The organism is Comamonas composti DSM 21721, from assembly GCF_000429845.1.
Lineage (GTDB): Bacteria > Pseudomonadota > Gammaproteobacteria > Burkholderiales > Burkholderiaceae_C > Comamonas > Comamonas composti.
This window is the reverse complement of the sequence record NZ_AUCQ01000018.1, coordinates 57,672-112,256: the sequence shown is the minus strand read 5'-3', so window position 1 is coordinate 112,256 and position 54,585 is coordinate 57,672. Positions and strand designations below refer to the sequence as shown.

Below are 54,585 nucleotides of genomic sequence, written 5' to 3'. Positions count from 1 at the left end.
AAAAGACCCCGATCACGGCGGCGGTGTAGACGGCAAAGCTCAGCATCGTGGCCCAAAGCACGCCTTGCGCTTTGGGCGCAGGCCATAGCAACGCCAGCAACACCGTGGCAGCGGAGGCTAATGCGTAGCCGCCCAGCGCAGCAGCAGCCACCCGCGATGCAACGGACCAGCGATAGGCGGCGGTCAGTGTGGTGAGCTTGCTCATACAGCCTCCTTGCCCAGCGCCGTCTGGGGCATGTGTTGCGCAGATGCCTGAGTGGGTATTACGCGTCGGCGGACCTTCACTGCCATCACGGCGAAGACAGCGGCCAGCGCCAGCATGCTCAGATCAAACCCCGCGAACACCCAATCACTCGCCAGCAGGCTTTGACCCAGGTGGCGGTTGGTGGTCAGTGCATTGAGTACCGGCACCAGTGCGTAGGCCAGGCTGCAACCCCACAGCAGCTCCACCCAGGCGCGTGCCAGCGGACGGGCCAGTGCATAGAACAGCGTACCCAGCCATACGGCAAACAAGGCGTGCAACTCCCAGGCCGCGCGGTCTGCCATCTCTACCGACAGCAGCCGGTTGGCCCCGAAATACGCGGCCACTGCCAAGGGCAGGCCGGCGATGGTGGCGACATTCAGGCGCTCGACCAAGCGCAGACCCAACGACTCACTGCCTTCGAGGCCTGCCGCAAGGTGGCGCTTGCGTCGCTTGACGGTCCACAGCACGAGGCCCGTGCCGATCATGGCGCAGCCCAGCAGCCCGACCACGAAATACAGCCACCGGCCCCATATGCCAGCAAACAGGCCTTCGTGCAGGTTCAGCATCACGCTTTGCGTGCGCACTGCCTCGCCACCCACGCGCGGCTCCGCAGGCAGCGCCTGGCCGGTAGCCGCGTCGAAACGCAAGGTGGGCGGGTTCCAGATATCGAGACTGCCGCCGTTGGCGCGGGCGATGGTGATCTCGGTGGGCTCACCCTCGTGGCGCTCGATGGTCAGCGAAGCCACCTGGCCCTCTCCCCAATGCTCCCATGCCTGGGTCACCAGCGCCGCCACGTCGGTTGCAGGCAGGGTGATGGCCACATGCTTGTGGCCATCACGTTCAAAAAGTTCATCGTAGAAGGATTCATTGCCCGCCGGCCCGCTGCCATACAGCAGTTCGCGCCCTGCAGGCATGTAGGTGAACAAAAAGAACACCAGCCCGCTGTAGGTGATCATCAGGAAAAACGGCAACGCCATGACGCTGATGGCGTTGTGCGCATCCAGCCATGAACGCTGCCCCTTGCCTGGGCGGAAGGTAAAGAAGTCGGCAAAGATCTTCTTGTGTGTGATGACCCCGGTGACGATGGCAATCAGCATGAGCATGGTGCACACGCCGACGATGCGCATGCCCCATTCATAGGACATGTAATGCAGCACATAGTGCATGCGGTACAACCCATAGCCGCCTGCCGTGGCCCGCGGCTCGGGCTCGCCAAGCCGGACCGCTCCCGTCAAGGGGTCGAGCCTCTCGGTGAAGGAAGCGCCAAACTCATGACCCGGCTCGGGTACCTGCTGCCAGCGCACGCCGAACTCCTGCCAGGAGCGCCCACCAGCAGACGCGTGCGGCAGCGTGATGCGCCAGCTCGACGCCTCGGGCGCCATCTGTTCCAGGCGTTCCAGCCCCAGGGCCGTCATGCGCCGCAGATCCTGCTGCGCATGTGGCTGCGGCTGTACGAGCGGCTGCTCCGGCCGCATCCAGCGCGTGATTTCGTGCTGGAAATAGCCAGCCGTACCCGTGACGAACACAAAGAACAGCAGCCAGCCAACGACAAGGCCGCTCCAGGTGTGCAGCCAGGCTGCGGATTGACGTAAAGAACTTCCCACTGATACCTCTGCCTTAGGTCGAATTGCACTTACTTTCTTGCCAGCACGGGTCTGCAGGACGTGACCCGGCAGCGAACCTGAGCCCGTGCGGAACCGCCCCACCCGACCTGGCCCATGGCGCAGGCCCCTGCACACATGCCGACCGGCACGGGGCGCGCCGGGAAAGCGCGACCGCCCGGCCTCCATGACAAGGCGGCGAAGAAGACTTGCGTTCAGTAGTCATAGCGCAGGGTCACCGCGAAGCTGCGCGGAGTGCCGACGAAGACGCCGCCGTAATTGTTGTTGGTCGGAATGGACTGGTAGTAGTGCTTGTCCAACGCGTTGCGCACGTTCAGCTGCAACCGCAGGTGGCTGTTGAACTCGTAACCCGCATGCAGATTCAGCAGCGTGTAGCCGCCCTGGTGGATGTGAAAACCCTTGCCCTTGTGGAACATTGCGCTCTGGGCCTGTACGCCTGCGCCCACGCGCCACCGTCCGCCGGGCAGGCGAAAGTCGGTGGACAGCTTGAAGACCTTGCGCGGCAGGGTTGTGTTGTAGTCCTTGCCCGCATCTGGGCCAGCCACGTACTCCGGGTCGCTGAAGGTGAAACCGGCGGCGATATTCCAGCCAGGTGTGGGCGATCCCGTGACCTCCAGGTCGATGCCACGGTTGCGGACCTTGCCACCCTCTGTGTAGCAGCGGGTGCTGCCGCTCAACCCGCAGGTCGAGGGCATGCTCAGGGCCACCGGCAGGTTGAGCTGTTCGGTCTGGAACACGGCCAGTGCAGTCTGCAGGTGGCCATCAAAGAACTGACTCTTCACGCCGGCCTCGTAGTTCCTGCCTTGCACCGGGTCGAGCAGGCCGCTCGGGCTGTAGTACTGCTGGATCGAATAGATATCGGTGTAGCTGGCGTAGAGCGCATGCGCTGGGCTCAGGTCATAGACCACACCCGCATACGGAATGAACTGCCGTCCGGAGTCGAAAGAAGCGGTGGTGTACGGGCTGCGGGAGGAATAGTCCGACCAGCTCAACCGAGCGCCGACGATGAGGCTCAACGCGTCGGTGGCGCGCAGGCGGGTGGCAATGGACGCACCCTTCTCATTTCTCTCCAGCGCATAGGCGGTGGGCGTGCTGCTGAAGCCCGGGTTGCGGATCGAGGAGAAGTCGAAGCCGTTGATGTCGATCCTCTGCGAGCCCAGAGGCGCATAGATGTCGTAGTCGAAATTGTCCCTGCGGCTGCTCAGGCCCAGCATGAGCTGGTGCTGACGGCCGAACAGCGTGTAGGGGCCGCTGGCATGCAGGTCGAAGGCGACCTGCTTGTCGGTGTACTCCGCATCCACCCAGGACAGCTCCTGGATGCTGCCCGAAACCCGCGTGGGGTAGCTGGCAACGAAGCTGGCCTTGGAGCGCACCGCGTTGAAGGCGGCAGTCAGGTTCCAGCCGTTGCCCAGGCGATGCTTGACGTCGCCAAAGACGGTGTAGTTGTCTCGATTGAGGTGAGCGTCCGGGCCTGCTTGCGAAACCGAGCGGCCGAGTTTGTAGAACGAGCCATCTTCTCGCGTGTTGAGGCCGCCCCAGTCATAGCCCTGGTGGTTGTCGCGCTGCGCGCTGAAGCCGAGGCTGGCCGTCGTGGCGGTGCCCAGATCGGCCTCGACGATGGCATAGAGCATCCGGTTGTCGGCCTCGGCCCCCTGCTTGAAACTGTTGGCCTGGTTGTTGAACAGCACGGCGCGACCGCGCAAGGTGCCTTCGGCATTGAGCGGACCCGACACGTCGAGCTGGGCCCGGTAGTCCGCCCAGGAGCCGGCACCAACCTCGGCACTCATCTGGAACTCGCGCGTGGGCCGCTTGCGCACCAAGTTGATGACGGCCGATGGATTGCCCGATCCCTGGAGCAGGCCATTGGCGCCGCGCACTACCTCCACCCGGTCGTAGATCGCCATGTTGTTGAGCGACATGGCATCGGCGGAAAAGCTCTCTGCCATGCTGGTGGACAGGCCATCGATCTGCAGGTCGGTGACTTGGAAGCCGCGCGAATAGAAGTACGAGCGCTCAGTGCCCAGCTTGCTGTAGGTGACGCCCGGGAGATTTTCAGTCACATCGTCGAGCGATTGCATATTGGCATCGCGCATTTGCTGCTGCGTCACCACGCTGACGGATTGCGGCGTTTCCCGAATGGACAGGTCCAGTTTAGAGGCAGTGCGCATCCTGCCCGCAGTGTAGGAGCCAGTCCCTTCGGTGGCAGTGTTGTTTTCGGCTTGCGCCGTCACTGTCACAGTACCAAGCGTCATAGCCTCCCCCCCTGCTCCTGCAGCTTTGATAACAATCGCACTCCCGTCTTGAACGCCCACAAGGCCACTGCTACCCAACATACGATCCAACGCCTGGCGCGGTGTCAAATTGCCAGTTACAGGCGGAGAGGTTTTTCCACTAACCAATGACGGTTGAACAATGAGCTGCAAGTGCGTTTGCAGTGCCCAATCGCTCAATGCCTGGGCCAATGGCTTGGATGCAATATTGAATTGAAGCGGAGCAGCAGAAAGAGCCGGTGCCGAGCCTTGGGCATAGAGCGAAGACCCAGCCAATGCCAATGCAGCGGCCAGGGCAAGCGGCGCAGGCCGCAGGGGAAAGCGAGACATCAATGTCCTCCGATGTAAAAACGAATGGTTCTTACTTATGAAGACGAAGGACCTGCGAAATACCCTAGTTCCGCAGCAAAAAATTTGCTGAAAGAGCAACGCGCGCTCGACGCGGTTCAGCGCATGGCGATTTCCCAAAAGCCCTGCCCCACCTCTTTCAGGCGCACGGGTAGCGATGCGGGCAGCACGCGCTGGAAGGTGGATAGATCTGCAGGATCGAACACGCCAGTGATCGGCAAGGCTGCTACGGCCGGATCATGGATGACCAGCCGCACATCGACATAGCGCCCAAGTTCCGCCAGTGCGACGTCCAGCCGCTGACTATCGAAGCGCACACGTTGATTCCGCCAAGGAGCCACCTCAGCAGAAGCGACAGGGCGCACAGCAGCCAATCCTCCATCGCGATCACTGGTGACTTGTTGTCCAGCGGAGAGCATCACGACATGGCCGGCCCCCCCCGCTTGTGCGACACGCACTTTGCCTTCCTCCACAGCAATGCGCACTCCCGCTTCGCCCGGCAAATCTGGGATGTATCGCACGGCAAAACGCGTCCCCACCACCGTCACGCGCACGGGCCCTGCCAACACATCAAACGGCATCGCCGGGTTGGAACTCACCTCGAAGATGGCCTGGCCTTCAAGCAACCTCACTTCGCGCCGGTTGCGGTAGTAGGAGACTTCTAGCCGAGTCGCTGCATCAAGGCGCAGACGAGTGCCTTCAGGCATCGTTGCCTCCAATTGCTGCCCGCGTTTCGAGGCCAACGACTGAACAAAGCTGGGTCTTGTCTGCCAGTGCTGCCAGGCAAGACCACCTGCGCTTGTAGCCACTGCGGCTATGGCGGCCATGCCTAATACTGGCGCCAAAACTCTGCGACGCGTTGGCCCGCTCTTGACGACTGCTTCAGTCTCAGCACGGTCATTTGTCGATTTGCCAGACTGGATGGCCTCGCGCGCAGCGCCACTCGCGGCTTCCATGGCCTGGTCGTATGCCAGATTGCGTTGCAAAAGCGCCTTCATGTCTTGCGAAATGGTGTCGAAAGACTGCCACTGCGCTTGCCAGTGGTCGAATGCATCCCGGTTCGACGGTGCGGCATTGAGCCATGCTTGGAATAGCAACTCATCTTGCACGCTGAATCCTTGGCCCCGCCGCCGGACGAACCAATCCAAGGCGTCTTCCCGAGCAGAAGTGCCGTTGGTGGTAGGAGGCAGAGATGGTGTCATGGGACTTTGTTTCTTATTTAGGTAGACGTGTCGCGGGTCAGATACCCTAGGTTGGCCGCCGGATGCAATCTTTGCTCAGCCATGTTTGGAACGATTCAGTTTTTTGCGCGCTGTGACCATTGCGCCTGGAGTTCCTCGGTCTTGCAAACGGATGCGCTCACAGACATCAAGTGCATGCTTGATGTGTTGCTCAACCGCCTTGACGGAAATGCCCATGCGCTCTGCAACCTGCGAGTAGGTCATGCCCTCAAAGCGGTTGAGCATGAACGCCTCTCTGCAACGCAGAGGCAGCCCGTCGATGGCCGCGACCAAACTTAGTATGCCTTGCTGCGAGGCCAGTGCTGCCTCGGGCTCCAGTCCCATAGGTCCTGGAGCATCTATAGGTTCGTCATCCGTCAGGGGCACTTCCACGCCATCTCGGACAATATTGTGCCGCTGGTGGTCGATGGCAAGATTGCGGGCTGTCTGATAGAGAAGCGCCCGCCCGTTGTTGATGGCAGTACCTGAGGCTTGCGCTGCATAAATGCGCGCATAGGTTTCCTGCGTCAAATCGGCCGCGACGGAACGATCCGCCACCTTGCGGGACAAAAAGTTCAGCAGATCACGGTAATAACGCTCAAGCACGACTCGACCAATGGGAAAAGGATGGAAAAATTCCCTTCAGCAATTTGGCGTCGAGATGTGGCGATGGCTGAACCTGTGCCCGCTTGTAACTGGGAATCCTTCTCATTATCTGCCATACAGCATCTCTGATGACGCTATGGCCCGTGTGCTTGGCTTTTGCTGCAGACCCAGTGCTGTTGCGTGGCGCTCTCTTCGCTCAGTTGCCCGCGTGTTTTGGCTATCAAAACAGCCTCAATTTTGAGAGTGCTGCACATCAGATTTGAGGCCGCCCGCAAATCGCAACTTCAGAGGGCAACGACCATCGATGGCGCACACTGCAAAGTCGGCGTGCGCTCGCCCAGCGCAGCATCTTCAATTAAGCCGGCTCCGAAAAAGAAAAAGCCCTGAATGCGAACACTCAGGGCTTAGATTCTTGGCGGAAACGGAGGGATTCGAACCCTCGATGAGGCTCTACACCCCATACTCCCTTAGCAGGGGAGCACCTTCGGCCACTCGGTCACGTTTCCGGCTTGGCGCTATTGTAACGCGCTTTTTTGCCAGTTTTTGGCGAAACTGCAATCTTATGCGTTTTCTTCGGTTTTATCGAGTCCGAACGCCGTGTGCAGTGCGCGCACGGCCAGTTCCAGGTACTTCTCGTCAATGACCACCGAGGTCTTGATCTCCGAGGTGGAGATCATCTGGATGTTCACGCTCTCCTGGCTCAGCGCGCGGAACATGGTGGAGGCCACGCCCACATGGCTGCGCATGCCTATGCCTACGATGCTGACCTTGGCGATATTGGGGTTGCCCACGACTTCGGAGGCGCCCAGGGCCGGCAGGACTTTTTCGCGCAGCAGTTCCACAGCGCGCTGGTAGTCGCCCTGGCTCACGGTGAAGCTGAAGTCGGTCTTGCCGTCCTTGCTGATGTTCTGGATGATGACATCGACCTCGATATTGGCCTCGGCCACGGGCCCCAGGATGCTGTAGGCGATACCGGGGGTGTCGGGCACGCCGAGCACGGAGATCTTGGCTTCGCCGCGGTTGAATGCGATGCCGGAAACGACGGCCTTTTCCATTTTTTCGTCTTCCTCAAAAGTAATCAGCGTGCCGGACCTGGCCTCTTCCTCGACGTCTATGTCCCAGGGCGTGAAGCTGGAGAGCACGCGCATGGGCACTTTGTACTTGCCGGCAAATTCCACGGAGCGGATCTGCAGCACCTTGGAGCCAAGGCTGGCCATTTCCAGCATTTCCTCGAAGCTCACGGTGTTCAGACGCTTGGCCGCAGGCACCACGCGCGGATCGGTGGTGTAGACGCCGTCCACATCGGTATAGATCAGCACTTCGGCGGCCTTGAGGGCTGCGGCCACGGCCACGGCCGAGGTGTCGGAGCCGCCACGTCCCAGCGTGGTGATATGGCCGTTGGGGTCTATGCCCTGAAAGCCCGTGATGATGACCACGCGGCCTGCATCAAGCTCGGCGCGCACGCGCTTGTCGTCTATGGACTCGATGCGTGCCTTGGTATAGCTGCTGTTGGTATGCACCGGCACCTGCCAGCCCGTGAAGCTGATGGCCGGCAGGCCCTCGGCCTGCAAGGCGATCGCCAGCAGGGCCGACGATGCCTGCTCGCCCGTGGCGGCCAGCATGTCGAGCTCTCGGTAGTAAGCGGATTGGGCGTGGCTGGGTGCCAGTTCACTGGCCAGGCCCAGCAAGCGGTTGGTTTCGCCACTCATGGCGCTGGGGACGACCACCATCTGGTGGCCCGCCCTAGCCCATTTGGCCACGCGCTTGGCGACGTTGCGAATGCGCTCCGTGGAGCCCATCGATGTGCCGCCGTATTTATGAACGATCAGTGCCATTGGATAGTAGGGGGTGACGAAACTGCTTGCCACGGCGCTGAGGACAGAGGTTCTGGCGCGCCGCCGGTTTTCGTACGAAATTAGACCAAAACCTGGGAATTGTACCAATCGAGAGCGCTTCCGCAGCGCTGCACAAACCCATGCCCGAGCTTGAGATGGATGCGGTGGCCGCGCGTGCGGCAGGCGGCTATCTGCAGCAGCAGTTGATCGAGCTGGGCAGCCGATGGCGTCGTGCCGTGCACGCTGCGCAGCCAGTGGCGCAGTACATTCGCCTGGCGTGCCGCGCTCAAGGCCTGCAGCGACTTGATCTGCGGCGGGCTGCCCACGGTGGCCAGATCGTCCCGGGCCAGCTCCTGCAGCAGCTCGGCGGCCTCGGCGCAATGCCGGCTGCTGCGTGCAAGGGTTGCACGAAACTGCGGAAACACCTGCTGCAGCGCGGGCAGCAACCGGGCGCGGATGCGGTTGCGGGTATAGCGTTCGTCCACATTCGTCGGGTCTTCAACCCAGCCCTGGCCCTGAGCCTGAAGCCAGGCACGCAGCAATTCGCCCCGCACTTGCAGCAAAGGGCGGTACCAGTCCAGGTCCGCCCGCTGCCAGTGCGCCGGCATGGCGGCCAGGCCGGCCACGCCCGCACCACGCGACAGCGCCAGCAGCAGCGTCTCCACCTGATCGTCCGCATGCTGGGCCAGGGCCAGGCTTTGCACGGCCGCCAGCGCCTGGCCCCGGGCATCGGCCCAGGGCTCGCGCGCAGCCTGGATCAAGGCTGCATAGCGGTGCTGGCGCGCTGCATCCTCGGGGCTTTGGCCTGGCTCGTTGCGCGCATCCACATGGCAGATCTTGAGCGGCACCGCGTGCTGTGCGCAAAAGTGCCGGCACTGGGCCACAAAGCCCTCGGCCGCACTCTGCAGGCCGTGATGCACATGCACGGCCACGATCTGGCCCGGCCAGCGCCGCACGCAGGCCAGCAGCAAGGCCGTGGAGTCGGCACCGCCGCTGAAGGCAACGGCCAGCGGCAGCGCCGGCGCAAAGCTGCGCATGGCGCTCTCCACGGCCGCAGATGCGGCCTGCTGCAGTTGCGGCGACGGGTTCATGCTCAAAGACCACCTACCAAAAAAAGGAGCTGCTAGCGCCTGCCAGTGCTTGATTTCAGCTTCAAACCTATCTGAAACCCAATACAGGCAAGCGCTACGCGCTTTGATTTTTAAAGCTGCCAGTCATAAAAGCGTGTTTACGATCTAAGACAACGGCTCCCTGGGGAGCCGTATGTGCATCAAGGCCGCGCATGCGCTGGGGGCCTGGATTTCGATACCGGCCGCTCAGCGGCTGTCGGCCTTGGTGTCCGTGAAGCGGCCATAGCTTTGCAGGCGCTCGTAGCGGCGCTCCTGCAGCTCCTTGGGCTTGAGGTCGGCCAGCTGGCGCCAGGCATCGCCCAGCGCACGCTTGAGGAAGGCGGCCATTTGCTTGGGATCACGATGCGCGCCGCCCACGGGCTCGTTGACGATCTTGTCCACCAGGCCCAGGGCCTTGAGGCGGTGCGCGGTAATGCCCATGGCGTCGGCCGCATCCTGGGCCTTGTCGCCGGTCTTCCAGAGGATGGAGGCGCAGCCTTCGGGGCTGATCACCGAGTACACCGCGTATTGCAGCATCAGCACCTGGTCGGCCACGGCAATCGCCAGCGCGCCGCCCGAGCCGCCTTCGCCGATGATGGTGGTGATGATGGGCGTTTGCAGCTGGGCCATCTCGAAGATGTTGCGGCCAATGGCCTCGGACTGGCCGCGTTCCTCGGCATCGATGCCGGGGAAGGCGCCGGGGGTGTCCACAAAGGTGAACACGGGCAGGCCGAACTTCTCGGCTGTCTTCATGAGGCGCAGCGCCTTGCGATAGCCTTCGGGGCGCGTCATGCCGAAGTTGCGCAGCGTGCGCTCCTTGGTGTCCCGGCCCTTTTGATGGCCCATGAGCATGCAGGGCTGGCCGTTGAAGCGCGCCAGGCCGCCGACGATGGATTGGTCATCGGCGAAATGCCGGTCGCCATGCATTTCCACAAAGTCGGTAAAGCAGTCGCGCACGTAGTCCAGCGTATAGGGCCGCTCGATGTGGCGCGCGATCTTGGTGATCTGCCAGGGCGTCAGATCGCTGTAGATGTCCTTGGTCAGCTGCAGGCTTTTCTTGCCGAGCTGCTCGATCTCTTCCGAGATGTCGACCGCGCTTTCGGTTTGCACATAGCGCAGCTCCTCGATTTTGGATTCCAGCTCCGCAATGGGCTGCTCAAAATCCAGAAAGTTTTTTTTCGCCAACGTATTTCTCCTTGCCCCGGTCCGGCTGGTTCAGCGCGCAGATCCCGGGAAGCGGGTTTGAACTGAGTCTTGCACGGCCTGCGCATCTCTGGCGCAAGCCCATCTTGTCTAAGTGGCCGGCAGTGGTTCGAGCGAGCGCCAAATATACCAAGTCGCAACCGTGCACCAGGGCTTCCAGGCCTCGGCCACTTCGCGCGCCTCGCTGCGGCTTACGGGATCTCCGGAAAAATAATTGCTGCTGATGCCCGAGATCAACCCTGCATCATCCAGGGGCAGGACATTGGGCCGCTGCAGGTGGAAGATCAGAAACATCTCGGCCGTCCAGCGTCCCACGCCGCGAATCGACATGAGCTCGGCGACGATGGCCTCGTCCGTCATGCCTTGCCAGCCCTCCTGGTGCAGGCGGTGCTCGGTGAAGTGCAGTGCAAGATCGACCAGATAGTCGATCTTGCGCGCCGAAAGCCCTGCGGCGCGCATATCGTCGACCTTGAGCTTGAGCACCAACTCGGGCGTCATCTGCGCCGGCAGGGCTGTGAACCTGTTCCACAGCGCCTGCGCCGATTTGGCCGAGATCTGCTGCCCGACCAGGGAGCGCGCCAGCGTGGCAAAGGCATCCGTGCGCGGCTTGGGCGCCAGATGCGCAAAACGCGGAATCAAGCGCTTCATGACCCGGTCGCGGCGCATGAGCTGGCGACAGGCATCGGCCCAGTAGGCCGGCACATCCTCGGGCAAGGCCAGCTTGATCGCGGATGCGCTGCTCTTGGCAGCCGGCTTGGCTGCGGCGCCCATGGGGGCCACGGGCAAAGGCTCGGGCTGGGCCTCGGGCACGGGCAGATCGACGCCCAGTTGCAACTGCTCGAATTCGGGGGGATGCGGTAGCTTGGCAGGAATCATCAAGCCACCTCGGCGCACAAGGCGCTGTACAACAGACTAGCCATGCAGATCAGACCTTGGTGGCCGCCTCCCAGGTGGTTCCTGCGGCCGAGTCCTTGAGGACAATGCCCTGCTCGAGCAAGTCCTTGCGTATGCGATCGGCCTCGGCCCAGTTCTTGGCAGCCTTGGCCTCGGCACGCGCTGCGATCTGCTGCTCTATGGCCTGGGCATCCACGCCCCCGGCACCGGCCTGCAGAAAAGCCTGGGGATCATCCTGCAGCAGGCCCAGACAGGCGCCCAGGGCCTTGAGCAGGCCCGCAAGCTCGGCACTCTTGCCGCGGTTGACCTCGGCCGCAAGATCGAACAGGACGGCCACGGCTTCGGGCGTGCCGAAGTCCTCGTCCATTGCGGCCTTGAAGCGTGCCGCAAAGGGATTGCTCCAGTCAATCGCCTGCTCGTGCGCCGTGACCAGGCTCAGCGCCGTGTACAGGCGCTTCAAGGCGTTGCGTGCATCGTTCAAATGCACATCGCTGTAGTTGAGCGGGCTGCGGTAATGGCTGCGCACGACAAAGAAACGCACGGTTTCGGCATCGAACTCCTGGAGCACGTCACGTATCGTGAAGAAGTTGCCCAGGGACTTGGACATCTTCTCGTTGTCCACGTTGATGAAGCCGTTGTGCATCCAGAAGGCCGCAAACGGCTTGCCGGTCGCGGCCTCGCTTTGCGCGATCTCGTTTTCATGGTGCGGAAACTGCAGATCGGCGCCGCCGCCGTGAATATCAAAGCTCTCGCCCAGCAGCTCGCAGCCCATGGCCGAGCACTCGATATGCCAGCCGGGGCGGCCTTCGCCGAACGGGCTTTGCCATTTCACATCGGCGGGCTCCTCCACCCTGGAAGACTTCCAAAGCACGAAATCCAGGGGATCGCGCTTGCCGTCCTGCACGGCCACGCGCTCGCCCGCATGCAACTCGTCAAGCGACTTGCCCGAGAGCTTGCCGTAGCCCGGGAACTTGCGCACCGCATAGTTCATGTCGCCATTGCCTGCCTGATAGGCGAGGCCCTTGGCCTGCAGCGCGCCAATCATGGAGAGCATCTGCGGCACATAGTCGGTGGCACGCGGCTCATGGTCGGGCCGGGCAATGCCCAGGGCATCGGCATCCTGGTGCAAGGCCTCGATCATGCGGTCGGTCAGACCGCGAATCGTCTCCCCGTTCTGCACCGCGCGCTTGATGATCTTGTCATCGATATCCGTGATGTTGCGCACATAGGTCACGCGGTAACCGCTGGCGCGCAGCCAGCGCTGCACCACGTCGAAGGCGACCATGGAGCGCGCGTGCCCCAGGTGGCACAGGTCGTACACCGTCATACCGCATACATACATGCGAACATGACCAGGCTCGATCGGCGAAAACGCCTCCAACGCACGCGACAGCGTGTTATAGATACGCAAACTCATGGATGTCCATTAGGGGGAGACAGGGGCCTGGCACAAGGCGCTTGCAGCACGCCATCAGGCCCCGAAGCACCGAGGAATGCCTGCGACAAGCAGCTTCGCGCAACCCTGCGCTGCAAGCATGGGCCTGCACACCCCTCAGCTACAATGGCCCGCAGTATAAGCCCCCGCCGCCCGGCTCCACTGCCAGGCCTCGAAAGCACCTACATGCCTCTAAGCAACTCCCCCAGCGCCCTCCTGCGCCTGACGCTCCTGGCCGCCTTGCTGGCCGCAGGCAGCGCCCATGCCGACAGCTATAGCGAGGTGAACCAGTTGCTGCGCACAGGCAAGAGCGCCCAGGCGCTTGAACATGCCAACGCCTACCTGGAAAAGAACGGACGGGATCCGCAGATGCGCTTTCTCAAGGCCGTGGCCCTGACCGATTCGGGCAAGACCGATGAGGCCATTGCTGCCCTGCGCCAGCTCATAGAGGACTACCCCGAGCTACCCGAGCCCTATAACAATCTGGCGGTCATCTATGCAGGCCAGAACCAGCTCGACAAAGCCCGCGATGCGCTGGAGAGCGCCGTGCGCAACAACCCCGGCTACGGGGTGGCCTACGAGAACCTGGGTGACATCCATCTTCGCCTGGCCTACCAGGCCTATGACAAGGCCCAGGACCTGGACTCGCGCAAGGCCAGCGTGGCCCCCAAGCTCAAACTGCTGCGCGAGCTACTGCAGCCACCTGCAGCCAAGCCAGCGCCATCGGCTCCATAGCCGCCGGCCTAAGAACGTGTTTACGATCTCCTCGGTGCCGCGCCAGTGTCTGTGCGGGATGGGATGCAAGGCGCGACACCGCAGCAATAGCCGTGCTATTGCGAGGATTCGCAACGCTGTAGACCGCCCGCAAAGGCACTGGCCCCAAGGGTTGGAGCGAAATCGGGCGATTTGTTCGCGCTGTGGCTTGCTTGCACCCCATCGGCTCGAACGCATCCCGATTGCGCTCCAATGCGGCAGCGTAGAGATCGTAAACACGTTCTAAGGCTCGCGCCCATTGGCACAGACACCGTTTTCGCACTTCATATGATTTTCCCTGGGAGATCTGCATGACCACACGCCGCAAGGTTTCGCTTGCCCTGGCCGCCTCGGCCCTCATCATCGGCTTCGTCGGCCTGCCCGCTCAGGCCCAAGGCACGAGCACTGCGCCCAAGGTGCTGCTCAAGACCAGCAAGGGCGATATCGTGCTTGAGCTCAACTCCGCCAAGGCACCCAAGACCGTGGCCAACTTTCTGCAGTACGTGAACGACAAGCACTATGACGGCACGGTGTTTCACCGCGTCATGGATGGCTTCATGATCCAGGGCGGCGGCATGGATGCCGACATGCGCGAGAAGACCACACGTGCGCCCATCGAGCTCGAAGCCCGCAACGGCCTCACGAACGACCGCGGCACGATTGCCATGGCCCGCACCACCAACCCCAACTCCGCAACGGCGCAGTTCTTCATCAACGTCGTGGACAACGCCATGCTCAACGCACCCAGGCCCGACGGCCATGGCTACGCCGTCTTCGGCCGCGTGATCCAGGGCATGGATGTGGTCGATCAAATCCGCACGGTGCCTACGGGCAACCGGGGGATGCTTCAGAATGTTCCCGTCCAGCCGGTGACCATTGTCTCGGCCACGCAAGTCAAATAATCCTGCGCCACGCCCTGTGGCCCAGGCCCACACCTCACCAACCAAGGAATTTGCATGAGCAACCCTCAAGTCGAACTGCATATCGCCGGCCAAGGCGTGATCACCATCGAGCTCGATGCCGTCAACGCGCCCAAGAGCACCGAGAACTTTCTCGCCTACGTGAACAATGGCCACTACAACAACACCATCTTTCACCGCGTGATTGATGGCTTCATGATTCAAGGCGGCGGCTTTGAACCCGGCATGAAGCAAAAGGAAACCGGCGCCCCGATAGAGAACGAAGCCAAGAACGGCCTCAAGAACGACAAGTACACCCTGGCCATGGCCCGCACCGGCGAGCCGCATTCGGCCACGGCCCAGTTCTTCATCAATGTGGCCGACAACGGCTTTCTCAACCACAGCTCGCCCACGGCCCAGGGCTGGGGCTATGCCGTGTTCGGCAAGGTGGTGAACGGCACCGAGATCGTGGACAAGATTCGCGGCATCAAGACCGGCCGCAGCGGCTTTCACCAGGATGTACCCAAAGAGGACGTGGTCATAGAAAAGGCCGTGGCCCTGTAAATGCCCGGGCGCCGGCCCGACAAAGCATGGGAGCATGTTGACGCTCTCAGGCCTGTTTCATGCCGGCGCCGAGTTACCCATGGGATCGGCCACGGCCGTCCCCATGGGTAACTTTGCTTTATCTATCGCGATGAACACTGCGTCCAGCCTCCCAGATACCATTCCCGAGTGGCAATTGCCTGCGCACTGGAAGACGCTGGATTTCATCTCCGACCTGCATCTGCAGGCCAGCGAACCCGAGACCGTGCAGGCCTGGCAGCACTACCTGCAGGCCACCACGGCCGATGCCGTCTTCATGCTCGGCGACCTGTTTGAAGTCTGGGTCGGGGATGACTGCCTGGACGAGTCGGAAAGCTTTGAAGCCCGCTGCGCCGCCATGCTGCGTGCGGCCTCTGAGCAGCGCGCACTGTTCTTCATGCAAGGCAATCGCGACTTTCTGACAGGCGCGCATTTCGATGCGGTCTGCGGAACCCAGACACTTGCCGACCCCACCGTCCTGGACTGCGCCAATCAGCGCTTGCTGCTGAGCCATGGCGATGCACTGTGCCTGGATGACGTGGACTACCAGCGCTTCAGAGCCCTGGCACGCACACCCGCCTGGCAGGCCGGATTTCTGGCCCAACCCCTGGCCTTGCGCCGGGAGCAGGCCCGGGCCATACGCCAGGAGAGCGAAGCGCGCAAGCATCATGAGCCCGGCAGCTCGTCCTCCCGCACCATGCCCTCTTATGCGGATCTCGATACGCCAGCCACGCGCGTCTGGCTGCAGGCAGCAAACGCGAACACATTGATTCACGGCCATACCCACAGACCCGCAGAGCATGATCTGGGCGAGGGTCTGAACCGCATCGTGCTCAGCGACTGGGACCTGGCCGCCAGCCCACCACGCGCCCAGGTTCTGCGCTGGAGCCGCGCCCAGGGCCTGAGGCGGCTGCCTCTGGCCCTGGCGATTGCCTGAGCCATGGACACCAGCCCCTGGCAAAGGATCAGACGCAAGATCCGGCGCCTGATCATGCGGGCCAGCGCAAGCATCGCGCCACTGCCCGAGATCCCGGCAGCGCTCTGGCTTTGCACTCTGAACACCTATCCCTTCCTGGCCGAACTCGAACTTGCCGAGCAAGCCAAGCTGCGCGCACTCGCTGCCCGGTTTCTTCAGCACAAACGCTTTCATGGCGCCCATGGCCTGATAGTCACCGATGCCATGGCCGTGGAAATTGCAGCCCAGGCCTGTCTACCCCTGCTGCACTGGGGAGAGCCCGTGCAGGCGCTGCGCTGGTATGACGACTTTGTAGGCATCGTCGTGCATCCGGGGGAAGCTGTGGCCCGCCGCGAGTACCGTGACGAAGCCGGGGTCATGCACTATTACGACGAAGTGATCATGGGTGAAGCCATGGAAAAGGGCCCTGTGATGCTCAGCTGGCAGGCCGTGGATGCGGGCCGCAGGCCTCATGCCCACAACGCCCCAGGCACTCAGAGCACGATGAACGTCGTGATCCACGAATTCGCCCACAAGATAGACATGAGGAACGGCAGCGCCGATGGCTGCCCTCCCCTGCCCCCTGGGTTCATGGGCGCCGGCTCGGCACGCGAAGCGCGCCGGATATGGCAAGCCCACTGGGGCCAGGCCTATGAGACATTTCGCGAGCAGGTCATCATCGCCCAGCGCTTTGGCGGCCAGCCGCCCTGGCTCGATGACTATGGGGCCAGCGCCCCGGCCGAATTCTTTGCCGTGGCCTGCGAAGCCTTCTTTGTGCAGCGCCAGCGCTTTGATCAGGAGTTCCCTAAGCTTGCTGGGCTGCTCGAGGCCTTGTTCCACCCCGAGGCTTCAAGCTTGCCCAAGCCATAACGAAAAACGGCGCTCGCGCGCCGTTTTCACCAAGCACGGTCAAGACCGTACAGCCGTATCAGCCCTTGATATTTCGCGCCAGGGTCTCGGTGGCCACATGACCCATGGACTCCACCCAGTTGCGCACGCGCTCGGCATCACCGATTCGGCTGAGCTTGCCCGCAGAATCCAGAAACACCATGATGAGCTTGCGCCCCGCAACATGGGTCTGCATCACCAGGCAGCGGCCAGCTTCGGAGATATAACCGGTTTTTTGCAGGCCTATCTCCCAGGCAGGGTTGTGTACCAGGCGGTTGGTATTGTTGTACTGCAGGGTACGGCGTCCTACTGCCACCTCGTAGCCAGTCGAGGTCGAGTACTCGCGCAGCAACGGATCGCTATAGGCCACGTTCACCAGGGCCGCAAGATCCCGGGCACTGGACTGGTTGCGACTCGAAAGGCCCGTGGGCTCCTCATAACGCGTGTCCATCATGCCCAGCAGCCTGGCCTTGACGTTCATCTGCTGCACAAAGACATCCAGCCCTCCAGGATAAGTTCGCCCCAGGGCATGGGCCGCGCGATTCTCACTGGACATCAAGGCCAGGTGCAGCATCTCGGCACGCGATAGCGTCGTGCCGATGGCAAGGCGCGAGCTGCTGCCCTTTGCCGTATCCACATCGGCCTGGGTGATGGTGATCATTTCATCCATGGGCAAATGCGCCTGGGTGATGATCAGTCCCGTCATGAGCTTGGTCAAAGAGGCAATGGGCAGCACAGCCTGCTCGTTCTTGCTGAACAGCACTTCGTGCGTGTCCTGATCCATAACCAAGGCGACGCTGCTTTTGAGGTCCAATGGATCGCTGACTTCATGCAGGCCGGCCATCTGGCCAAACGACAGGCGTGGCGCATAAGCTATGGCACGCACAGGCGCAGCAGCATTGCGAGCAATGGCGCGATTAGGGCGGACCGCACTCTTGGCAGCGACCCGGCCAGCAGGCTTACCCTTGGAGGCAACCGCCACCCGAGGCTTAGCAGCCTTCTTGGCAGGAGCTGCCGCAACCGGTTTTTTGGCAAGCTTCTTCGCAGGAGCCGCTTGCACGACAGGCGAGCCCAAGGCCCAACCCAAAGCCAATATGGACAACAGTTGCGCCAGGCGGCCAAGACGGGGGGGGCGGTAAGAATGCATCCAGATGCTCCAAGCAGCAAGAATGTGTATATTGTTTCTAGCTTAATCTAAAAAATCGCACAGTGACAACCACTTGTGCGACTTTTCGATAATCTGGATGAGATTATAAGCCTAGCGTTTACCCTTGCGCTGGCACAGCTTCCACATGACAGTGAAGTTTGTTGAGCGCACTCAAGTAGGCCTTGACCGAAGCGACAACAATGTCGGGATCTGCCCCCACGCCATTCACCACACGACCACTGCGCTGCAAGCGAACAGTCACTTCACCCTGGCTCTCAGTGGAGCCGCTGATCGCATTGACCGAATACAGCAGCATTTCGGCGCCGCTTTGCACCACAGACTCAATCGCCTTGAACGAGGCATCGACCGGGCCATTGCCTTCTGAGCTCGCCTTGATCTCATGGCCCTCGCGGCTGAAGACCACGCAAGCGTGCGGTTGCTCACCGGTTTCGCTTTGCTGGGCCAGGGAGATCAGCTGAAATGAATCGGCCTGCTGATGCGCGCCCTGCTCGGTGACCAGCGCCAGAATGTCCTCGTCGAAGATTTCACTCTTGCGGTCGGCCAGCTCTTTGAAGCGTGCGAAGGCGGTGTTGATCGCAGCCTCGCTATCGAGTTCAACACCAAGTTCTTGCAGACGCTGCTTGAAGGCATTGCGCCCACTGAGCTTGCCCAGCACGATCTTGTTGGCGCTCCAGCCCACATCTTCGGCACGCATGATCTCGTAGGTATCACGCGCCTTGAGCACTCCATCCTGATGAATGCCAGAGGCATGTGCAAATGCGTTGGCGCCCACCACGGCCTTGTTGGGCTGGACCACGAAGCCCGTGGTCTGGCTGACCATGCGGCTGGCCGCGACGATGTGCTGGGCATCGATGTTGACGTTGAGGCCAAAGTAATCCTTGCGCGTCTTCACGGCCATCACGACCTCCTCCAACGAGCAGTTGCCAGCGCGTTCGCCAAGTCCATTAATCGTGCACTCGATCTGGCGGGCACCACCGATCTTCACTCCCGCCAGGGAGTTGGCCACGGCCATTCCCAGATCGTTGTGGCAGTGCACGCTCCAGACCGCCTTGTCGCTGTTCGGAATGCGCTCGCGCAGGTTTTTGATGAAGTTGCCATAAAGCTCGGGAATCGCATAGCCCACGGTGTCTGGCACATTGATCGTGGTTGCGCCTTCGGAGATCACGGCCTCGATGACGCGGCACAGGAAATCGGGATCGCTGCGATAGCCGTCCTCGGGACTGAACTCGATATCGGCAATCAGATTCCGCGCAAAGCGCACGGACTGCCTGGCCTGCTCCAGCACCTGCTCAGGCGTCATGCGCAACTTTTTCTCCATGTGCAATGCGCTGGTTGCAATGAAAGTGTGAATGCGAGCGCGGCTTGCCTCTTTCAAGGCTTCGGCTGCACGCGCGATGTCGCGGTCGTTGGCACGGGCCAGGGAGCAAATGGTCGAGTCCTTGATGGCGCGGGCAATGGCCTGCACGGACTCGAAATCGCCGTTGGAGCTGGCGGCAAAGCCGGCCTCGATCACATCCACCTTGAGACGTTCGAGCTGGCGCGCTATGCGCAGTTTCTCATCGCGCGTCATCGATGCGCCCGGCGACTGCTCGCCATCGCGCAAAGTGGTATCGAAAATGATGAGCTGATCGATCATGGGGCTTGCTCCTGTGTGGCTTTGAATGCTCTTGAATCGCTGCAACAAAAAAGCCGGGGGGCTTGCGCCCCACCGGCTGGAATGCTTCAGACCTTAGGCGACAGCCGTCTCCGGCACGGCCTGAGCCTGGGACGCTCGCTGCAATCCCGACATGATGGCACGAAACGATGCGGAGACGATGTTCGCATCCACGCCAACGCCGTAGCAGACCTGGGAATCGTCTACACGCAACTCCACATAGGCAATGGCCTTTGCACTCGCACCTTCACCAATCGCATGCTCGTTGTAGTCCAGCACGCGCACGCTGCGCCCCTGCTGCTCACACAAGGCCTGAACGAAAGCGTCGATAGGCCCAGTACCCTGGCCTTGGACTGCGATTTTTTCGCCATTCACAACGAGCTCGGCCTCAAGACTGACCTGCCCCTGAGCCTCGCTGAGGCGATATTGGGGTGCTGACACAGCACCCAGCCCATACTCTCGCTGAAACAGCGCCCACAGGTCGGCTGCCGCCAGTTCCTTACCGCTGGCATCCATTTCACCTTGCACTACCTGACTGAACTCGATCTGCAGACGGCGGGGCAGCTGCAAGCCATATTCGCTTTCAAGTAAGTAGGCAATCCCGCCCTTGCCCGACTGGCTGTTGACGCGAATCACGGCCTCATAACTGCGCCCCAGATCCTTGGGATCGATCGGCAGATAAGGCATGTCCCAAATATCTCCCTCTTTACGTGCTGTGAAAGCTTTCTTGATCGCATCCTGGTGCGAGCCCGAAAACGAGGTGTAGACCAGATCCCCCACATAAGGATGGCGCGGATGCACGGGCAGTTGGTTGCAGTACTCGACCGTGCTGCGGATGTCATCGATATTGGAAAAATCGAGCTCCGGCGAAACACCCTGGATGTACATATTGAGCGCTACATTGACCACATCGAGGTTGCCCGTGCGCTCGCCGTTGCCGAACAGGCAACCCTCAAGACGGTCGGCTCCGGCCATAAGTGCCAGCTCCGCCGTGGCGGTACCCGTGCCTCGATCGTTATGTGGATGAACCGAAAGCACCACGCTGTCGCGGCGCGCCATATTGCGATGCGTCCACTCGACCATGTCCGCAAAGATGTTCGGCGTCGAATGCTCGACCGTGGTTGGCAAGTTGATGATGCATTTGTTTTCAGGGGTGGGCTGCCAGACTGCAGTTACCGCATCGATCACTCGCTTGGAAAACTCAAGCTCGGTGTCCGAATACATTTCGGGCGAGTATTCAAAAGTCCATTTGGTTTGCGGATAGGTTGCAGCAATGTCCTTGAACATCTTGGCGTTGCTGGTTGCCAGCTCCACAATTTCATCCTCGCTCATATTGAGCACTACACGGCGCATCACGGGAGCCGTGGCGTTGTAGAGATGGACGATTGCGCGCGGCACGCCTTCCAGGGCTTCAAAAGTGCGGCGTACCAAGTGCTCGCGCGCCTGGGTCAGAACCTGTACGGTCACATCATCAGGAATGCGGTTCTCTTCTATAAGCTTGCGCATGAAGTCGAACTCGACCTGCGATGCAGAAGGAAAGCCGACCTCAATTTCCTTGAAACCGATCTTCACCAACTGATCGAACATGCGCACCTTGCGCTCTATATCCATGGGTTCGATCAAAGCCTGGTTGCCATCGCGCAAATCCACGCTACACCATATGGGCGCCTTGGTGATTACGGCGTCAGGCCAAGTCCTGTCGACAAGGCGAACAGGAGCAAACGCACGGTACTTAGTCGAGGGGTTTTGCAACATGGCTGAAGTGCTTTCTATGGTCAGTCGATAAAACAAAGACCCGTCCACTCCAGCGACCCCACAAACAAAACGGCCCGTCGCTGGTGCAAACGGGCCATGAGAGTAGGTATGTACGCGCGCTACTGTCTCTGCCCGTTGGACATTAGTAGTAGAGCTAGCGACAGGTATTGCATGCGTCCCACTCTAACACAGCTGGCGCAAGAAGAAATCAAGGGCGCAATCTGCACTCTTTTCGCCACGTCAACTCAGTCGTCATGAAGCCCACGTTCATCGGGCTCATCCTTGGACGTTGCCACGATGCTCGCGTGCTCGCCCTTGGCTCGACGCCAAGCATAAATCACATAGCCCGATATCGAATAGCCCACAAAGAACAGAAACAGCATGGTGGCCGGCTCAATGCTCACCACGCCCATCAGCAAGGCCGCAGCAACCAGAAACACAAAGGGGACGCTTTTATGGCCGCCAAAGTCCTTGAAGCTGTAATAAGGAATGTTCGTCACCATGGTCAGACCTGCAAACAAGGTGATTGCAAACATGATCCAAGACAGATCTGCCCTGTCCGCGGGGTAGCCGCCAAACCAGGAGATTACTTCCCCAAAGATCGGCACATCACGGTGTGACACCATGAGAGCGCTAGTCAGCCAGATGAAGCCCGCAACCAACGCTGCCGCTGCAGGCGACGGCATGCCCTGAAAGTAGCGCTTATCGACCACGGCGGTATTCACATTGAAGCGAGCAAGCCGCAAGGCCGCGCAAGCACAGTAGACAAAGGCCGCGATCCAGCCCCAGCGCCCCAGCGGTCGAAGAGCCCATTCGTAGGCAATCAGCGCCGGCGCCGCACCAAAAGAAACCATATCGGACAAAGAGTCCATTTGCTCGCCAAACGCACTTTGGGTGTGAGTCATGCGAGCCACTCGACCATCGAGGCTGTCGAGCACCATGGCACAGAAGACGCCAACCGCAGCCAGCTCGAACTTGCCATTCATGGCCATGACGATGGCATAGAAGCCACCAAACAGCGCTGCCAGCGTAAACAGATTGGGAAGCACATAAATGCCTTTGCGCAGCTTGCGCGGCATGGCTCCCAAACTTTCGCCGGGCTCATTGCCTTGTTGCATCAATCAGACCTCCTGGGTGTGAGCGGCCATCTACTCATGCCGCTATTGAAATCGCAGTATTTTAGGCAGCCCAGAGCGGGCTTTGCTGCCACAAACAGTGTAGCTCCTGCCCATCAGCACGTCAGAACCAAAAAGGCCACCCAAAGGTGGCCCTGAATTTGCATGTTCTTGCCACCACAGGCAGCAAGAACAGGTTTCAGCAATTAGTTGCGGCTCTGGTCGACCAGCTTGTTCTTCGAGATCCATGGCATCATGGAACGCAGCTGACCACCGACTTGCTCAATAGCGTGATCGGCATTCATGCGGCGACGTGCGGTCATGCTCGGATAGTTGGTACGGCCTTCCTGGATGAACATCTTGGCGTATTCACCAGTCTGAATGCGTTTGAGGGCGTTGCGCATGGCTTCACGTGACTTGTCGTTGATGACCTCGGCACCCGTCACATACTCACCATACTCGGCGTTGTTCGAGATCGAGTAGTTCATGTTCGCGATGCCGCCTTCATACATCAGGTCGACGATGAGCTTGAGTTCGTGCAGGCACTCGAAGTAGGCCATTTCGGGCGCGTATCCAGCCTCTGTCAGGGTTTCGAAGCCCATCTTCACCAGCTCCACGGCACCGCCGCACAGAACAGCTTGCTCGCCGAACAGGTCGGTCTCGGTCTCTTCCTTGAAGTTGGTTTCGATGATGCCGCCCTTGCCGCCGCCGTTGGCCATGGCATAGGACAGGGCCAGATCACGCGCCTTGCCGCTCTTGTCCTGATACACGGCAATCAGCGAAGGCACGCCACCGCCCTTGAGGTACTCGGAACGCACGGTATGGCCAGGACCCTTGGGCGCCACCATGATCACGTCCAGATCAGCACGGGGAATGACCTGGTTGTAGTGCACATTGAAGCCGTGGGCAAATGCCAGGGTTGCGCCTTGCTTGATGTTGGGCGCCACGTTGTTGCTGTAGACCTCGGGAATATTCTCGTCGGGCAGCAGGATCATGACCAGGTCTGCGGCCTTGACGGCGTCGTTGACTTCCATCACGGTCAGGCCTGCCTTGGCCACCTTATCCCAGGATGCGCCGCCCTTGCGCAGACCGACAACCACCTTCACGCCGCTGTCGTTGAGGTTTTGGGCGTGGGCGTGGCCTTGGCTGCCATAGCCAACGATGGCAACGGTCTTGCCTTTGATCAGGCTCAGGTCACAGTCCTTGTCGTAAAAAACTTTCATGTTCGCTCCAGGTCTTGCTCTAGGGTTGGTAAGTAAAGATTGAATAAACAGAAGAGGGCTCAGACGCGCAGAATGCGCTCACCCCGGCCTATGCCACAGGCTCCCGTACGCACAGTCTCCAAGATGGCTGTACGGTCCAGGGCCTGCAAGAATGCATCGTTCTTGGTTTGGTCACCCGTGAGCTCCACGGTATAGCTTTTATCCGTCACGTCGATGATGCGGCCGCGGAAGATATCAGCCATACGCTTCATCTCCTCACGCTCCTTGCCGACGGCACGTACCTTGACCATCATGAGCTCACGCTCGGTATAGGCGCCTTCAGTCAGATCCACGACCTTCACGACTTCGATGAGGCGATTCAGGTGCTTCGTGATCTGTTCGATCACATCATCCGAGCCATTGGTTTGAATCGTCATGCGCGACAGCGATGCATCCTCAGTGGGAGCCACCGTCAGCGATTCGATGTTGTAGCCACGGGCCGAGAACAGACCGACGACGCGCGACAAAGCCCCTGGCTCGTTTTCGAGCAGCACGGCAATAATGTGTTTCATCTCTGGAAGATCCCTCTTTTTGCGACGGCAGCACGACCAACAAGTGGTCGCGAAAAACTGCCGTTTTGTACTGCCCTCCCCCGATGCCGGTAAGCATCAGGCTCGGCAGGCAATAGATTCGTCAATGGAAAGCTGTCCCGGGGACAGCAGCTTGGATGCGAGCTGGCCGCAGATCAGAGATCGTCGGCGCCCAGCAGCATTTCGGTGATTCCGCGCCCGGCTTGCACCATGGGGAACACATTCTCGGTGGGATCGGTGCGGAAGTCCATGAACACCGTCCGATCCTTGAGCTTGCGCGCTTCACGCAGCGCCGGCTCCACGTCCTCTGGACGCTCGATCAGCATTCCCACATGACCATAGGCCTCAGCCAATTTCACGAAGTTGGGCAGGGAGTCCATATAGCTGCTGCTGTAACGGCCCGAGTACTCGATCTCCTGCCACTGGCGCACCATGCCCAGATAGCGATTGTTGAGCGAAACTACCTTGACTGGCGTGTTGTACTGCAGACAGGTCGCCAGCTCCTGGATGTTCATCTGTATTGAGCCTTCGCCCGTGATGCAGAACACCTCGGATTCAGGCTTGGCCAGCTTGATGCCCATGGCATAGGGCAGACCTACGCCCATGGTGCCCAGGCCACCGGAGTTGATCCAGCGACGCGGCTCTTCGAAGCGATAGTACTGCGCAGCCCACATCTGGTGCTGACCCACATCCGAAGTGACGTAGGCATCCGCATCCTTGGTCATGTTCCACAGTGTCTCGACGACATACTGAGGCTTGATCACCGAGGCATTGCCACGGTCATAATTCAGGCAGTCCCGGCTGCGCCAGCCCTCGATGGTTTTCCACCACTGGCCCAGGGCCTCGGCATCGGGACGTGCCGTGGCCTCGCGGATCATAGAGATCAGCTCGCCCAGCACCTCCTTGACATCGCCGACGATGGGCACATCCACCTTGACACGCTTCGAAATGGAGGACGGGTCGATGTCGATGTGGATGATCTTGCGCTCCACCGACATGAAGTGCTTAGGGTTGCCAATCACGCGGTCATCGAACCGCGCCCCCACAGCCAGCAGCACATCACAGTTCTGCATGGCGTTATTGGCTTCTATCGTGCCATGCATGCCCAGCATGCCGAGGAACTTGCGATCGCTGGCTGGATAAGCTCCCAGACCCATCAGGGTATGGGTCACCGGATAGCCCAGCATATCGACCAGGGTACGCAGCTCATTGCAGGCATTGCCCAGCAAGACACCGCCACCCGTATAAATATAGGGGCGCTTGGCCGTCAGCAGCAGTTGCAGTGCCTTGCGTATCTGTCCTGCATGACCCTTGCGTACCGGGTTGTAGGAGCGCATCTGCACTTTTTCGGGATAACCGGTGTACAAGGCCTTGCGAAACGACACGTCCTTGGGAATATCGACCACCACTGGGCCGGGACGGCCGGTGCGTGCGATATGAAAGGCCTTCTTCATGGTCTCGGCCAACTCGCGCGCATCCTTGACCAAGAAGTTGTGCTTGACGATGGGACGCGTAATGCCCACCGTGTCGCACTCCTGGAAGGCATCGGTGCCAATGTAATTGGTTGCGGTCTGGCCGCTGATCACAACCAGAGGAATGCTGTCCGTATAGGCCGTTGCAATGCCGGTGACGGCATTGGTCAGCCCCGGCCCGGAGGTCACCAGGGCAACGCCTACCTCACCGGTGGCACGCGCAAAGCCATCGGCAGCGTGCACGGCAGCCTGCTCATGACGCACCAGCACATGCTGGATGCTGTCCTGCTTGTACAGCGCATCGTAGATATAGAGAACTGCTCCGCCGGGATAACCCCAGAGCTGCTTTACCCCCTCAGCCTGCAGGGACTTAACGAGGATTTCGGCACCCATGAGCTCTTCGGAGCCTGCGCCCTGCGACTGATACGCAGCTGCTGCCGCGCTTGAAAGTTCAGCTTTGGAAATTTCCATGATCAACCTTTGTGAATTTCTCTAACGAAAAACCTTGGGTGCCCCTTGCCTGAGCCCTTGTGAGGCCGGTGCGGGACTTAGGACCACAGTCATGGGCGAGTGAGTGGACGCCGAACCGTGACCCGTTTGCTCTTTTGATATGCAAAAGCGCATTATCGCACTGCAACAAGCCTTTGTCTCGTTCATCAGATTTTTTTAGCAACGCAGTGCAATAATTGGCTTTGCAGCTTCATTCACCTCCGTCTTCAACGCCCCTCAGGGGCCGCCGCCCTCTTGGCTACCGAACAAGAACTCTCTGAATTCCTCAAAAGCGTGGAAAAACGTGCATTCAAGCGCAGCCTGTTCCACGTCCGGGATGAGGAGGCGGCGCTGGACATCGTGCAGGACAGCATGCTCAAACTCGCCCAGCACTATGGAGACAAGCCGGTCAACGAGTTGGCAATGCTGTTTCAACGCATACTATCCAACTGCACGCTGGATTGGTTTCGCAGGCAAAAAACACAAAGAGCCGTGTTCACACGCATTGGCGACCTGGAAGCCTCTGTCGATCCAGACATGGACTTCGACTGGCTGGAGATTCATGCCAGCAACAATCCGAACCAGGAGACCGCCCACAGCGCACAAGACCTTACTGAGCGTGCGCAGGTATTGCAAAGCATAGAAAATGAAATCCAGCAGCTCCCGGCCCGTCAACGAGAGGCTTTTCTCATGCGTTATTGGGAGGAGATGGACGTTGCAGAAACCGCTGCCGCCATGGGATGCTCTGAAGGCAGTGTAAAAACACATTGTTTTCGCGCCATCCAGACATTGAGCAAGGCACTGAAGGCTAAAGGAATCGAGCTATGACCACCGAGACCATATTCCATAGTGAATTAAGCGCTGAAATTTTTGCGCGCAAGATCACTGCGCGTCTGGGTGAAGGCCAGGCGCAACTACCTTACGAAATCACGGAAAGACTCAGAGCTGCGCGCGTGCGTGCTCTCGACCAGCGCCGCCGCGAGTCCATCGGCATGGTGGCCCATGCACAGGCCAGCACCCAGATCCAGGGCGGCACCATGACCCTGGGCGGCTCGGGCAACGAAGGCGGTACATGGTGGCGTGCCCTGATATCCGCAGTCCCGGTACTGGCTCTGATAGCCGGCCTGGTCGTGGTCAGCGACCAGACCGAGCGCAAGAGCCTGACCGAGGTTGCGGAAGTGGACACTGCCTTGCTCACTGACGACCTGCCTCCGGCCGCCTACGCCGACCCCGGCTTTATCCAATACCTGAGGACCTCGGCAGCCACTGCAGAGCGCTGAGCCGGCTGCCTCTCCTGCCCTCCTGTTTGCATGCCCACTGATACGAGCCGAGTCACACTTATCCCAAGCACCGCCGCCATTCTGGCGGCGGTGCTGTTGATGATGCTGGCCTGGACAGGATGGGGCATGGTCCAGCAGGTGAGGCTGGCCCCTAGTACCGTGTTGCCTGCCGTGGTTGCGAATGCCAAGTCCGCGCATGCCGCCCCCAGCCAGCGCCAACGCGTGACAGCCTTGGCCACAGGCCCTCGCTGGGCCGAGCTCAGCGCCACTCAAAAGCGTGTGCTTGAGCCTCTGGCCGAACACTGGCCGCTGATGGATGCCCTGCAAAAACGCCGCTGGATGACCTTGGCCGACGGCTATGACAAGCTCAGCGAGAAAGAGCAGGAAAAGCTGCGCGACCGCATGCAGGCGTGGTCCAGCCTCAGCACTCAACAGCGCAGCCAGGCACGTCTGAATTTCGCACTCACCAACCGCCTGGCGACCGACAAGCGTGCGCAGTGGGAAGCCTACCAGGCCCTCAGCGACGAAGAAAAGCGCCTGCTGGCTGCACGCGCAGCGCCAAGAATCAAGAGTGCAGCGCCCGCCATACAGCCCGCACCATCCAGACGGCTTACGCGCATTCCGGCAGCCTCTCAGGGCCAGGGCATGCTCAACCCCCCAAAGATTCCGCCCGCAGCCATCTTGCATCTGCCCATGCCAGCCCCCACGGCCGAAAGCGCTCCCGTGCGCATGCCCGCGCTGGTGGAAACCGCCCCCATCGTTGCTCCATCGGCCAAACCCACTCCTTTACCGCCCATGGACGCAGGCCATGACAGCGAGGAAGCAGTCCATGACCCGGGGGCTGACATGCATCTGGACAACAATACATACACACCCGCTCCCTGATTCGTCTGCATGTCTCTCACGCCCCAAGCCGCCCACTCGCAAGCCCATGCCAGCGACCTGATTGCCCCCAAGCTCGCAAGACGCATGGCCTGCTGGCTCTATGAAGGCATGCTGCTGTTCGGTGTGGTCTTCATTGCCGGCTACCTGTTCAGCACCCTGTCACAAACGCGCAATGCTCTCGACAATCGCCATGTGCTGCAGGCATTTGTCTTTGTCGTGCTGGGGATTTACTTCGTCTGGTTCTGGTCCAAGGGCCAGACCCTGGCCATGAAGACCTGGCACATACGCGTGGTGGATCGTCAAGGCCAGCCTTTGACGCAGACACGGGCCCTGCTGCGCTTCGTGCTCAGCTGGTTATGGCTGCTGCCACCGCTGGCAGTTATCGCCCCGTTCAAGCTTCCTGCAGGAGAATCCAGCGTGCTGCTCCTGGGCTGGATTGCGGTCTGGGCCTTGCTCAGCCGCTTCCACCCTCAGCGCCAGTTCTGGCACGACGCTCTCGCAGGCACACGACTCATTCACCACGCACCGTTCTCAAAACACTGAGAACGGGAGCGCCATCCAAGCGCCAGCCTTGCTCTAAACTTCGGCGCATGTCCGCATCCCCACAAGACTCCGTCAACCCGCAAAAGCAGCGCACCGGCCTGTCCCGCATCTGGCATGCTGGCGGCTACTCGCTCTCGGGACTGCGCGCGGGATGGCAGGAAAAGGCCTTTCGCCTGGAAGCCATTTTTGCCGTCTTCATGCTTCCTGCCTCCTTCTGGCTCAGCCGCAGCTGGGTCGAAGCTGCCCTGCTTGCAGGTTCGGTGCTGCTGGTGCTCATCACCGAGCTGCTCAACAGCGGCATAGAAGCCGCCATCGATCGCATAGGCCCTGAATGGCATGCCCTGTCCAAGCAGGCCAAGGACATGGGTAGCGCCGCCGTGTTTCTCTCTCTTGTGCTGTGTGGCGGCATCTGGCTCGCGGCACTCCATCAACGGTTTTTTGTATGACAAGCCCTGCTTTCTCGATTTGTGTTTATTGCGGCTCGCGTCCCGGCAACAGCCCGGAATTCACCGCCGCCGCGCGCTCCGTGGGCCGCTGGATAGGCGAGCATGGCGGTCAGCTGGTCTATGGCGGCGGCCGCAGCGGCCTCATGGGCGAGGTGGCCGAGGCCACGCAGGCGGCTGGCGGCCGCGTCATCGGCATCATTCCCCAGATCCTGGTCGACAAAGAGGTCGCCAACCACAGTTGCGACGAGTTGCACATCGTCCAGACCATGCATGAGCGCAAGGCTATGATGGCCGAGCACAGCGATGCCTTTGTAGCCCTGCCCGGCGGCATCGGCACCTTCGAGGAACTCTACGAAATCTGGACCTGGCGCCAGCTCGGCTATCACGACAAGCCCATAGGCCTGCTCAATGTGGACGGCTATTACGACGGCATGCTGCAGTTTCTGCAATCCTGCGTAGGCCATGGCTTCATGGGCGAGTGGCAGATGGGCCTGATGGAAAGCGGCAGCGAGATTGGCGCCCTGCTTGCCTGCCTGGTGCAAAACGCCGGCACCAAACTCGAAACCCCGGCCCTGCGCGAGGTGATCTAACCTCGCTTTGCCCTGAGATCGTAAACACGTTCTGAGGCACGGCGCATAAAACTGCGCGCGTCCAAACCGGAATGCCGAGCAAGAGCCGCCTCGCCGCAAAGCGGATCAGGGGGCAGCTCAGATCGCCGTGTCGTCGAGCTCGCCCGTGCGGATGCGCACCACGCGCTCCACAGGCGAGACAAAAATCTTGCCGTCACCGATTTTGCCCGTGCGCGCCACATTGACGATGGAGTCCACACAGCGGTCCACATCCTCGGTCCTGACCACGACCTCAATCTTCACCTTGGGCAGAAAGTCCACCACGTACTCAGCGCCACGGTAGAGCTCGGTATGGCCTTTCTGGCGGCCAAAGCCCTTGACCTCGGTCACCGTCAGGCCGTTGACGCCGCATTCGGCCAGGGCCTCTCGCACCTCTTCGAGCTTGAACGGCTTGATGACAGCGGTAATCAGTTTCATGAAAAACTCCTCAATGCGTGCAACAGGGCCTGGCCCGGCGCCCCGGAAAGCGGGTGCCGGCCCCTGGTTCAGGCCCGAAAATAATTGGTGATGGGATAGCGCCAGTCCTTGCCATAGCTGCGACGCGTGACACGCGGGCCTATGGGCGCCTGGCGCCGCTTGTACTCGTTGATCTTGATCAGACGCGTGACCCGCTCCACATCGGTGGCGGCAAAGCCCCGGCTCACGATGGGGTCTATGCCCTCATCATCTTCCATATAGGCTTGCACGATGGCATCGAGCACCTCATAGGGCGGCAGGCTGTCCTCGTCCTTTTGATCGGGACGCAACTCGGCGCTGGGCGGGCGCGTGATGATGCGCTCGGGAATGGGGTCCAGCCCCGTGCCGAACGGATCGTTGGCATTGCGCCAGCGCGCCAGCGCAAACACCTCGGTCTTGAGCACATCCTTGATCACCGCAAAGCCGCCGGCCATGTCGCCATACAGCGTGCAGTAGCCGGTGGCCATCTCGCTTTTGTTGCCCGTGGTCAGCACCACGGAGCCGAACTTGTTGGACAAAGCCATGAGCAGCGTTCCGCGGATGCGCGCCTGCAGGTTTTCCTCGGTCGTATCCTCGGGCCGGCCCTCGAACAGCGGTGCCAGCGAGGCCTTGAAGGCCTCGAATTCGGGAGCGATGGAAATCTCGTCGTAGCGCACGCCCACGCGCTCGGCCATGTCGCGCGCATCCAGCCAGCTGATGTCGGCCGTATAGGGCGAAGGCATCATCACCGTGCGCACTTTGTGCGCACCCAGCGCGTCGACGGCGATCGCCAGCACCAGGGCCGAATCCATGCCCCCCGACAAGCCGATCAAGACTCCGGGAAAGCCGTTCTTGCCCACATAGTCGCGCACCGCCAGAACCAGGGCCGACCACAGGGCCTGCAGATGGGCGGTCCGCTCAGCCAGCGCCCCCGAGAGCAGCAGACCACCGGATTCGACCTCGACGCCGACCACAGGCAGCTCCTCGGCAAAGGCCGCAGCACGCGCGGCCACACTGCCATCGGCCTGCAAGGCGAAAGAGCCGCCATCGAACACCACCTCGTCCTGGCCACCCACCAGATGGGCATACACCACGGGCAGGCCGGTCTCGCGTGCGCGCTGGGCCAGCACGGCTTCGCGCTCGGCCTGCTTGCCCGCATGAAACGGCGAAGCGTTGAGCACGGCCAGCAGCTCGGCGCCCGCATCCGCCGCAGCGCGTGCAGGATCCGGATGCCAGGCGTCCTCGCAGATCAGCAGGCCTATGCGCCGGCCCTGGTGCTCGAACACGCAGGGCTGCTGCCCGGGCACGAAATAGCGCTGCTCGTCGAACACGCCGTAATTGGGCAGGCATTGCTTGCGATAGCTGCACAGCAGCAGCCCGTCCCTGAGCACGCTGGCCTGGTTGAACAGCAGCCCCGATTCCTCGTGCCTGCCCGCATGGCCCAGCACCAGAGCCAGACCCGGCCAGCGCGCTGTCTCTTGCGTCAGTTGCTGCACGGCCAGCCCGCAGGCCTCGACAAAGGCCGGGCGCAGATAAAGGTCTTCAGCCGCATAGCCACTCAGGGCAAGCTCGGGCGTGAGCAGCAGCCTCGCGCCTTTGGCATAAGCTTGCTCGCAGGCGGCAATGATTTTTTGGACATTGCCCGGTAAATCGCCCACGACAAAATTGAGCTGGGCAGTGCAAATGGAGAGCGTCATGGAATGCTTTGTAGCCGAAAAGCCCGTCAGGCCTGTGGCGCAGCACGCTGCGCATCAATGCCAGGACCTGCATCGGGAGCGGCATGGCTGAAAGCGCAATTATCACCCGCGTGCTGCACAGCCTGCAGCAGTTGCCCGCCAAGGCCTGGAACGACCTGCTCGCACACCAGGCCTGCCCCACCCCCTTCATGCGCCATGAATATCTGTGCGCGCTGGAGCAAAGCGCCAGCGCCGTGCCCGACACGGGCTGGGGGCCTTGCGTGCTCACGCTGTGGCAGGGCGAGGAGCTCGTCGCGGCCTGCATGCTGTATGCCAAGTCCCATTCCTATGGCGAATATGTATTCGACTGGGCCTGGGCCCGCGCCTATGAGCAGCACGGCCTGGCCTACTACCCCAAGGGCCTGGTGGCCGTGCCGTTCACGCCCGTGCCCGGCAGCCGGCTGCTGGCGCGCAGCCAGGGGCTGCGCGAAGCCCTGGTGCGTGCGCTGCAGGATTTTGCGCAGGCACAGCAGCTGTCCTCCCTGCACCTTTTGTTCGGCGACGAGGCCGATCTCGCAGCCTGCGCAAGCCAGGGCTGGATGCAGCGCTCCAACGTCCAGTTCCACTGGAGCAACCGCCAGGGCAGCGGCTACACGGACTTTGACGATTTTCTGGCCGCACTCAGCCAGGACAAGCGCAAGAAGATCCGCCAGGAGCGGCGCAAGGTCAGCGAAGCCGGCGTGCGCTTTCGCGCCCTGCACGGCCCGCAGATAGGCGCTGACGATCTGGAGTTCTTCTACCGCTGCTATGAGCGCACCTATCTCGAGCACGGCAATGCGCCTTATCTGAGCCCGCAGTTCTTTGCGCTGCAACTCCAGCAGATGCCACAGGCCTGGCTGCTGTTCATCGCCGAACGTCATGGCCAGCCGATAGCTTCAAGCTTGATAGCGCTTAGCGCTGATGCAGCAAGACATTCAGCATTAAACAAGCTTGAAATCGTTAGCAGGCAAGCGCTACCAGCTCCTGAAAGCATTGCACCCTCAGGCACGGCCTATGGTCGCTACTGGGGCGCACTGGAGCGCGTGGACTGCCTGCACTTCGAGGCCTGCTACTACCAGCCCCTGGCCTGGTGCATAGAGCGCGGCATTGCCAGCTTCGAGGGCGGCGCCCAGGGAGAACACAAGATGGCACGCGCCCTGCTGCCCCAGACCACGCCCAGCGCCCACTGGATTGCGCACCCGTCCTTTGCCGAGGCCATAGAGCGCTTTCTCGAACGCGAGGGCCAGGGCATGGCCCGCTACCTGGACGAGCTCCAGGCCCACAGCCCCTTGCGCCGCCCAGCGCAGGACATCTGCCGCTGAGCGGGCTCAACGCAAAAGCGGCCCGATCTCGAAGACCAGGCCGCCTGTTTCTCCCCCGCTCTGCGAGCCACCGCACCAAGACCATCTCGCCGCCCGGGGAGACAAGGGCGTCGCAGGCGGCTCGCGGGAGCTGGCAGAGGGCTGGCTTCAGCCCTTGTAGTTGGCGATGCCGTCCACCACTTCCTTCTTGGCCTCATCCACACCCTTCCAGCCCAGCACCTTGACCCACTTGCCCTTTTCCAGGTCCTTGTAGTGCTCGAAGAAATGCGAGATCTGCTTGAGCGTGATCTCGTGGATGTCTTCCAGGGTATTGATCTTGTCGTAGGCGGGCAGCAGCTTTTGCGTGGGCACGGCCAGCACCTTGCCGTCGACGCCGGACTCATCTTCCATCTGCAGAATGCCGATGGGGCGGCAGGCCACGACCACGCCCGGAGGCAGAGGGAAAGGCGTCAGCACCAGCACGTCCACCGGGTCACCGTCGCCGGACAGGGTCTGGGGCACATAGCCGTAGTTCGCGGGGTAGTGCATGGCCGTGGCCATGAAGCGGTCCACAAAAACGGCACCGCTTTCCTTGTCCACCTCGTACTTGATGGGGTCGGAGTTGGCCGAGATCTCGATGACCACGTTGAAATTTTCAGGAGCGTTCTTGCCCGGGGTGACTTTGTCGAAGGACATGATGGGATAAAGCTGTTGAAACAAAAAAGCCCCGTAACCGGGGGATTCGGCCGTGATTTTAGGCGCTGGGCCTGACACAGGTTTGACACGGCCGATTTCGGCCCTTCGATCCGGGCGCAAAGCCCGGTGCCGACACGCGCGGCCCGACGGCCACCAGGCCTGAGAACGTGTTTACAGCCAGCGACCTGGCTCAGGCATGTGCGCGCTGGCGCCGGCGCACCGGCCCTGCCTGGCGCTGCACGGCCTGCTGCAGCGGCTTTCTGAAGCCCAGCGCAAAACCGATTTCGGCCAGCACGAACAAGGGCCCGATGGCAAGCCCCACGACATCGTCGAAGAACGCGGGCTTGCGGCCCTCGTAGTAATGACCGACGAACTGGATCACCCAGCCCAGCACGAAAACGCCCAGGCCCCAGGCCAGCCAGATCCCCACGGGCAGTTGGGCCAGAGGCCATGCCAGGGCCAGCATGGCCGCCAGCACCAGCGCCATGCACAACCCGTAACGCAGATCCAGCATCAGGTAATAAATGCCCGCCACCAGCGCCAGCAGCAAGGCCGCACTCAGCGGCAGCGCCGCCCACGGCGCGCCCCAGCCGGGCAGCCAGTAGGCGCGCGAGAGCAGGATCAGCACGGCCCACATGATCATGGGCACACCCACATAGTGGGTGGCGATATTGCGCGGATCGCGATGGTAGTGAGCGTATTGCGCAAGTTGATCAACAAGGGTTTTCATCCTCTGCACCTCGGGGAAAAGTTGCACAAACATGCTGAAGCTGCCAACCCTTTATGTCTGTCATGCAACCGACACAAGCTTCACTCAACCCTCAGGATTTACCCCTTAAGCCCGTAAAAGCAGATCGTCCCCAGACATCACACCGCTTGAGATCCTGGCCTGCCGACCTCGACCATCTGTGGAGCGGGCTGCAGGCCGGCCGCTGGCTGCGCGAGCTGCCGCAAGATCTGGGCGAACAGCTCAAGGCTCTGGCCAGGCCTCGGCAGCTGGCTGCCGCCGAATGGCTGTTCAGACGTGGCGATCCGACTTGCGGGCTCTATGCGGTCGCACGCGGCACCTTGTGCATCTCCGGCACCCTGGCCCAGGGCGGACAGACCCGCACGGCCTTGCTAAGTCTTGCCGATGCACCCATGTGGCTGGGCGAGGTCGGCCTGTTCGACGGCACGACGCGCAGCCATGACGTACAGGCCGTCACGGCCTGCACCCTGCTGCACATACCCCAGGCGCCCTTGCTGGCCTGGCTGCAGCAGCATCCTGCGCACTGGCAGAACATGGCTTTGCTGCTGACCGACAAGCTGCGGGCCTGCATGGCAAGCTTTGAGGAGCAATTGCTGCTGCCCGCTCCCCAGCGCCTGATACGGCGTCTGGTGCGCATGGCCCAGGGGCTGGAGCAGTGGTATGAGCCTTATGAGGCAGAGCAGCCTCTGCACTCGCGCCGCGAGCTGCAGGTCTCGCAGGAGCAGTTGGCGCGCATGCTGGGCCTCTCGCGCCAGACCACGAACCAGATACTGCAGACGCTGCAGCAAAGCCGGCTGATACGGCTGCGCCGCGCCAAGCTGGAGATCCTGGACCTCCAGGGCTTGCGCCTGGCCGGAGATTGATTTCCAGCGCCATGCCTGCACCGGGCGCCACCTAGGTGACAAGCTGCGCTGGACAAGCGATCAGCGCCCCTCACAATCGGACCCGAGCATTGTCTCGGGTCAAGTCCGCTCAATCCCGGCAGCATTCACGCCTGCCCGCCCTCATCCTAAGAAAATCCCGGATCACCTGCGTGGACGTCGCTCTGCGCCCAGCACCCTGGAGAAGGATGCTCGAAAATCCACCCCCGGGACCCCGACACCCGATACGATCAAAACCAAAAAGAAAGCCTGCCCCATGCCCTTGCCTCCCGCTTCAGACCGAGTCCTGCAGCACTTGCGCGACGTGCGCTACCGAAGCTATTTACGCGCCGACGGACTATGGGACATCGAAGGCGAGCTGCGCGACAGCAAAGACCATGACATCGAACTCAGCGGCCACCGCAAGGTTGCCGCGGGTTCGTCCATACACCACATGTGGATCCGCGCCACCGTGAACACGCAGCTTGTGGTCCAGGCCATGGAGGTGGCCATGGATGCCCACCCCCTGGGCCACTGCCCCGAAGCGGCACGGGCCCTGCAAAAGATGGTCGGCTGCTCCATGGCCCGCGGCTGGCGCAAGTCCATTGCCGAGCACCTGGGCGGCGTCGCCAGCTGCACGCACCTGCGCGAGCTGCTGTTCAACATGGCCACGGCCGGCTTCCAGTCCATTCCCGGCGTCTTTTCCGACGCTGACGAAACCCGCCCTCCGCGCCACCTCGGCCAGTGCCTGGGCTGGGACTTCAACGGCCCCGGCGTTGCGCTCTACTACCCTCAGTTCGTCAACTGGCAGCCTGAGACCGTCAAAGCCTGAGGACCCGGGGGCATTGCCCTTGGGGCAAAATCTGGCCATGGCAGAAAGAGTGATTCCCCTGGTCGATGAGCGCATGGCAGTGCGCACCGCCGTCGTGCCCGCAAGCACATCGGCGCCCAGCGGCGAACTGCTCGACGGGCTGGGACGGCCGCTGCGCGATCTGCGCATCAGCGTCACCGATCGCTGCAACTTCCGCTGCAGCTATTGCATGCCCAAGGAAGTCTTTGACAAGAACTACCGCTACCTGCCGCACAGCGACCTGCTGAGCTTCGAGGAGATCACGCGCACGGCCCGGCTGTTTGTGCGCCATGGGGTGCGCAAGATCCGCCTCACCGGGGGCGAACCCCTGCTGCGCAAGAACGTGGAAAACCTCGTGGCCCAGTTGGCCGAGCTGCGCACGCCCGAGGGACAGCCACTGGACCTGACGCTGACCACGAATGGCTCGCTGCTCGCGCGCAAGGCCACCGCGCTCAAGGCCGCGGGGCTGAAGCGCGCGACCATCAGCCTCGACGGACTCGACGATGCGGTGTTTCGCAGCATGAACGATGTGGACTTTCCGGTCGCCGAAGTGCTGGCCGGCATAGAGGCGGCGCAGGCCGCCGGCCTGAGCCACATCAAGGTCAACATGGTGGTCAAGCGCGGCACCAACGAAGACCAGGTGCTGCCCATGGCACGCCACTTTCGCGGCACGGGCGTGACGCTGCGCTTCATCGAATACATGGATGTGGGCGTCACCAACGGCTGGCGCATGGACGAAGTCCTGCCCTCGCACGAGCTCATCGAGCGGCTGCGCGCCGAACTGCCCTTGCTGCCGCTGGCCCCGACAACGGCCGGTGAGACTGCCCGGCGCTGGGGCTATGCCGATGCCCAGGGCCGGCATGACCCGGGCCTCGGAGAGATCGGCGTCATCAGCAGCGTCACCCAGGCCTTTTGCCGCGACTGCAACCGTGCGCGCCTCTCGATGGAGGGACGGCTCTACCTGTGCCTGTTCGCCACCGAGGGCTGGGACTTGCGCAGCCTGCTGCGCAGCGGCGCCAACGATGAAGAGGTCGCCGCTGCCGTGGCACGCATCTGGCGGCAGCGCCATGACCGCTACTCGGAACTGCGCGCCAGCCTGCCACCCAGCCCGGACAGCAGCGCACGCCGCCGCATAGAGATGAGCTATATCGGCGGCTGAAACCGCCCAGAGCAAGACTGCATGAGTGCCAGCCACAGCCCCCATTCCCTGTCCACTGCCCTGCCCCCTCCCCGGCGTGACCTCATCACCGGCTGCATTCTTGCCGGCGGACGCGGCATGCGCATGGGCGGTGTGGACAAGGGCCTGCAGGACTTCTGCGGCCAGCCCCTGGCCTTGCATGCACTGCAGCGCCTGGCGCCCCAGGTCGGCAGCCTCATGATCAATGCCAACCGCAATCCGGACGACTATGCGCGCCTGGGTGCGGCCCACGAAGCACAAGTCTGGCCCGATGCCGAGCCCGACTACCCGGGCCCACTGGCCGGCTTTCTGAGCGGGCTCGAACACTGCCGCACGCCCTGGCTGGTCTGCGTGCCTTGCGACACCCCCCTGTTCCCTCTGGACCTGGTGGAGCGCCTGGCCCGGGCCGCTATTGCCGCCGAGCCCATGGCCGAGGTCGTGATTGCCCATGGGCTGGAACGCCAGTTTGAGCAGGATCAAGCCCGTCTGCGGGCTCAGCCTGTGTTTTGCCTGCTGCATCGCGGTCTGCGTGATAGTCTTTCCCTCTTTGTACGCTCGGGCGGGCGCAAGATCGATGCCTGGACGGCCCAGCACCGCCATGCGGCGGCCACCTTCGACCTCGCCAGCGACAGCCCTCTCGCCTTCGCCAATGCCAACACGCTGCAGGAGCTCAAGGCCCTGGAGCAGGCCCGGGCGCTCTGACCCCACTCGGCGCCCAGGCGCAATCAGACGGCGGCTCTGTGCCGCTTCACAGGATTTGCTTGCGATGACTGCTATTTTTCAACCTGCATCGGCCATGGCCGAGCCACAAAACCTCAGCGTCGAACAGGCCCAGGCCCAACTGGCCAGCCTGTTGACCCCGCTCGGCCCCATCTGCGAGACCGAGATGCTTCCACTGGCCGAGGCCCTGGACCGTGTGCTGGCCGAGGACCTGACCTCGCCTGTGGACGTCCCCCCGCACGACAACGCCGCCATGGACGGCTACGCCCTCAACGGAGCCCAGTTGCAGCCAGGCCAGCCCCTGGTGCTGCAAGTCGTGGGCCGCGCCCTGGCCGGTGTCCCATGGAGCGGAGAGATAGGACCCGGCCAGTGCCTGAAGATCATGACCGGCGCCGTGCTGCCTGCGGGGCTGGATACGGTTGTCCCGCACGAACTCACCCAGGCCCTGGACGAGCAGCGCATCCGCATTCCCGCAGACAGCCTGCGGGCGGGCGCCAACCGCCGCCTGTGCGGCGAAGATCTGGGCCGGGGCAACCTGGCTCTGCCCAAAGGACAAAAGCTGCACCCTGCAGCGCTGGGCCTGCTCGCCAGCCTGGGGCTGAGTCAGGTCGAAGTGCGCAGGCGCCTGCGCGTGGCGTATTTCTCCACGGGCGATGAAATCCTCGCCCCCGGCATGGCTGCGCGTGAAGGCGCCATCTACGACAGCAACAGCTTCAGCCTGCAAGGCCTGCTCAAGCGCCTGGGCGTGCAAGTCCTCGACCTGGGCCAGGTGCCCGACGAACCACAGGCCCTGGAGACGCGCTTGCGCGAAGCCGCAGCCCTCGCCGATGTGGTGCTGACCAGCGGCGGCATCAGCGCGGGCGAGGCCGACCATACACGCGCCATGCTGCAACGCCTGGGCCATGTGCAGTTCTGGCGCCTGGCCATGCGTCCGGGCAAGCCACTGGCCGCTGGCCTGCTGCAGCCGGGCCTGAGCTCGGCCTTTGCACCCAAATCGGGCACAAGCGCAATCGACATCAACGTCGGCAGCTCCGAAAAGCAGAGCACCCAGACGCCCAGACCCACGGTCTTGCTGGGCCTGCCCGGCAATCCCGTGGCCGCCATGATCAGCTTTGCGCTGTTCGTGCGCCCGGCCCTGCTGCAGCTCATGGGAGACACATCTGCGCCCCTGCCGCTGGCCCAGGCCATTGCAGCCCAGGACTTTCACAAGCGCCCCGGCCGCAGCGAATACCAGCGCGGCATTTTGGCCATGGGCCCGGATGGCCGCGCCCGGGTGCGCAGCACCGGGGCCCAGGGCTCGGCCTTGCTGAGCTCCCTGGTTCAGGCCAACTGCCTGGTCGTGCTGGAGCCGGAACGCGGCCAGGTGCTGGCCGGTGAGACCGTGAACGTGCTGCTGCTCGACGGCGCCATCTGAAAGTCATGCCATGACCTACCAGGCCCAGCACTTGCCCACCCCTCCTGCACACGAGGCCATACAGGCCCTGCAAGGCGCTGTGCTTTTGGAGTTCGGCACGCCCTGGTGCGGGCATTGCCAGCGCGCCCAGCCGCTGCTGCAGGCCGCGCTGGAGCAGACAGCCGCCATCACGCACCTCAAGATAGAGGACGGGCCCGGCAAGCGCCTGGGACGCATCTACGGCGTCAAGCTCTGGCCCACGCTGGTGTTCTTGCGCGACGGCCAGGAAATCACGCGCCTGGTGCGGCCCGAAAGCCTGCAGCAGATCACGCAGGCCCTGGATTCTCTATAAGCGGCCCAGGGCCAGATCCACACCCTTGTTGGCCAGCGCATCGGCGCGCTCGTTGCCCGGGTCGCCCGCATGGCCCTTGACCCAGCGCCAGTCTATGCGGTGGCCGCTTCCCTGGACCAGGGCATCCAGACGCTGCCAGAGCTCGACATTCTTCACAGGCTCCTTGGAGGCCGTCTTCCAGCCCTTGGCCTTCCAGCCGTGAATCCACTCCGTAATACCCTTGCGCACATATTGACTGTCCAGGTACAGCAGTACATCGCAGGGCCGCTTCAAGGCCGACAAGGCCTCGATCACGGCCATGAGCTCCATACGGTTGTTGGTGGTGTCCAGCTCGCCGCCGAACAACTCCTTTTCGGCGTTGCCGGCCTGCAGCACGACGCCCCAGCCGCCAGGCCCTGGATTGCCCTTGCAGGCGCCATCGGTGTAGATCACTACTTGGTTCAAAAGATATTCCTGATGCGTTGAAAATGCCTGCCCGATCATGACACGGGCCACGGAGTCTCCAGCGTCCCCTGACGGCAAATTCATCCACCGACGCAACGCGGCGTGTTCGCGCACCAGCATCGCGACACCAGCCGGGCCCATGAGAAAGCCCAGGGCATATCTCCCCCAAGACTAAGCCTATCGCTATATACAATAAAATACATTGACAACAAGCAAGCCTTCTTCAGTTCAACACCTTGCTCGTGCCCCAGGCCCAATCGACCTTGGTCAACGTTTCTGGCAAGAGCACAGAGATCTTGCATTCGGTCAATGGTCGGGGCTTCGCTCCCAACAATGCAAGAACAACCCATTCACTCCCAACTTTCCCGGCGCGGCTTTCTGAAGCTGGCCGGCGCAGGCGTGGCTACCACATCGATGGCGGCCATGGGCTTCGGCGAGGCCGAAGCCCATGTAGCTGCCCATGTGCGCCAGTTCAAGCTGGCCACGACCACCGAGACCCGCAACATCTGCACCTATTGCTCGGTGGCCTGCGGCATCATCATGTATTCCAAGGGTGATTTCTACGCAGGCGAAAAGGCCAGAATCATCCACATCGAAGGCGATGCCGACCACCCCACCAACAAGGGCACGCTGTGCCCCAAGGGTGCGGCCATCAAGGACTTCGTCAACTCCGACACCCGCACCAAGGTGCCGCGCTACCGCGCACCGGGTGCAGACCATTGGGAAGATGTCAGCTGGGACTTCGCCCTCGACAAGGTTGCACGCCACATCAAGGACGACCGCGACGCCAACTTTGTCGAGAAGAACGAAGCCGGCACCACCGTGAACCGCTGGACCAGCATGGGTTTTCTGGCCGCCTCGGGCGGCACCAACGAAACCGGCTGGATCACCTACAAAACGGTGCGTGCCCTCGGCGTTCTGCCCTTCGACAATCAGGCACGCGTCTGACACGGCCCTACGGTAGCCAGTCTGGCTCCGACTTTTGGCCGTGGCGCAATGACCAACGCCTGGACCGATATCAAGAACACCGACCTCGTCGTCGTCATGGGTGGCAATGCCGCCGAAGCCCACCCCTGCGGCTTCAAATGGGTGACCGAGGCCAAACACCACAACAAGGCCAAGCTCATCGTTGTGGACCCCCGCTTCAACCGCACGGCATCGGTTGCGGATTACTACGCCCCCATCCGGCCGGGCTCGGACATCTCCTTTCTGATGGGGGTGATCCGTTACTGCATGGCCAACGACAAGGTGCAGTGGGAATACCTCAAGCACTACACCAACGCCAGCTACCTGGTGCGCGACGGCTTTGGCTGGAAGGATGGCCTGTTCAACGGCTATGACGAGGACCAGCGCGCCTACGACCAGAGCGAGTGGGACTACCAGTACGACGCCAATGGCCAGCCGCTGACCGACCCCACGCTGCAACACCCGCGCTGCGTGTGGAATCTGCTGCGGGAGCATGTGGAGGTGTACACGCCGGAGTTTGTGGAAAACATCTGCGGCACGCCCAAGGACCGCTTTCTCAAGATCTGCGAAATGATCGGCGAGACGGCGGCCACCGACAAGGTCATGACCTCCTGCTACGCCCTGGGCTGGACCCAGCATTCCAAGGGTGCGCAAAACATCCGCGGCATGGCCATGCTGCAGCTGATGCTGGGCAATATCGGCCTGCCCGGTGGCGGGGTGAACGCGCTGCGCGGCCATGCCAACATCCAGGGCCTGACGGACCTGGGTCTGCTCTCGCACATGCTGCCCGGCTATATGGGCCTGCCCAACGAGCGCGAGACTTCGCTGGCGGCCTACCTGGCCACCAAGACCAACAAGCCCATGTTCCCGGGCCAGACCAGCTACTGGCAGCACACCGACAAGTTCATGGTGAGCTTTTTGAAGTCCATGTGGGGTGACAAGGCCACGGCAGAGAATGGTTTTGGCTACGACTGGCTGCCCAAGCTGGATGTGCCCTACTACGACATCCTGCGCACCTTCACCATGATGGAAGAGGGCAAGGTCAATCTGTACTTCTGCCAGGGCTTCAACCCGCTGATGTCCTTCCCCAACCGGGCCAAGCTGACGCGGGCGCTGTCCAAGCTCAAGCTGCTGGTGTCCATCGACCCGCTGGAGACCGAGACCGCTGCGTTCTGGCAAAACCACGGTGTCTACAACGATGTGAACCCGGCCGAGATCATGACCGAGGTGCTGGAGCTGCCCTCCACCTGCTTTGCCGAAGACGAAGGCGCCACGGTCAACTCCGGCCGCTGGCTGCAGTGGCACTGGACCGGTGCCAACCCGCCGGGCAATGCCAAGCACGACACCTGGATCATGGCCGAGATCTTCCTGCGCGTGCGTGAGCTCTACCGCAAGGAAGGCGGCGTCTGCCCCGAGCCCATCTTCAATCTGAGCTGGGACTACCACAAGCCCAACGACCCCGAGCCCGAAGAGCTGGCCAAGGAAATGAATGGCCGGGCGCTCAAAGACGTGTATGACCTGAATGACCCGAGCAAGCTGGTGCGCAAGGCCGGCGAGCAGCACGCGGCCTTTAGCGAGCTGCGCGCCGATGGCTCCACCATGTCCGGCTGCTGGATTTATGCCGGCTCCTGGACCGAGCAGGGCAATATGATGGCCCGCCGCAACAACCACGACGAAGGTGGCATAGGCACCTATCTGAACTGGACCTGGGCCTGGCCGGCCAACCGCCGCATTCTTTACAACCGCGCCAGCGCCGACCTCCAGGGCAAGCCCTGGGATGCCAAGCGCAAGCTGCTGGAGTGGAATGTGGACCAGCAGCGCTGGGAAGGCTATGACGTGCCGGACTTCTCGCCCACGGCCCAGCCCGAGGTGGTACGCCCCTTCATCATGACGCAGGAGGGCACGGCCCGGCTGTTCGTGCGCAAGATGCTGCGCGACGGCCCCTTCCCCACGCACATGGAGCCCTGGGAAAGCCCGGTGGAGAACCCCTTCAACAAGAAGATGCGCGGCAACCCTGTGGGCCGTATCTTCCAGGCCGACCTGGAGCAGCTGGGCACCAGCGAAGAGTTCCCCTTTGTGGGCACCTCGTACCGCCTGACCGAGCACTTCCACACCTGGACCAAGCACAACAAGGTCAACGCCGTGCTGCAGCCCGATTTCTTTGTCGAAATCAGCGAAGAGCTGGCGGCGCTGCGTGGCATCACCAAGGGTGGGCGCGTGCGCGTGTGGAACAAGCGCGGCGAGGTCTGGGCCAAGGCCGTGGTCACCAAGCGCATACGCCCGCTGATTTGCGACGGCAAGGAAGTGCACGTGATCGGCATCCCCATCCACTGGGGCTTCAAGGGCGCGGCCCGCAAGGGCTTTGGCGCCAACAGCCTGACGGTGTTTGCCGGTGAGGCGAATATCGACACGCCCGAGTCCAAGGCCTTTCTCGTCAACATCGAGCCGGCCAGCTCCGAAGACATCAAGAGGCTGACATCATGAGTTACCCCCAGGCCCAACAGCCGCGCACCGCGGCCGCCAACCCTCCGGTGCAGCCCATGGCGTCGAATCTGCTGCCCACAGACGTGATCAAGATCTCGGCCACGGACCATGTCCCCACGCCCGAGCGCCAGCTGACCAAGGTGGCCAAGCTGATCGACGTGTCCAAGTGCATAGGCTGCAAAGCCTGCCAGTCGGCCTGCATCGAGTGGAATGACACCCACCCGACCATGGAAGAGAACGTGGGCATCTATGAGAACCCACATGATCTGACGCCGGACATGTTCACGCTGATGCGCTTCACCGAATACCAGAACCCCGGCACCGGGGAGCTGGAATGGCTGATCCGCAAGGACGGCTGCATGCACTGCGAGGAGCCGGGCTGTCTGAAGTCCTGCCCCTCGCCGGGCGCCATCGTGCAGTACTCCAACGGCATCGTGGACTTCATCTCCGACAACTGCATTGGCTGCGGCTACTGCGTCAAGGGCTGCCCCTTCAATGTGCCGCGCATTCACAAGACGGCCAATGTGTCCAAGAAGTGCACGCTGTGCTCGGACCGCGTGGCCATGGGCCAGGGCCCGGCCTGTGCCAAGGCCTGCCCCACGCAGTGCATCAGCTTTGGCACCAAGGAGGACATGAAGGCCCTGGCCGCCGAGCGCGTGGAAGACCTGAAGGAGCGCGGCTACGACAACGCCGGCCTCTACGACCCGCAGGGCGTGGGCGGCACCCATGTGATGTATGTGCTGCACCACCGCGACAAGCCTTCGCTGTATGCCGGCCTGCCGGACGACCCCAAGATCTCGCCCACGGTGACGCTGTGGAAGGGCTCGGCGAAGAAGCTGGGCCTGATCGCCGCTGGCCTGGCCACGGTGGGTGCGGTGCTGCACGGCATTTTTGCCAAGCCCAATGCCGTGACCCCGCACGAGGAAGAAGAGGCGCAAGAGCTGGTGGACGATATCGACCAGGGCGGCGACGGCTATCCCCATGGACATGGGCATAACCACAGCCATGGCCCTGAACAGGCGCCCGGCGCCGCGCACGGCAAGGAGCAATGATGACCGACCAAGCAAACAACGCTGCCAGCCAGCGCGTCTACTCCGCCAAGGGCGATGAGCTGGCCAGCCGCAAGCCGGTGATGGTGGTGCGCTATCGCGGCATCACCCGCTTCAACCACTGGATCACGGCGGCCTGCATGATTGCCCTGCTGCTGACCGGCGCGGCGTTCTTCCACCCCTCGCTGTTCTGGCTCTCCAAGCTGTTTGGCGGCGGGCAGATGACACGCTGGATCCACCCCTGGATCGGCGTGCTGCTGTTCTTCAGCTTTCTGGGCCTGTTTTTGCAGATGTGGCACCTCAACCTGCCACGCCGCGAAGACCTGCAATGGAGCATGCAGATTGGTGATGTGCTGCAGGGCAAGGAAGAAAACCTGCCCGAGCTGGGCAAGTACAACGCCGGGCAAAAAGGCGTGTTCTGGGGCATGAGCGGGCTGATCCTGCTGCTCATCGTCACCGGCATCATGATCTGGGAACAGTATTTCCCGTTTCTGATGCCCATTCCGCTGCGACGCATTGCCGTGGTCGTGCATGCTGCAGCAGCCCTGGGTTGCTTTTTCATCTTTGTGGCCCATGTGTATGCCGCCATCTGGACGCGGGGCACCATACCGGCGATGACGCGCGGCACCGTGACCGGTGGCTGGGCCTTCCGCCACCACCGCAAGTGGTTGCGCGAGCTGGCCAAGCGCCCGCATGCGGCGGCGCCACCACCCACCCACAAGTCCTCACCCAAGTGAGCCCCGGCATGCGTCGCGCGCGCATGCCCCCTCTCCCACGATTTTCAGCGCCGGCCTGCCGGCCTCCCCCATGGCTGACAGCTCTATCCAACCCGATCCGTCCTTTATCACCGGGGGCATTGCCAAAACCCCGTTCACGCTGCAGCAGCCGCCGGCCCAGTGCTTTGACACCCGCGCCAGCCGCCTGCGCTTTCTGGCCCAAAGCAGCGAGCTGGCGCCCTATCTGGACTTTCTGGCCGATCTGGCCGCGCTGCAAGCCAGACTGGCGCAGGAGCTGCCGGCGCCCCACCCCATCAGCAGCGAACGCCTGCAGCAAGCCAGCCAGGCCGGCCTGCCCCCCATAGACCGCGCAGCCCTGGCCGACGACAGCCAGCTGCATGCCTGCCTGCGCGCGCTGTGCGAGGCTGCCACCCACATCGCCATGCCCGTCCCGGCACGCCAGGCACTGGATGCCTTGCGCAGCGCCGAAGCCGATGATGTGCGCTGGCTGCTGGCCAATGTGCTGAGTGATGTACCTGGCGAGGCCATTCCCCAAGACGCAATCGCCCTCCACCTGTTCGCCGCAGCGGTGGTGCAGGTGCACCTGGCGCGCCTGGCCACCAGCCTGCCCGCCGAGGCCCTGCAGCCCGTGGCCACCGGCGTGTGCCCGGCCTGCGGCGGTCTGCCCGTGACCTCCTCCGTCATCGGCCTGCGCGACATCGAGAACGTGCGCTATGCCAGCTGCAGCTGCTGCGCCACGCAGTGGAACGAGGTGCGCATCAAATGCCTGTGCTGCGGCTCCACCAAGGGCATCAGCTACCGCAGCGCCGGCACCGACGACGCCACAGTCAAGGCCGAGGTCTGCAAGGAATGCGGCCACTGGAGCAAACTGCTCTACCAGGTGCGCAACCCCAGCCTGGAGCCCGTGGCCGACGATGTGGGCAGCCTGGGCCTGGACCTGCTGATGCGCAGCGAAACCCCGTACCGGCGCGCGGGGTTCAATCCCTATTTGCTCGGATATTAGATTTCCCAGCCACCACCCTGATCGGTTTTTCTGTCCGGCCCCGGGCCCACGACGCTGGCCGCGGCGTCTGCGGGCTGTCTTCTGGCGGCCACGGGTGCGCCGACCATGGCGCTGCGCGCCTTCCACGAAGGCCCGAGCAAGCGCATGCCGACCACGCGCTTGACGGCCACCACGCAGTAAACCCCACCCAGCACGGGCCAGCCCACGGGGCCCACGCGGTCCATGACTTGCCAGCGCCGCAGCCAGCGCGCGCTTTGCACCGCAGGCACATAGCCGCCGAACTGCACGGCTTCGATCTCGAAAGCCAGCAGCCTCAGCCAATCCCGCAGCCGCCCATAGCCTGGCCCCCAGCCCAGGCCAGGCAGATAGCTGTTGCCGCGCTCCAGCCGGCGCTGCAGACCCAGAAGACTCATGGGGTTAAGCCCGCAGATCACCAGCCGCCCTTCAGGCACCAGAACGCGCGCGGCCTCGCGCAGCACGGCATGCGGGTCCGAGCTCGTCTCCAGAGTGTGCGGCAGGACCAGCAGATCCAGACAGGCTTCGGCAAACGGCAAGGCCACGGGGTCGGCCAGCAGCACGGGCGTCAGGCCATGATCTGCGGCGGCAGGGTTTTGGGCCCTCTCCTGCTCCCAATCCTGCAGGGCCTGCGCGGACTCCAGAGCCTGCCAGCGATGGGGCATGCGGTTGGCGCGCAGGCCTTGCAGCAAGGGCAAACCCAGCTGCAGGCTGTAATAGCCGAAAATGTCGGCCACAGCCTCATCGCAGCGCTGCTGCTCCCATTGCAACAAATAGCTTCCCAAAGCGGTCTGAGTCCAGTGAAGCTGGGAATCAGGCCTACCTATAATTTTGCTGCTCATGAACCTCTTGCCCATTCCCGCCTTTGCCGACAACTACATCTGGATGCTGTATGACGACGCAGGTCAGGCCCTGGTCGTGGACCCAGGCGATGCACAGCCGGTACTGGCCACGCTGCACCGGCTGGGTCTGCGGTTGCAAGGCATTTTAGTCACGCATCACCACGCGGATCATGTCGGCGGCGTGGCCCAGTTGCGCGAACTCACATCGGCCCGGGTCTGGGGTCCGGCCCATGAACAGTTGCCCGAGGCGGCCGAGCCCATTGTGCGCGTGGAAGGCGGTGACGAGATCCAGACCCTGGGCGGCCCCTGGCAGGTGTTGAGCGTGCCCGGCCATACCAGCGGCCATGTCGCGTATTTCAGCAGCAGCGCCTTGGAGCAGCCCTTGCTGTTCTGTGGCGATACCTTGTTTTCGGGCGGCTGCGGCCGTCTGTTCGAAGGTACACCTGCGCAGATGCAGGACTCTCTGGACCGCCTGGCGGCCCTGCCGCCATCGACCCGGGTCTGCTGCGCGCATGAATACACCTTGTCCAACCTGCGCTTTGCCCAGGCCGTGGAACCAAACAACCAGCAGTTGACTCAGTACCTGCAGCATTGCCAGGCACTGCGGGCCGCTGGCCAGCCTACACTGCCGTCCAGCATGGCAATCGAGCTTTCCATCAACCCGTTCCTGCGCACGCGCAATGCCGATGTGGCGCGTGCAGCGGCCGGCTTCGACGAACAAGTGAGACAGCAAGAGCCATCCAGTGTGCTGGCAGCTCTGCGCGAATGGAAAAACATATTCACATGAAATTACTACATGTTGTGCTGCTCAGCGGTGTGCTGGCGCTTGCAGGTTGCGCCACCACCGGCAATCCCGGGCTCGATGACGGCATGGCCGCCTCAAACACCCCCCTGTATCCCAAGGGGCCGCTGAGCCCACTGAGCCGTGGCAATGTCGCCAGCTCCGACGTGGCCTCCATGGAAGCCCCTGGCGATCTCTGGGTGCGCATACGCCGTGGCTTTGCGATGCCCGACCTGGAGCAGGATCTGGTGCACGACCGCGAGCAGTGGTACGCAGCCCGGCCCGACTACATACAGCGCATGACCGAGCGCTCGAGCAAGTACCTGTTCCACATCGTCGAGGAGCTTGAGCGCCGCAGCATGCCCACGGAGCTGGCCCTGCTGCCTTACATCGAAAGCGCCTTCAACCCCCAGGCCGTCTCCAGCGCCAAGGCTGCAGGCATGTGGCAGTTCATGCCGGCCACGGGCACGTATTTCGACCTCAAGCAAAACGCCTTCCGCGATGACAGGCGCGACGTGCTGGCCTCCACGCGCGCCGCGCTCGACTATCTGCAAAAGCTCTACGGCATGTTTGGCGACTGGCACCTGGCCCTGGCCGCCTACAACTGGGGCGAGGGCAGCGTGGGCCGCGCCATCAAGCGCAACCAGAAGCTGGGACTGCCCACGGGCTATACCGATCTGCAGATGCCGGCCGAGACGCGCATGTACGTGCCCAAGCTGCAGGCCGTGAAGAACATCGTGGCCGACCCCGATGCCTTCAGCACCGAGCTGCCGCTGATCGAGAACCACCCCTACTTCCAGGCCGTGACACTGGACCGCGACATCGACGTGGAGCTCGTCGCCAGGCTCGCCGACGTGGAGCTCAAGGACTTCAAGGCCCTGAACCCCGGCCTGCACAAACCCGTGATCTTTGCAGCGGGCACGCCCGAGATCCTTCTGCCCTGGGACAACGCCAAGGTCTTCAGGCGCAACCTCCAGGCCTATGACGAAGGCCAGTACGCAAGCTGGACCGTCTGGACCGTGCCCTCGACCATCAGCGTGGCCGAGGCCGCCCAGCGCGTGGGCCTGGGCGAGAGCGCCCTGCGCTCCATCAACAATATTCCGCCGCGCATGCTGATCAAGGCCGGCTCGGCCCTCATGGTGCCGCGCGGCGCCAACGTGCAGGCGGACGTGGCCAGCCATGTGGCCGACAACGGCCAGATCGCGCTGGCACCCGAAATCACCACACGCCGCACCACGGTCAAAGTACGCAAGCGCGACACCCTGACCAGTGTCGCGGGCCGCTACGGCGTCAGCGTCTCCAGCCTGGCCGAATGGAACAGGCTCAAGACGAATGCGCCGCTGCGCGCCGGCCAGTCCCTGGTGGCCTATCTGCCAGTGCGAGCCAACACCCGCCCCAGCGTCGCCGTGGCACGCAGACCGGCCAAGGTCCAGGCCAGCGCCCCGGCCGCACGCAAGGTCGCCACGGCCTCGTCCGCCAGCGCCCGCAAGGCCTCGCCCACGGCGCGCGCGCCGGCCAAGGTCAAGCGGCGCTAAGACAGCCCGAGAAGAACAGCCCCAGGTTCACCAGCCAGCCCAGCCCCCAGACTGCGCTGCGCAGGCTGGCCCTGTCGGCCAGATAGCAGGCGATATAGGCCAGGCGCAGCAGCACAAAGGCCAGGGCCAGGCCGTTGACCCAGGCCTGGGCTGCGCCCTGCTGCCAGGCCACGAACAGGGCTGCCACAAAAAACGGCAAGACTTCGAGGCTGTTGGCCTGGGCCGCATTCGCGCGCGCCTGGTAGCCGCCTTGGCGCGCCAGCCAGGCGCGCGGATCGCGGTTGTCAAAACCGCCATCGGCCGCCGAGCGTCCCAGCCCCTTGGCCTTGGCGATATAGGTGCAGACCAGGGGCAGGACCAGCACGACCAGCAAACACCAATGGGCCAGGGTGTAGCCGCTTGAATAAGCCATGGACATCTCCTTTTGAACGCATGAATCACTCTTGGCACTTTGCAACCAGCAGTCGGGAGCTGTCCTCTACGCTCTTACCCCGCCCCCAAAGGAATGAGGAAGTCCGACCAAGCGTGCAGCTTATAAAACTGGCAGAGCCCAGCTCAAAGACAGCAAGCAAGGGCCGCCCCGCAGCGAGGCTGTCGTCCCCCTCTGGGGGAAGCCGCAAAGCGGCTCAGGGGCAAGGTCTCACCGCCTGTCCACCAAGGCATGCGCAATCGTGCCCAGATCCACATATTCGAGCTCGCTGCCGATCGGCACGCCACGCGCCAGCCGCGTCACATGCAGGCCCCGGGCCTTGAGAGCTTCGGAGATCGCATGCGCGGTGGCCTCTCCTTCGGCCGTGAAGCTGGTGGCCAGAATGACCTCCTGCACCCGGCCGTCGCAGGCGCGCGCCAGCAACTGGCTCAGGCCCAGATCCTTGGGCCCCACGCCATCGAGCGGCGACAAACGCCCCATGAGCACGTAGTAATAGCCCTGGTAGGCACCCGTGCGCTCCATGGCCGCGAGGTCTGCAGGCGCCTCGACCACGCACAGGCGCGCCGCATCGCGGCCCTCATCCTCGCAGATGCTGCAGACCGGTGCTTCGGTAAACGTATGGCAGCGCTCGCAATGGCGCACCGAATCCACGGCCCGGCTCAGGGCCTGCGCGAGCTGGCGCGCGCCGTCCAGATCTCGCTGCAGCAGATGAAAGGCCATGCGCTGGGCCGACTTGATGCCCACCCCAGGCAGCCGCCGCAGGGCATCGATCAAGGCGTCCAGAGACTGAACATCCGACATGGGGCTTCCTTTACATCACAGCCTTAAAAAATGAGCATCTAGCGCTCATCAGACCTTGGTTTCAGGGTCTTTTATAGCTCAACCCCTTGCATGGCGGGCGCCAGCAGCTCACTTTTTATAAGCAGCGCTTCAAGCAGCCTGCAGGTTGAAGCAGAGAAAGCTCCGCCCTGTGCGTGCAGCCCCTCACCCCAACCCTCTTCCCAAAGGGGCGAGGGAGCTAGGCAAGATGCGCCGCGCATGAAACTGACGCGCACCAAACCAGGGATGCCGAGCAAGGGCCGCCCCGCAGCGAGGGCATCGTCCCCCTCCCGCTTGCGAGAGAGGGGGAAGCGGCGCAGCCGCTCAGGGGGTGTTATTCGTTAAAACGGGAACTTCATCCCGCCCGGCAGCCCCGGCATGCCGGCAGTGAGCTTGCCCATCTTCTCGTTGCTGGTCTCCTCGGCCTTGCGCACGGCGGCGTTGAAGGCAGCGGCCACCAGGTCCTCAAGCATGTCCTTGTCCTCGGCCAGCAGGCTGGGGTCGATGGTCACGCGCTTGACGTCGTGCTTGCAGGTCATCACGACCTTGACCAGGCCTGCGCCCGACTCGCCCTCGACCTCGACATGGCCCAGCTCTTCCTGAGCCTTCTTGAGGTTGTCCTGCATGGCCTGGGCCTGCTTCATGAGGCCGGCAAGCTGTCCTTTGTTGAACATGAGAATTCCTTTTTCTAGGGAGTTGAAAACAAATGCCTCAATGAGACTGGATGGTCACGGGTTTGATGCTGCCAGGCACGATTTTCGCGCCATGCTTTTGCATGAGCTCCCGTATCCGGGGGTGGTTGTGGACGATGTCCTCGGCAATCTGCTGGCGCTCGTGGTTGGCCACGGCAAGCCGGCGTGCGGGGCTGTCGGTGACAGCGCCCTGCTCCAGTTCCAGCTGGCACGCATGGCCTGCGGCCTCCAGCGCCGCGCGCAGGCGCTCCCGCGCACCGGGCTGGATCAGGGAGGCGCTTTCCACGCACAGCGTCCAGGCATCGCCGGCACGCGCCAGCAACTGGGACTGCAAGGCCAACTGACGCGCGAGTGCCGTAATGGCCTCGGTCTGCACCAGCTGGTTCACGACCTCGAACCAGATATCGCCTTCGGGCGTGATCTCTACCGTGGGCGCCTCACGCGCGGCAGCGCGGGCCATGGCCGCTGCGGGCTCTGCGGCCTGCGCCGCAACCGAGTCATCCGCCCTCGCATCCGGCCCGGAGCCGAACTGCGCGCCGGCATCGCCCTGCATGGGCGGCAGGCTCTCGGATGCCTCGGCCTCGGCCCAGCGTCCGTCATCGGTCCAGGCCTCGTCGGGCATGCCAGCCCAGGCCCCGTCGTCGGGCGGACCATCGGACTCCTGCACTTCCTCGGCCTGCTGTTCAGAGGCTTTCTGCTCAAGGCCTGTGTGCGCCTCGGCCGGGGCTTGCGGCAATTCCTCGGCCTGCGGCTCGGCGGGTACAGGCGGTCGCGCCACAGCCGGAGCCCGGGGCTCGGCCGCCTGCGGATGCACGGGCGGCACACGCGGGCTTTCGGGCAGTGGCGCAGCCTCGGGCTTCATCCCGGGCGTTATCTCAGACGCTGCGGCAGTCTGGCCGGGCACTGGCGGCGGCTGTACGGGTGGTGGCTGTACAGGTGGCGGCTGTACGGGCACGGTCTGCACCTGGGCAGGCGCCGGCGCGGGCAGCGGAGCAATCGGCTCTACTGCGGCGCGCGCGGGGGCTGCAGCGGGCTCAGGAGTTTTTTTTTCAGCCTGGGCCGGATCAGCCAAGGGTTGGTCCGGCAAAGGCTCGGCGGGCTCCATCTCGCCCTGGGGCTTGAAGGCCAGCAGGCGCAGCAGCGCCATGGTCAGGGCTGCATACTCATCGGGTGCCAGACCCAGCTCTCCACGGCCATGCAGGCAGATGCTGTAGAGCAACTGGGTTTCGTCACGCGCCATGCGCCGGGCCAGGCGTGCGATCTGGGCGGCATCGGGATCGCTGGCATCGGCCGCCATTTGCGGCACGGCCTGGAGCACGGCCATGCGCTGCAGCACGGCACACATTTCTTCCAGCGTGGACGCCGCAGACAGGCCATTGCGGCGCAGTTGCTCGACGGTGTCGACGACCACGGCGCCATCGCCGCGCGCCAGCGCATCGATGAGCCGCAGCACATGGCTGCGGTCCACGCTGCCCAGCATCTGGCGCACCAGGGCTTCCTGAAGCTGGCCACTGCCAAAGGCAATCGCCTGGTCGGTAAGCGACAGCGCATCACGCATGGAGCCGCGCGCCGCGCGCGACAGCAGACGCAGGGCCTGGGGCTCGGCCGCAATGGCCTCGCTTTGCAGCACATGGCCCAGGTGCTCGAACACGGTCTCCGGGGCCATGGGCCGCAGGTTGAACTGCAGGCAGCGACTCAGCACGGTGACCGGCACCTTCTGCGGATCGGTGGTGGCCAGCACGAATTTCAGATACTCGGGTGGCTCCTCCAGCGTCTTGAGCATGGCGTTGAAGGCCGTATTCGTGAGCATGTGCACCTCGTCGATCATGAAGACCTTGAAGCGCCCCTGCACCGGCTTGTAGACGGCCTGCTCGAGCAGACCCTGGACCTCGTCCACGCCGCGATTCGAGGCCGCATCCAGCTCCGTGTAGTCGGGAAAGCGTCCGCTATCGATTTCAGTGCATGCTGCACAGACCCCGCAAGGCGTGGCCGTGATGCCGCCCTGTCCATCGGCGCCCTGGCAGTTGAGCGACTTGGCCAGAATGCGCGACACCGTGGTCTTGCCCACGCCACGCGTTCCCGTGAACAGATAGGCGTGATGCAGCCGCTGCTGCGTCAGGGCATTGGTCAGGGCCTGAACGACATGCTCCTGCCCCACCATTTCGGAGAAATTGCGGGGACGGTATTTGCGGGCCAGCACGAGATAGGACATGGGGGGTGATTCTACGGGTCCGGACAAGGGTCTTCGCCGCATGACGGCCTTTGTCTGCCTGAGGCCTTGCCGATTGGGCCTATAATTCGCGGCGACGGGCCTCCTCGCATGGGGAAGCGGCCAACCGGGTCAGGTGGGGAACCAAGCAGCCCTAACTGTGAAACCAGTGCCGAGGCAAGGCTCGTCACCTTTGACTGGAAAGTTCTTCAACTGCAAGAACCTGTCTTCCAGCAAAAGC

General features: G+C 62.6%; 50 protein-coding genes, 1 tRNA gene, 1 other RNA gene and 2 pseudogenes. 25 read left to right on the top strand and 29 right to left on the bottom strand.

What is annotated here, in order from left to right; genetic code table 11:
• The 12 genes and pseudogenes from G486_RS0112745 to cysS all read right to left on the bottom strand — a co-directional run.
• The coding region (locus tag G486_RS0112745) for a hypothetical protein (protein WP_027015889.1) at positions 1-205 on the bottom strand (205 nt) is incomplete at its 3' end.
• A complete protein-coding gene (locus G486_RS22250; protein WP_034387547.1) occupies positions 202-1,848 on the bottom strand; it encodes a PepSY-associated TM helix domain-containing protein in 1,647 nt (548 codons plus the stop codon). The genes G486_RS22250 and G486_RS0112745, both read right to left, overlap by 4 nt.
• Positions 1,849-2,060: 212 nt before the next feature.
• On the bottom strand, positions 2,061-4,034 hold the full coding sequence (locus G486_RS0112735; RefSeq protein ID WP_245587313.1) for a TonB-dependent siderophore receptor: 1,974 nt from the start codon (positions 4,032-4,034) through the stop codon (positions 2,061-2,063).
• A gap of 117 nt (positions 4,035-4,151) precedes the next feature.
• A pseudogene (locus G486_RS24560) lies at positions 4,152-4,466 on the bottom strand (STN domain-containing protein); the annotation flags it as partial.
• A gap of 116 nt (positions 4,467-4,582) precedes the next feature.
• Positions 4,583-5,686: a FecR family protein gene (locus tag G486_RS22245; RefSeq protein WP_034387542.1), complete on the bottom strand. Its 1,104-nt coding sequence runs from the start codon at positions 5,684-5,686 to the stop codon at positions 4,583-4,585.
• Positions 5,687-5,761: 75 nt separating this feature from the next.
• Positions 5,762-6,310 (bottom strand): RNA polymerase sigma factor, encoded by a 549-nt coding sequence (locus G486_RS22240; RefSeq protein ID WP_034387539.1) that lies wholly within the window; start codon positions 6,308-6,310, stop codon positions 5,762-5,764.
• A 413-nt stretch (positions 6,311-6,723) separates the two neighbouring features.
• Positions 6,724-6,816 (bottom strand) — tRNA-Ser (locus G486_RS0112720).
• Between the two features lie 54 nt (positions 6,817-6,870).
• Positions 6,871-8,145 carry an aspartate kinase gene (locus G486_RS0112715; protein ID WP_027015887.1) on the bottom strand — a complete coding sequence of 425 codons (1,275 nt, stop codon included), beginning with the start codon at positions 8,143-8,145 and terminating at the stop codon, positions 6,871-6,873.
• Positions 8,146-8,225: 80 nt separating this feature from the next.
• Entirely contained in the window at positions 8,226-9,236 is a 1,011-nt protein-coding gene (gene tilS, locus G486_RS0112710; protein ID WP_051303487.1) for a tRNA lysidine(34) synthetase TilS, read from the bottom strand.
• 225 nt (positions 9,237-9,461) lie between these two features.
• Positions 9,462-10,439 carry an acetyl-CoA carboxylase carboxyltransferase subunit alpha gene (locus G486_RS0112705; RefSeq protein ID WP_027015885.1) on the bottom strand — a complete coding sequence of 326 codons (978 nt, stop codon included), beginning with the start codon at positions 10,437-10,439 and terminating at the stop codon, positions 9,462-9,464.
• A gap of 108 nt (positions 10,440-10,547) precedes the next feature.
• The gene (locus tag G486_RS0112700) at positions 10,548-11,333 is read right to left on the bottom strand and encodes a DNA-3-methyladenine glycosylase family protein (protein ID WP_027015884.1); all 786 of its coding nucleotides are present in this window, start codon (positions 11,331-11,333) and stop codon (positions 10,548-10,550) included.
• A 49-nt stretch (positions 11,334-11,382) separates the two neighbouring features.
• Positions 11,383-12,768, bottom strand: a complete 1,386-nt coding sequence (gene cysS / locus G486_RS0112695) for a cysteine--tRNA ligase (RefSeq protein WP_027015883.1) — start codon at positions 12,766-12,768, stop codon at positions 11,383-11,385.
• Positions 12,769-12,972: 204 nt separating this feature from the next.
• On the opposite strand from cysS, the gene G486_RS0112690 reads away from it, so the two are divergent.
• The 5 genes from G486_RS0112690 to G486_RS0112670 all read left to right on the top strand — a co-directional run bounded on the left by G486_RS0112690 (position 12,973) and on the right by G486_RS0112670 (position 16,845).
• Positions 12,973-13,521, top strand: coding sequence for a tetratricopeptide repeat protein (locus G486_RS0112690; RefSeq protein WP_027015882.1), 549 nt, complete (start codon positions 12,973-12,975; stop codon positions 13,519-13,521).
• 329 nt (positions 13,522-13,850) lie between these two features.
• Positions 13,851-14,441 carry a peptidylprolyl isomerase gene (locus tag G486_RS0112685; RefSeq protein WP_027015881.1) on the top strand — a complete coding sequence of 197 codons (591 nt, stop codon included), beginning with the start codon at positions 13,851-13,853 and terminating at the stop codon, positions 14,439-14,441.
• A 54-nt stretch (positions 14,442-14,495) separates the two neighbouring features.
• On the top strand, positions 14,496-15,002 hold the full coding sequence (locus G486_RS0112680) for a peptidylprolyl isomerase (protein ID WP_027015880.1): 507 nt from the start codon (positions 14,496-14,498) through the stop codon (positions 15,000-15,002).
• 130 nt (positions 15,003-15,132) lie between these two features.
• A complete protein-coding gene (locus tag G486_RS0112675; protein WP_027015879.1) occupies positions 15,133-15,957 on the top strand; it encodes a UDP-2,3-diacylglucosamine diphosphatase in 825 nt (274 codons plus the stop codon).
• Positions 15,958-15,960: 3 nt separating this feature from the next.
• The gene (locus G486_RS0112670; protein ID WP_051303480.1) at positions 15,961-16,845 is read left to right on the top strand and encodes a M90 family metallopeptidase; all 885 of its coding nucleotides are present in this window, start codon (positions 15,961-15,963) and stop codon (positions 16,843-16,845) included.
• A 58-nt stretch (positions 16,846-16,903) separates the two neighbouring features.
• On the opposite strand, the gene G486_RS0112665 is transcribed toward G486_RS0112670, so the two are convergent.
• From G486_RS0112665 to G486_RS0112635, 7 genes are all read right to left on the bottom strand, one after another.
• Positions 16,904-18,010, bottom strand: a complete 1,107-nt coding sequence (locus G486_RS0112665) for a serine hydrolase (protein WP_027015877.1) — start codon at positions 18,008-18,010, stop codon at positions 16,904-16,906.
• 118 nt (positions 18,011-18,128) lie between these two features.
• A complete protein-coding gene (locus tag G486_RS0112660) occupies positions 18,129-19,667 on the bottom strand; it encodes a 2-isopropylmalate synthase (RefSeq protein WP_027015876.1) in 1,539 nt (512 codons plus the stop codon).
• Positions 19,668-19,760: 93 nt separating this feature from the next.
• The gene (gene leuA / locus G486_RS0112655) at positions 19,761-21,440 is read right to left on the bottom strand and encodes a 2-isopropylmalate synthase (protein WP_027015875.1); all 1,680 of its coding nucleotides are present in this window, start codon (positions 21,438-21,440) and stop codon (positions 19,761-19,763) included.
• A gap of 245 nt (positions 21,441-21,685) precedes the next feature.
• Complete coding sequence (pssA, locus tag G486_RS0112650; protein ID WP_027015874.1) at positions 21,686-22,558, bottom strand: CDP-diacylglycerol--serine O-phosphatidyltransferase; 873 nt, start codon at positions 22,556-22,558, stop codon at positions 21,686-21,688.
• Positions 22,559-22,761: 203 nt separating this feature from the next.
• The gene (gene ilvC, locus G486_RS0112645; RefSeq protein ID WP_027015873.1) at positions 22,762-23,778 is read right to left on the bottom strand and encodes a ketol-acid reductoisomerase; all 1,017 of its coding nucleotides are present in this window, start codon (positions 23,776-23,778) and stop codon (positions 22,762-22,764) included.
• Positions 23,779-23,837: 59 nt separating this feature from the next.
• Positions 23,838-24,329, bottom strand: coding sequence for an acetolactate synthase small subunit (gene ilvN / locus G486_RS0112640; RefSeq protein WP_027015872.1), 492 nt, complete (start codon positions 24,327-24,329; stop codon positions 23,838-23,840).
• A gap of 173 nt (positions 24,330-24,502) precedes the next feature.
• Positions 24,503-26,290, bottom strand: a complete 1,788-nt coding sequence (locus tag G486_RS0112635; protein ID WP_027015871.1) for an acetolactate synthase 3 catalytic subunit — start codon at positions 26,288-26,290, stop codon at positions 24,503-24,505.
• A 273-nt stretch (positions 26,291-26,563) separates the two neighbouring features.
• On the opposite strand from G486_RS0112635, the gene G486_RS0112630 reads away from it, so the two are divergent.
• The 6 genes from G486_RS0112630 to G486_RS0112605 are packed head-to-tail and all read left to right on the top strand — an operon-like array spanning position 26,564 to position 30,052.
• Positions 26,564-27,136, top strand: coding sequence for an RNA polymerase sigma factor (locus G486_RS0112630; RefSeq protein ID WP_027015870.1), 573 nt, complete (start codon positions 26,564-26,566; stop codon positions 27,134-27,136).
• Positions 27,133-27,588 (top strand): DUF3619 family protein, encoded by a 456-nt coding sequence (locus tag G486_RS0112625; protein WP_027015869.1) that lies wholly within the window; start codon positions 27,133-27,135, stop codon positions 27,586-27,588. Before G486_RS0112630 ends, G486_RS0112625 begins: the two co-directional genes overlap by 4 nt.
• A 30-nt stretch (positions 27,589-27,618) precedes the next feature.
• Complete coding sequence (locus tag G486_RS22235) at positions 27,619-28,473, top strand: DUF3106 domain-containing protein (protein ID WP_051303478.1); 855 nt, start codon at positions 27,619-27,621, stop codon at positions 28,471-28,473.
• A 9-nt stretch (positions 28,474-28,482) separates the two neighbouring features.
• On the top strand, positions 28,483-29,016 hold the full coding sequence (locus G486_RS0112615) for an RDD family protein (RefSeq protein WP_051303477.1): 534 nt from the start codon (positions 28,483-28,485) through the stop codon (positions 29,014-29,016).
• Between the two features lie 47 nt (positions 29,017-29,063).
• A complete protein-coding gene (locus G486_RS0112610; protein ID WP_027015867.1) occupies positions 29,064-29,462 on the top strand; it encodes a diacylglycerol kinase in 399 nt (132 codons plus the stop codon).
• Entirely contained in the window at positions 29,459-30,052 is a 594-nt protein-coding gene (locus tag G486_RS0112605; protein ID WP_027015866.1) for an LOG family protein, read from the top strand. The genes G486_RS0112610 and G486_RS0112605 overlap by 4 nt, the downstream gene beginning before the upstream one ends.
• A gap of 117 nt (positions 30,053-30,169) precedes the next feature.
• On the opposite strand, the gene G486_RS0112600 is transcribed toward G486_RS0112605, so the two are convergent.
• Together G486_RS0112600 and G486_RS0112595 are read right to left on the bottom strand one after the other, a co-directional pair.
• Positions 30,170-30,508 (bottom strand): P-II family nitrogen regulator, encoded by a 339-nt coding sequence (locus G486_RS0112600; protein WP_027015865.1) that lies wholly within the window; start codon positions 30,506-30,508, stop codon positions 30,170-30,172.
• A 68-nt stretch (positions 30,509-30,576) separates the two neighbouring features.
• The gene (locus tag G486_RS0112595) at positions 30,577-32,223 is read right to left on the bottom strand and encodes an NAD+ synthase (protein ID WP_027015864.1); all 1,647 of its coding nucleotides are present in this window, start codon (positions 32,221-32,223) and stop codon (positions 30,577-30,579) included.
• Between the two features lie 83 nt (positions 32,224-32,306).
• On the opposite strand from G486_RS0112595, the gene G486_RS0112590 reads away from it, so the two are divergent.
• Positions 32,307-33,563: a GNAT family N-acetyltransferase gene (locus G486_RS0112590; RefSeq protein ID WP_027015863.1), complete on the top strand. Its 1,257-nt coding sequence runs from the start codon at positions 32,307-32,309 to the stop codon at positions 33,561-33,563.
• 147 nt (positions 33,564-33,710) lie between these two features.
• Here the strand turns inward: G486_RS0112590 and ppa are convergent, their stop codons facing one another.
• Together ppa and G486_RS0112580 are read right to left on the bottom strand one after the other, a co-directional pair.
• A complete protein-coding gene (gene ppa / locus G486_RS0112585) occupies positions 33,711-34,238 on the bottom strand; it encodes an inorganic diphosphatase (protein WP_027015862.1) in 528 nt (175 codons plus the stop codon).
• Between the two features lie 190 nt (positions 34,239-34,428).
• Positions 34,429-34,968, bottom strand: a complete 540-nt coding sequence (locus G486_RS0112580; protein WP_027015861.1) for an Mpo1 family 2-hydroxy fatty acid dioxygenase — start codon at positions 34,966-34,968, stop codon at positions 34,429-34,431.
• A 146-nt stretch (positions 34,969-35,114) separates the two neighbouring features.
• Here G486_RS0112580 and G486_RS0112575 point away from each other — a divergent pair, with 146 nt between their 5' ends.
• The 6 genes from G486_RS0112575 to G486_RS0112550 all read left to right on the top strand — a co-directional run bounded on the left by G486_RS0112575 (position 35,115) and on the right by G486_RS0112550 (position 40,338).
• Positions 35,115-35,849 (top strand): Crp/Fnr family transcriptional regulator, encoded by a 735-nt coding sequence (locus G486_RS0112575; protein WP_245587308.1) that lies wholly within the window; start codon positions 35,115-35,117, stop codon positions 35,847-35,849.
• Between the two features lie 274 nt (positions 35,850-36,123).
• On the top strand, positions 36,124-36,678 hold the full coding sequence (locus G486_RS0112570; protein WP_027015859.1) for a DUF2889 domain-containing protein: 555 nt from the start codon (positions 36,124-36,126) through the stop codon (positions 36,676-36,678).
• Between the two features lie 37 nt (positions 36,679-36,715).
• Complete coding sequence (gene moaA, locus G486_RS0112565) at positions 36,716-37,855, top strand: GTP 3',8-cyclase MoaA (protein ID WP_027015858.1); 1,140 nt, start codon at positions 36,716-36,718, stop codon at positions 37,853-37,855.
• Between the two features lie 21 nt (positions 37,856-37,876).
• Positions 37,877-38,575, top strand: a complete 699-nt coding sequence (gene mobA / locus G486_RS0112560) for a molybdenum cofactor guanylyltransferase MobA (protein ID WP_027015857.1) — start codon at positions 37,877-37,879, stop codon at positions 38,573-38,575.
• A gap of 64 nt (positions 38,576-38,639) precedes the next feature.
• Positions 38,640-40,007: a molybdopterin molybdotransferase MoeA gene (moeA, locus tag G486_RS0112555; protein ID WP_027015856.1), complete on the top strand. Its 1,368-nt coding sequence runs from the start codon at positions 38,640-38,642 to the stop codon at positions 40,005-40,007.
• 10 nt (positions 40,008-40,017) lie between these two features.
• Entirely contained in the window at positions 40,018-40,338 is a 321-nt protein-coding gene (locus G486_RS0112550) for a thioredoxin family protein (RefSeq protein ID WP_027015855.1), read from the top strand.
• Here the strand turns inward: G486_RS0112550 and rnhA are convergent.
• Positions 40,333-40,782: a ribonuclease HI gene (gene rnhA, locus G486_RS0112545; protein WP_027015854.1), complete on the bottom strand. Its 450-nt coding sequence runs from the start codon at positions 40,780-40,782 to the stop codon at positions 40,333-40,335. The genes G486_RS0112550 and rnhA overlap by 6 nt on opposite strands.
• A 333-nt stretch (positions 40,783-41,115) precedes the next feature.
• Here rnhA and fdnG point away from each other — a divergent pair, with 333 nt between their 5' ends.
• From fdnG to fdhE, 4 genes and pseudogenes are all read left to right on the top strand, one after another.
• Positions 41,116-44,232 carry a formate dehydrogenase-N subunit alpha gene (gene fdnG / locus G486_RS0112535; RefSeq protein WP_084455250.1) on the top strand — a complete coding sequence of 1,039 codons (3,117 nt, stop codon included), beginning with the start codon at positions 41,116-41,118 and terminating at the stop codon, positions 44,230-44,232.
• A gap of 56 nt (positions 44,233-44,288) precedes the next feature.
• Positions 44,289-45,173: pseudogene (fdxH, locus tag G486_RS22230) on the top strand (formate dehydrogenase subunit beta); the annotation flags it as partial.
• Positions 45,174-45,364: 191 nt separating this feature from the next.
• Positions 45,365-46,018 carry a formate dehydrogenase subunit gamma gene (locus G486_RS22225; RefSeq protein ID WP_245587311.1) on the top strand — a complete coding sequence of 218 codons (654 nt, stop codon included), beginning with the start codon at positions 45,365-45,367 and terminating at the stop codon, positions 46,016-46,018.
• 70 nt (positions 46,019-46,088) lie between these two features.
• Complete coding sequence (fdhE, locus tag G486_RS0112520; protein ID WP_027015851.1) at positions 46,089-47,021, top strand: formate dehydrogenase accessory protein FdhE; 933 nt, start codon at positions 46,089-46,091, stop codon at positions 47,019-47,021.
• On the opposite strand, the gene G486_RS22220 is transcribed toward fdhE, so the two are convergent.
• Entirely contained in the window at positions 47,018-47,878 is an 861-nt protein-coding gene (locus tag G486_RS22220; RefSeq protein ID WP_084455244.1) for a class I SAM-dependent methyltransferase, read from the bottom strand. The two genes, fdhE and G486_RS22220, sit on opposite strands and share 4 nt — an antisense overlap.
• Between G486_RS22220 and gloB the strand changes: the two genes are divergently transcribed.
• The gene (gloB, locus tag G486_RS0112510) at positions 47,877-48,665 is read left to right on the top strand and encodes a hydroxyacylglutathione hydrolase (RefSeq protein WP_027015850.1); all 789 of its coding nucleotides are present in this window, start codon (positions 47,877-47,879) and stop codon (positions 48,663-48,665) included. The genes G486_RS22220 and gloB overlap by 2 nt on opposite strands.
• Positions 48,662-50,194, top strand: a complete 1,533-nt coding sequence (locus G486_RS0112505; RefSeq protein ID WP_027015849.1) for a transglycosylase SLT domain-containing protein — start codon at positions 48,662-48,664, stop codon at positions 50,192-50,194. The genes gloB and G486_RS0112505 overlap by 4 nt, the downstream gene beginning before the upstream one ends.
• Here G486_RS0112505 and G486_RS0112500 read toward each other — a convergent pair.
• The 4 genes from G486_RS0112500 to dnaX form a co-directional block, all read right to left on the bottom strand.
• On the bottom strand, positions 50,181-50,612 hold the full coding sequence (locus tag G486_RS0112500) for an MAPEG family protein (RefSeq protein ID WP_027015848.1): 432 nt from the start codon (positions 50,610-50,612) through the stop codon (positions 50,181-50,183). The two genes, G486_RS0112505 and G486_RS0112500, sit on opposite strands and share 14 nt — an antisense overlap.
• A 222-nt stretch (positions 50,613-50,834) precedes the next feature.
• Entirely contained in the window at positions 50,835-51,425 is a 591-nt protein-coding gene (gene recR, locus G486_RS0112495; RefSeq protein WP_027015847.1) for a recombination mediator RecR, read from the bottom strand.
• 359 nt (positions 51,426-51,784) lie between these two features.
• Positions 51,785-52,117: a YbaB/EbfC family nucleoid-associated protein gene (locus G486_RS0112490; protein WP_027015846.1), complete on the bottom strand. Its 333-nt coding sequence runs from the start codon at positions 52,115-52,117 to the stop codon at positions 51,785-51,787.
• 37 nt (positions 52,118-52,154) lie between these two features.
• Positions 52,155-54,347 (bottom strand): DNA polymerase III subunit gamma/tau, encoded by a 2,193-nt coding sequence (dnaX, locus tag G486_RS0112485; protein WP_027015845.1) that lies wholly within the window; start codon positions 54,345-54,347, stop codon positions 52,155-52,157.
• 93 nt (positions 54,348-54,440) lie between these two features.
• Between dnaX and ffs the strand changes: the two genes are divergently transcribed.
• An RNA gene (gene ffs, locus G486_RS23580) (signal recognition particle sRNA small type) lies at positions 54,441-54,536 on the top strand.
• Positions 54,537-54,585: the final 49 nt, after the last annotated feature.

What these genes read in the sequence shown, in the direction of transcription:
- G486_RS0112735 (WP_245587313.1), bottom strand. Translation starts at nt 4,034, where the DNA reads ATGCGCACTGCCTCTAAACTGGACCTGTCCATTCGGGAAACGCCGCAA.
- G486_RS22245 (WP_034387542.1), bottom strand. Translation starts at nt 5,686, where the DNA reads ATGACACCATCTCTGCCTCCTACCACCAACGGCACTTCTGCTCGGGAA.
- G486_RS0112715 (WP_027015887.1), bottom strand. Translation starts at nt 8,145, where the DNA reads ATGGCACTGATCGTTCATAAATACGGCGGCACATCGATGGGCTCCACG.
- tilS (WP_051303487.1), bottom strand. Translation starts at nt 9,236, where the DNA reads ATGAACCCGTCGCCGCAACTGCAGCAGGCCGCATCTGCGGCCGTGGAG.
- G486_RS0112700 (WP_027015884.1), bottom strand. Translation starts at nt 11,333, where the DNA reads ATGATTCCTGCCAAGCTACCGCATCCCCCCGAATTCGAGCAGTTGCAA.
- cysS (WP_027015883.1), bottom strand. Translation starts at nt 12,768, where the DNA reads ATGAGTTTGCGTATCTATAACACGCTGTCGCGTGCGTTGGAGGCGTTT.
- G486_RS0112690 (WP_027015882.1), top strand. Translation starts at nt 12,973, where the DNA reads ATGCCTCTAAGCAACTCCCCCAGCGCCCTCCTGCGCCTGACGCTCCTG.
- G486_RS0112685 (WP_027015881.1), top strand. Translation starts at nt 13,851, where the DNA reads ATGACCACACGCCGCAAGGTTTCGCTTGCCCTGGCCGCCTCGGCCCTC.
- G486_RS0112680 (WP_027015880.1), top strand. Translation starts at nt 14,496, where the DNA reads ATGAGCAACCCTCAAGTCGAACTGCATATCGCCGGCCAAGGCGTGATC.
- G486_RS0112675 (WP_027015879.1), top strand. Translation starts at nt 15,133, where the DNA reads ATGAACACTGCGTCCAGCCTCCCAGATACCATTCCCGAGTGGCAATTG.
- G486_RS0112670 (WP_051303480.1), top strand. Translation starts at nt 15,961, where the DNA reads ATGGACACCAGCCCCTGGCAAAGGATCAGACGCAAGATCCGGCGCCTG.
- G486_RS0112665 (WP_027015877.1), bottom strand. Translation starts at nt 18,010, where the DNA reads ATGCATTCTTACCGCCCCCCCCGTCTTGGCCGCCTGGCGCAACTGTTG.
- G486_RS0112660 (WP_027015876.1), bottom strand. Translation starts at nt 19,667, where the DNA reads ATGATCGATCAGCTCATCATTTTCGATACCACTTTGCGCGATGGCGAG.
- leuA (WP_027015875.1), bottom strand. Translation starts at nt 21,440, where the DNA reads ATGTTGCAAAACCCCTCGACTAAGTACCGTGCGTTTGCTCCTGTTCGC.
- pssA (WP_027015874.1), bottom strand. Translation starts at nt 22,558, where the DNA reads ATGCAACAAGGCAATGAGCCCGGCGAAAGTTTGGGAGCCATGCCGCGC.
- ilvC (WP_027015873.1), bottom strand. Translation starts at nt 23,778, where the DNA reads ATGAAAGTTTTTTACGACAAGGACTGTGACCTGAGCCTGATCAAAGGC.
- ilvN (WP_027015872.1), bottom strand. Translation starts at nt 24,329, where the DNA reads ATGAAACACATTATTGCCGTGCTGCTCGAAAACGAGCCAGGGGCTTTG.
- G486_RS0112635 (WP_027015871.1), bottom strand. Translation starts at nt 26,290, where the DNA reads ATGGAAATTTCCAAAGCTGAACTTTCAAGCGCGGCAGCAGCTGCGTAT.
- G486_RS0112625 (WP_027015869.1), top strand. Translation starts at nt 27,133, where the DNA reads ATGACCACCGAGACCATATTCCATAGTGAATTAAGCGCTGAAATTTTT.
- G486_RS22235 (WP_051303478.1), top strand. Translation starts at nt 27,619, where the DNA reads ATGCCCACTGATACGAGCCGAGTCACACTTATCCCAAGCACCGCCGCC.
- G486_RS0112615 (WP_051303477.1), top strand. Translation starts at nt 28,483, where the DNA reads ATGTCTCTCACGCCCCAAGCCGCCCACTCGCAAGCCCATGCCAGCGAC.
- G486_RS0112610 (WP_027015867.1), top strand. Translation starts at nt 29,064, where the DNA reads ATGTCCGCATCCCCACAAGACTCCGTCAACCCGCAAAAGCAGCGCACC.
- G486_RS0112605 (WP_027015866.1), top strand. Translation starts at nt 29,459, where the DNA reads ATGACAAGCCCTGCTTTCTCGATTTGTGTTTATTGCGGCTCGCGTCCC.
- G486_RS0112600 (WP_027015865.1), bottom strand. Translation starts at nt 30,508, where the DNA reads ATGAAACTGATTACCGCTGTCATCAAGCCGTTCAAGCTCGAAGAGGTG.
- G486_RS0112595 (WP_027015864.1), bottom strand. Translation starts at nt 32,223, where the DNA reads ATGACGCTCTCCATTTGCACTGCCCAGCTCAATTTTGTCGTGGGCGAT.
- G486_RS0112590 (WP_027015863.1), top strand. Translation starts at nt 32,307, where the DNA reads ATGGCTGAAAGCGCAATTATCACCCGCGTGCTGCACAGCCTGCAGCAG.
- ppa (WP_027015862.1), bottom strand. Translation starts at nt 34,238, where the DNA reads ATGTCCTTCGACAAAGTCACCCCGGGCAAGAACGCTCCTGAAAATTTC.
- G486_RS0112580 (WP_027015861.1), bottom strand. Translation starts at nt 34,968, where the DNA reads ATGAAAACCCTTGTTGATCAACTTGCGCAATACGCTCACTACCATCGC.
- G486_RS0112570 (WP_027015859.1), top strand. Translation starts at nt 36,124, where the DNA reads ATGCCCTTGCCTCCCGCTTCAGACCGAGTCCTGCAGCACTTGCGCGAC.
- moaA (WP_027015858.1), top strand. Translation starts at nt 36,716, where the DNA reads ATGGCAGAAAGAGTGATTCCCCTGGTCGATGAGCGCATGGCAGTGCGC.
- mobA (WP_027015857.1), top strand. Translation starts at nt 37,877, where the DNA reads ATGAGTGCCAGCCACAGCCCCCATTCCCTGTCCACTGCCCTGCCCCCT.
- moeA (WP_027015856.1), top strand. Translation starts at nt 38,640, where the DNA reads ATGACTGCTATTTTTCAACCTGCATCGGCCATGGCCGAGCCACAAAAC.
- G486_RS0112550 (WP_027015855.1), top strand. Translation starts at nt 40,018, where the DNA reads ATGACCTACCAGGCCCAGCACTTGCCCACCCCTCCTGCACACGAGGCC.
- G486_RS22225 (WP_245587311.1), top strand. Translation starts at nt 45,365, where the DNA reads ATGGTGGTGCGCTATCGCGGCATCACCCGCTTCAACCACTGGATCACG.
- fdhE (WP_027015851.1), top strand. Translation starts at nt 46,089, where the DNA reads ATGGCTGACAGCTCTATCCAACCCGATCCGTCCTTTATCACCGGGGGC.
- gloB (WP_027015850.1), top strand. Translation starts at nt 47,877, where the DNA reads ATGAACCTCTTGCCCATTCCCGCCTTTGCCGACAACTACATCTGGATG.
- G486_RS22220 (WP_084455244.1), bottom strand. Translation starts at nt 47,878, where the DNA reads ATGAGCAGCAAAATTATAGGTAGGCCTGATTCCCAGCTTCACTGGACT.
- G486_RS0112505 (WP_027015849.1), top strand. Translation starts at nt 48,662, where the DNA reads ATGAAATTACTACATGTTGTGCTGCTCAGCGGTGTGCTGGCGCTTGCA.
- G486_RS0112500 (WP_027015848.1), bottom strand. Translation starts at nt 50,612, where the DNA reads ATGTCCATGGCTTATTCAAGCGGCTACACCCTGGCCCATTGGTGTTTG.
- recR (WP_027015847.1), bottom strand. Translation starts at nt 51,425, where the DNA reads ATGTCGGATGTTCAGTCTCTGGACGCCTTGATCGATGCCCTGCGGCGG.
- G486_RS0112490 (WP_027015846.1), bottom strand. Translation starts at nt 52,117, where the DNA reads ATGTTCAACAAAGGACAGCTTGCCGGCCTCATGAAGCAGGCCCAGGCC.
- dnaX (WP_027015845.1), bottom strand. Translation starts at nt 54,347, where the DNA reads ATGTCCTATCTCGTGCTGGCCCGCAAATACCGTCCCCGCAATTTCTCC.